The following is a 54,178-nucleotide window of genomic DNA, read 5'->3' on the forward strand; positions in this document are numbered from 1 at the left end:
GCGCCGACTGTCTTTGTGGCCCCGCCTGACGATTTTGCCGGCGACGCTTCACGCTGCGCCAAAATCAGCTACTATCCATTTGCCGTCGGGGACCGTTTAAAAGGGCTAACGGCAGGGGGACATTTCATGACGCTCATCCAGAAGCTTGCTGTTGCCTATGCTTTCCTGTTCTTCGGTGTTGTTGCGATCGGCTATGTGCCGGCCTTCAACGATGCCGGCGGCAATCTGTTCGGCCTGTTCTCGCTGCAATGGTATGACGATTTGCTGCACGCCTTCTCCGGCGTCTGGGCGCTGGCGGCCGCCTTCATCTCGCACCGCCAGGCGGTGTTCTATTTCAAGCTGTTCGGCTCGGTCTATCTGTTAGACAGCGTGCTCGGCCTGGTCACCGGTTCCGGCTGCCTCGACGGCGGCATTTTCATCAACGGCTTCCGCTCCTTGAACGACATCGAATTCCCGGCCCGCTTCTTCGCCAACCTGCCGCACATCGTCATCGGCGGCTTCGCCGTCTATGTCGGGTTCTGGCTGTCGAAACGTGTGTACGACCATTTCGCTACGGCCTGACCGGCCATGTTCCTGTTCCGCTGGCTGAAGCGCATCATCAAGGCGATCCTCTGGCTCGTCGTCATTGTCGTGTTGATCCCGATCGCCGGGCTGGCCTACGGCTTTCTCACGACGCCGTCGCTGGACACAACACCATTGCCGGGCGTCACTGAGGGTGCCCCGCCGAAGGCGCTGGCCGACAAGGTCCGTGCCGAGATCCCCGGCTACCAGCGGCCGGAGGAATCGACCTTTCTCACCTATCCAGAATGGGCCATCGTCTACGCCGCCCGCGAATATGCCGGCTTCGTCGACAAGAACCAGCCGAGCGGTTTTCCCTATCTCTCCTATATCGGCCGCTTCTGGCAGGACTATGCGATGGTCATCCGCGCCAGCTCCACCTACAAGTTCAACCTCGACAACCACCAGATGCTGGTGGTCATCGGCACCAGCCACACGATCGAGCACGCTATCCAGTGGGCCTATGAAAATACGGTCGGCCGCGTCACCGAAGCGACAGCCGGCAAGCGCACCGCGGTCGACATCTACCAGGCCAAGGTGGTGGCGGACTATGCCGGTTTTCTCGACCAGGTGCCGTGGTACCAGTTTCCCTATGCCGAAAAGCGTGCCGGCCTGTTTGCCGTCCAGCCGGCGGCGGACGACAGCGCCGTCCGCACCAGCGAACGCAAGCTCGCCTTCGGCCTCGCCGACACCATCAAGCAGGGCTACGCCGATCTGATCAAGTCGGCGCTCGCCGCCACCACCGACCCGGCCTTGCTCGACATTCACGTCTGGGCCAAGGGTCCGGTCAGCGAGGTGACGCGCAACGAGCCCGACACCTTGCTGGAGCGCGATCTCGGCGCCGACGGCACGGTCTTCGTCACCAGGCGCTATCAGGTGTTCACCGACATGATCCCGCGCCTGATCGACAAGGGCGTCTCCTTCGTCGAGATCGGCGGCAATGACGAGATCATGGTCACCATGCTTTCCAATGACGAGATCAATGTTCCCGAAGGCGCACGCACCTTGTTCAGCTACCCGCTTCCGGCGGAACCTTCGACGCGCCGCACCGGCCTGACCGTCGCCGTGCGCAAACTGCACCTCGTGCTGCCGGCGCTGATGACGGCGGGCGCCAGGCTCGAGCACGTCTACGATTACTGAGGCCTTTCGGTCACAGCCGGCCTCGGCAAGACGTTGCGTGATGCTCCGCCACGCTCATTCCACAATCGCGGCCAAATCCCGCCTTGTTCCGCAACGATTGATGATGCCGTAGCACTTTGTCTTGCGCACATCGCCAGGCAACTCGGAGGGACAAGACCGTGATCAAGACCGCCCTTGTCGCCATGACCATCGTCGGCTGCGATTGCGACGCCAGGCTTTGCGAATATATCGGCGAGACGCCCGCCAAATGGTCGACCATCGCCGAATGCGAAGCGGCGATGAAAAGCCAGATGCTGCACGAGCGCAATTTCGATTATCCGCTGGTCTCGGGCATCTGCCGGACACAGAACTCGTCTTCGTCATCGCAGCTCGTGGCGACCACTTCGGAGCCCGAATTGACGACGGCCAGTACGGCAGCGACAGACCCGCTGCCACCGGAGCTGAGCCATCGGCCCAGTGCTGCCGTCGGAACGCAGGCCACGGCGACGGAAACGGAAGCCGTCAGGCCGGTCGCCTATGAAGCGGCGGTCGATGGCGGCCGCGCCGTGCTCTACCGCACGAAGACCGGCTACGCCGTGGTCAAGACCGATCTCGGCCGCGCCGCAGCGGCAACGATCGGCATCGCTAGGCGTTCGGCGAACTGGCTGGCGGCGAAGCTGCCTGACGGTCTGTAGCCGCCGCTCAGGCCGTGCCGATCAGTGCCTTGACGGCGCGATAAAACGTCGACGAAAACAGCTCGTCCGGATCGTATTGCCGCTTCTTCGCCAGGAAGGACGGCAGTTCCGGATAGGAGGCAAGCAGTTCCTTGCCCGTATAATGAAGCTGGTAGGGCAGGAAAAAACGCCCGCCATGCTTGATCGTCACGTCGATCAGCGCCCTTGTCAGCGCCCGCATCCTGGCATTGCCGTCGGCGTCTGTCGGCTGATTGATGTAGAGCACCAGCGAATAGGCCGGCTCCGGCGCATAATTCAGCGCCACATCCTCCTTGTGGACGATGCGCACCGACGCGTTGAGCACCGGCAGGCTCTGGTTGCGCAGGATCTCGCGCGCTTCCGCGATGAACGGGCTATAGGCCGCCCGCGGGATGAAATACTCGTGCAGGATGTCGGTCTCATCGAGCAGATCGTTGAACAGATACGGCACTGAATCGTGCATCGGATTGTTGCGCGTGACGAGGCAGGCCTCGCCCTCGGCCATTGCCGTCGTCCGCGCCACCGTGCAGCTCTCGAATTGCGGCTCCAGTGTCTTTTCGGTGAACCATTTCAGCTCCTGGAACAGGCTGCCCCATTTCGCCAGGTTGATGATCACCCGCTTGAGCCCGACCGAACCCGGTTCGCCGATTGCCGGCTGGTCGGCCGGCGGCTGGTCGGCCACCTTGTCATAGCGGTAGACGATCATATCCTCGAGGAAATTGCCCGGCGCAGTCGACAGATGCCCATAAAACAGACCGATCGCCCTGTTTGGCTCCAGCACCTCGGCGAAGAACTTTGGAAAGTCGTCCGATTTGATGATCTCGCGCGAGGTCCGGTAGACGGCGTTGTCGACGATGTCGAGCGTCGCCTCCAGCACCACGCCGAACAGGCCGTAGCCGCCGACGACGTGGCGGAACAGCTCGGTCTTTTCGGCCGGTGAGCAGGTTGTCACCGAACCGTCCGCCAGCATCACCCGCATCGAACGGATCGAGCCGGCAACGGAGCCGGCCTGGTGGTCCATGCCATGCGCGTTGACCGACAGCGAGCCGCCGACCGAAAAGATGTCGGTCGACTGCATAGCCTTCACCGCAAAGCGCGGGTGCAAAAGGTTCTGGATGTCGTGCCAGCGCGCGCCCGGCTGCAAGGTCATCGTCTTCGCCGCCGCATCGACGTTGACCCGGTTGAATTTGCGCATGTCGAGGACCAGTGCGTTGTCGTCGAAAGCGTGGCCGCCCATCGAATGGCGCACCGCCGCGATCGAGACCTTCAGGCCATTGGTGCGGGCAAAGGCCAACGCGCTCGCAATGTGGTCTTCCTCGCTGACTTCGATGACGCCGTAGACTGGCGTCATCGACAGGCCGCTGGCATCGTTGATGTCGCCGCCCTTGGTCAGCCATGGCAGCGACGTATCGTAGGCTGGCAGGCCCTCCAGCGGCTTCTGAGCCAGGTCGATCCCGTCAATGTCGGCAATGCGCCCGGAATTCTTCTGCCCGGACGGACCGCGCGCCAGCCGCGCCACGGTCGTGCCGCCCCACAGCATCGCGCCGCCCACCACCGCCGCACCCAGCAGCAGCCGCCGCGACAGGCGAAACCCCTTGCGTTCTCCGATCATGAACCCCTCGCTGCCTCAGAGATAGCGCGAGCTTCCGGCAAAAACCATAGCCGGAGTGCGTAGCAGAACTACAGCGGCAGTTCAGGAGCATTTTCTTATGGTTGCAATGAAGGTATTTTTCGCGCTATGATTGAAAAAACGAACGGATCCATGATGATGCTGACCATTGTAAGGGCGCCCATTCCATGAAGCACGTGTCCCGCGCGATACTGTCCCTGATGCTAGCGCTTGCTCCGATATCCGCCGAGGCTCAGGACTCCAGTCAGGGCGACGACAGCGTCGTCGCAGTCGCGCCTGACGATCCAGATATGGCGGCGGCGACTGCACAGGCACGTGCCGGCCTGGATGAATTCCTAGCATTATCCCAGACACCGCCACCTGGAACGGACACATTCAAACTGAAGGTGATGATCAAGGACGGAAATGTGACCGAACACTTCTGGGTCATCCCGTTCCAGCGGAACGAAACCGGATTCGTGGGGATATTGGCGAATGAGCCACATAGTGTCCACAACGTCGTGGCTGGCCAGTATATCGAATTCAACCGGGACGATATTTCCGACTGGGGATACACCAGAAACGGTCACCAGGTTGGCAGTTTCACCGTTTGTGTGATGTTCAGGTCGATGTCGAAGGAAGAAGTCGACTACATGCGAAGCGAACGCGGCTTCGATTGCTGACCGCCCAGCCGGACTAACCCGCCTCCTCGTCCCTCGCCCCGATCTTGCGCACCAGCGCCGCTGTCGCCAGCATCGCGCCCATGTCGGCGATCATCGGCGCGACATGCTTGGTGTAGTCGAGGCGCGTGGGGATATCCGGCAGCTCGAAGAAATTCCTTTCCTGCGGCAGCAGCAGGAAGCCGTCACTGCCGCTGAGCGCCACGCGTGCCGGATCGTTCGGCCGGGTCTCGCCGAGCCATTGCAGCGCCTGCGCCAGCCGGCCGGTCACCAGCGGCCGCGCCGCCTCGATGTTGTCGGTGCGGAACTCGTAGGCGGCATCGAGCTCCGGCACGCCGCTGGACAATTCCTGCATCTTGCTGCCGAAGATGCCGCGGAAGAAGCCGACGGCTTTGTTGGTCCGGCGCGCGGCGACCAATGTGCCGGGGAACGGCACGATCGTCTCGAAGGCGACGATGACGCCCTTGAACACTGCCGTCGTGCTCTTGCCCGTCCCTTCCCGGAGCTCTGCTTCGTACAGCTCGAACGGAAACCCTTCATAGCGGCCGGAAAAAGCATCGTCGAAAGACTGTCGGTTGAATGGGCCAACCGTCTCGCGCGGCAGCCGGTCGAACGAATTCGGCTTGACGCTGTGCCGATACTGCATGTCCTCGATGAAGCCGAAGATGATCGGCAACAGCGTGCTGCGAAACGACTGCTGCAATTTGCTCGCTGGCTTGATCGCCCGGAAATAGAGCAGGATCGCCGCCAGGAATCCGCCGATATAGAGGAACACATGCGGGGTCGAGAACCACTGCTCGCTCGGGTCGGCAACCCCGTTGAAGAGCCAGGCCACAAACACCACGAACACCAGCACCAGCCCGATGAACAGCGGCACCCGCCAGCGCGTCCGGCGATGGGCCGAAGCTCTTTCGGCCTCATAGGCCTCGATGTTCTTCCTGAGGCCGGCGATCACCGCTTCGCTCGGCATGAAATCCGCAGTTTCCATCACCCACCGCCGCCACAAGCCTGCCCGCGTTGAGCATGATAGCCGGTTTGGTGGACCGCGTCAGCGCAGCCGTCAGCGCCCGGCACCGAAGATCGCATCGAGGCGGGCCAGAACCCTTTGCCTCGATTTTCCCGCCAGCGCTTCGACCGGGACCAGGCGCTCGTGATCGCCGGCGCGCAGCCGCATGAAGGCATGCAGCCGGTAGGCGGCGATGGCCCCGCGCGTGCCGGGATCGTCGCTGATGTCGACGACGAGAATGGCGCCGATGCGGCCGGGCCATGGCTGGCTCGAAAATGCGGTACCGAAGAAATCGCCGAGCCCATAGGCAACGAGCGTCTTGCCGGTCCGCTCGATCGGCTGCACGACATGCGCATGATGTCCGGCGACCAGGCCGACGCCATGTTCGGCCAGAAGCCGCGCCAGTGCCCGCGTCTTCGCACGTGGAAAATGCCGGAATTCCCAATCCCAATGTGGCACTGCGCAGAGGAGGTCGACACCCGAAGCGGCGTCGCGCGGCCATTGCGTCGGATCGCCTTGCATCGAGACTCGGCCCGCAAACTGAGCCGCGCCGACATTGCGCCACAAGGTAAAGGCGGCAAGGCCGATTGTCAGCGCCCCGACTGCAAACCGCTCGACCGGAACCGCAGTGCCGATCGTGCGGATGCCGAGCCGCTCCAGGGCGGCGACCGTCTCATCGAAGCCGGCAGTAGCCTGGTCGAGCACATGGTTGTTGGCCAGCGACAGCACCAGTTTTTCACGCGAAATGCCGGCGGCGGCCAGCGCCTCGGCAAGGAACCGCTCGCTCATCGCGTGGCGCGTGCCAAGCCTGGTGCCCAAAACAGCGCTCGGCCGTTTCACCACCGGGCTTTCGCAATTGCCGACCACCAGATCGGCCGAGGCAAGCAGTGCCGCAATCGCCGGATCGCAGTCCGGCGCGCGGCGATTGGCCACCGCCGAGATATCGCCAACGAAAGCCAGCCGCACCGTCCGCGCCGGCAGCGGTTCGAGCAGGGCTGCGGCCGCCGGAGCAAAGCCGCGCGCGTCGCCATCGAGCGAAGGCCGGAGGAAGCGTGGCAGCCACGACAGTTTGTAGGAAAGCGGATAGTTCGACACGCGACGGCCCAATGGTTTGCCTTGTGTAGACCGCCAGCCGGATTGATTGAAGCGCAGACTGTTATCGGTGAACCACAGGGCTACAGGCGCGCGAACCAAATGCGTGTATGATCCACTGCGGAGCGACAAAAGGGGCGATCACGATGAAGCGTTTTTCCAGGCTGGTGGCGTGCGCCATCATTCTTCTCCTCCCGCTGGCTTCACCCAGCGCCGCGGCTCCCGAAGCGGCGGCCCTGTTTGAGGCGAAAACCGTAGCCGAACGCGACAGCGCTCTTGCCGCCCTGGAAGCCGCCGCGCCCGGCGATCCGGCAGCGACCTACGCCGCCGGCGCCGGCGAATTCTTCACCGCGCTGGAGATCCTGGCCGGCGGGCTGCACCGCCACGGTTTCGAAAGCCCGCAATCCTTCATGCTGCCGCTGATGCGGTTGCCGGTGCCGGACAACCCTGATCCCGAGCCGCTGAGCTACGAACAATTCCGCGCCATTCTCGTTGCCTTCCGCGACCGGCTGGAGAAATCCGCAGCCACGCTGGGTTCGGTACCCGCCGACACGGACATCGGTATGGTCATCGACCTCACCCGCCTCGGCATCGACCTCAACGAGGACGGCACGATCGCGCCGGACGAAAGCGCTGCGGCGATCATGGCCTCTCTGTCGGGCACGGGCGGCGCGCCGGCCGATGCCGCCCTCGCCTTCCGCTTCGACCGCGCCGACGGCTATTGGCTGCAGGGCTATGCCGAATTTCTGATGGCGCAGGCCGATTTCTGGCTGGCGCATGACTTCAGCAACACCTTCGACGGTTCGTTCCATATGCTGTTCCCGCGCGCCAAACTGCCGCTGCAGGACACGCTCGTTCCGCCGGACGGCGGCATGAGCGGCGGCATTCTGTCGTCCGAATGGCGCATCGCCGATTTCATCTCGCTGGTCCATCTCATCAACTGGCAAGTGGTCGAGCCGGAGCGCCGGCAAGCGGCACGCCGCCATCTCATGGAAATGATCCGGCTGTCGCGCGAGGACTGGAAAGCCATCCGCGCCGAAACCGACAATGACCGCGAATGGCTGCCCGGGCCGCAGCAGAAAGGCGCCAGCCCGCTGACCGGTCTGGAAGTCGGCGAGCAGCAGGTACAGGCCTGGCTCGCCGCCCTGGCTATGGCCGAGGATCTGCTGGAGGGACGCACCTTTCTGCCGCATTTCCGCATCGCCGACAAAGGCATCAACATGAAGCGCTTCTTCGACGAGCCGAAGCCCTTCGACCTGGTGCTGTCGATCACCGGCCCGGCCATCGCGCCCTATCTCGAGCGCGGCAAGATTCTCACCAGCGAGGAGTTCAATCAGATCCAGCGCCAGTTCGGCGGCGCCGGGTTTCTGACGTTCGCGCTGTGGTTTAATTGAGGGGGAAACTCGGATGGTGCTCCTGACAGCCTGCTGTCAGCAGCCAAATTGCGCCTCGCGCCACCCGCCACTCGGCTCTTTCCATTTTGGCCGATACCTCCCATATTCGGGCCATGGCCAGACTCCCCGACAAGAAAACGCCGCCGCCGGCGAATGACGATCGCGCTTCGCCGCCCAAGCGGCGCAGTCCGCTGACCGATTTCCTCGACGCATCGGAGCCCCTGCACGGCTTTGCCGAGGCGCCGCAGGCCGAGTTCACCGGCGCGCCGCTGACCGGCTCGATCGCCGACTGGGCCGAACAGATCGAGCAGGAAGCCGAGAAGGAAGGGCGCCAAATCTCCCCCCTCGAGGGGGAGATGTCACCGAAGGCGACAGAGGGGGTCGGCAAAGGAAGCGCTCGGCATCAAGGGTCGCCGAGCCCGGACGCACCGACCCCACCCGGCGGCTCCGCCGCCACCCTCCCCTCGAGGGGGAGGGAAGGCGCCAAGCCGGCGAAGAAAATCCCGGAACGCTCCTCTTCCCCCGGCCGTACGGCACGCGGCACCTCGATGGGCGGTGCGGCCTCGGCGCGGGAGCGCACTGCGGCCGGTCTCAACCCTGTCGCCGGCCTCGATGTCTCCCTGGAAGAGGCCGAGACCATGGCCTCGGGCGGCGTCACCGCCACGGTCGCGGCACTGTCGGCACTGATCGAATCCGGCAATCCGCTGCACAAGGACGGCGTGCTGTGGACGCCGCACCGCCCTGCCCGGCCGGAGAAATCCGAAGGCGGCATCGCCATCAGGATGGTCTCGGATTTCGAGCCGGCCGGCGACCAGCCGACGGCGATCAAGGATCTCGTCGAGGGCGTCAACAGCAACGACCGCACGCAGGTTCTGCTCGGCGTCACCGGCTCGGGCAAGACCTTCACCATGGCCAAGGTGATCGAAGAGACGCAGCGCCCCGCTCTGATCCTGGCGCCCAACAAGACGCTTGCCGCGCAGCTCTATTCCGAGTTCAAGAAGTTCTTCCCGGAAAACGCCGTCGAGTATTTCGTCAGCTACTACGACTACTACCAGCCTGAGGCCTATGTGCCGCGGACCGACACCTACATCGAGAAGGAATCCTCGATCAACGAGCAGATCGACCGCATGCGCCATTCGGCGACGCGCTCGCTGCTCGAGCGCGACGACGTCATCATCGTCGCCTCGGTGTCCTGCATCTATGGTATCGGCTCGGTCGAGACCTATACGGCGATGACCTTCCAGATGCAGATCGGCGACCGGCTCGACCAGCGCGCGCTGCTCGCCGACCTCGTCGCCCAGCAATACAAGCGCCAGGACATCAATTTCGTCCGCGGCTCGTTCAGGGTGCGCGGCGACACGATCGAGATCTTCCCGGCCCACCTCGAGGACCGCGCCTGGCGCATCTCGCTGTTCGGCGACGAGATCGAGGCGATCACCGAATTCGATCCGCTGACCGGCCAGAAGACCGGCGAGCTGAAGGGCGTCAAGATCTATGCCAATTCGCACTATGTCACGCCGCGCCCGACCTTGAATCAAGCCATCAAGTCGATCAAGGAAGAGCTCAAGCACAGGCTGGTCGAACTCGAACGGGCCAGTCGGTTGCTGGAAGCGCAGCGGCTGGAGCAGCGCACCCGCTTCGATCTGGAGATGCTTGAGGCGACCGGTTCCTGCGCCGGCATCGAGAATTACTCGCGCTATCTGACCGGCCGCCAGCCGGGCGATCCGCCACCGACCTTGTTCGAATACATCCCCGACAATGCGCTGGTCTTTGTCGACGAAAGCCATGTCACCATACCGCAGATCGGCGGCATGTATCGCGGCGACTTTCGCCGCAAGGCGACGCTGGCCGAGTATGGTTTCCGCCTGCCGTCCTGCATGGACAACCGGCCGCTGCGCTTCGAGGAGTGGGACGCCATGCGCCCGCTTTCCGTCGCGGTTTCGGCAACGCCCGGCGGTTGGGAGATGGAGCAATCCGGCGGCGTTTTCGCCGAACAGGTCATCCGCCCGACCGGCCTGATCGACCCGCCGGTCGAAGTGCGCCCGGCCAAGACGCAGGTCGACGATGTCGTGGGCGAAATCCGCGAGACCTCGAGGGCCGGCTACCGCACGCTGGTCACTGTGCTCACCAAGCGCATGGCCGAGGACCTGACCGAATATCTGCACGAGCAGGGCATTCGCGTGCGCTACATGCACTCCGACATCGACACGCTGGAGCGTATCGAGATCCTGCGCGACCTGCGCCTCGGCGCCTTCGACGTGCTGGTCGGTATCAACCTGTTGCGCGAAGGCCTCGACATTCCCGAATGCGGCTTCGTCGCCATTCTCGATGCCGACAAGGAAGGTTTCCTGCGCTCCGAGACATCGCTGATCCAGACCATCGGTCGCGCCGCCAGAAACGTCGACGGCAAGGTCATCCTCTATGCCGACCAGATCACCGGCTCGATGGAGCGGGCGATGGCCGAGACCAACCGCCGTCGCGAAAAGCAGATGGAGTGGAACGCGGCCAACGGCATCACCCCGGAATCGGTCAAGTCCCGCATTTCGGACATCCTGGACTCGGTCTACGAAAAAGATCATGTCCGCGCCGACATTTCGCAGTTCACCGACAGCGCCGGCGCCATGATGGGCAACAATCTGAAGGCGCATCTCGACGCCCTGGACAAGCAGATGCGCGACGCCGCCGCCAACCTCGATTTCGAGAAGGCGGCCCGCATCCGCGACGAGATCAAACGGCTGCGCGAGATGGAGTTGTCCATCTCCGACGACCCGCTGGCCAAATATGCCGACATGGAAAGCCCGGTTTCGGGCCGCGAAAAGGGCAAGCACAACAAGGGCGTGGCCAAACATCGTACGTCAGAGGAACAGGAGCGTTTCCGCAAGCTCGACGAGGCACGTGCCACCGAAGAAGCGGCCAAGGCTGCCCGGCCCAACCTCTTCCGCAAGCCCGCGCTCGACGAGATGGGCGCCGACGGCGCCGTGCCGGTCAAGAAGCCGCTATTCGCAAAACCTTCGCTCGACGCCATGGGCCCGGGCACCGACATGCCGACGCCGGCCGGGGCGGTGTCCCGTTCGCTGTTCAAGAAACAGTCGGCCGAAGAGGCGCACGGCTCCGATTTCGGCATCCCCGGCGAGCCGATCAAACCGCTGTTCAAGAAAAACTCGCTCGACGAGATGACGGTGCGGCGGACCGAGAAGCCGGTCGAGGGAAAAGTGCCGGCCAAGCCACAGCCGATCTCCCCCCTCGCGGGGGAGATGTCAAATGGTGGCAAAGAGGGCAGGACAGCGGGAGGCGCGAAGGAACGCGATGATTCGGCCAAACCCATTGTCCGCCAGCGTGCCGGCATCGGCTCTTACGAAGATCCGGCCGATGCTCGCCGCGAAAAGCGCCGACCCGGCAAGACTGGTCGGCCGGGACGGTAATTCTACCGTGGCGTTACTTGAGCGCCGCATGTATCTTCTCGCCATCGGCTGGGTGGCTACAGATGATAACACGCCGTTTCTTTGGGCTTCTCGCCGCAGGGTTCTTGCCGTCCCGCGCGGCGTCTCAAACAACAAGCGCACCGCGGCGCTTGCAAGACGACATTCCGATAGCCGCGCAGTGGATATCCAACGCACTGCAAAGTTCGGGCTTCGGCGCGGATTTCTCACCGCAGAGCATATCCGAGGTGGAACGGTTTTTTCGCGAGCAGACGAAGGATGGAGAGCCCATCTCCGGCGGTTTGATATCACAAGATATCGGGCCGCGTTTGTTTGCATTGGGATGCTACTGTGGCGAGGTGCTTCGCAAGGAACTCAGCGGGCATTGGCTGACGAATGACGACGATCCCGAAGGGGAAATTAACGCGGCTCTCGAAGTCGGAAGCGGCGTTACTTGCTGGCCCATGCAACGAGTCATGAAGCGGCTGCGCAACAGCGAAGACGACCTGGTGGCTTGGGCCGAAGGGATCAGGCGGGGCTGAAAGGCCGAGTATCCAACCTACGACAACAATTGGCAGCAAACCTAGGTTCGATGCGGCAACAAGGCAAACTCCACATTCTGCCCCTGATTTTAGGCAGTAAAGACACGCCTTTGCGGGCTGGCGCCGATCTTGGACCGGTGCAGAAACACCTTGGCTTTCCGAAATGGCTGTATGTCTATCAGGATCAGCCATGCGGCTTTCTTCTGGGTTATGGCGATCTGGAAATCAACATTTTGATCAGGCGCGATCGAGCGCGAGTGCACCGTATCAGCATCAAACTTTGGCACATGCCTCATGTGCCCAAGTCCTTGCCTTTGAAATGGAGCGGCAACAGCCAAATCGATCTCGACGGCTTTAGTCCAGCCATGACGTTTTCGGCCGCCAAGACGCTCCTCGCAAGTCTAGGGCTGCAAGCCGAGGAATATAAGATGGAAAGCGGATATGAAACTGTCCGTCGGCTCGTGCTCCCTCATGCCGAACTTCATTTCTTCAAGGGACCGGAAGAACCGATCCTGATGGAGATTCACTTCGAAACGCCACAGGAAATCCAGCGAACCAAGGGTGACTTTATATTCCCTCTGCCAGACTAAGGCCTGCCTGCAGAGGACACACTTGCAACCCACCCCGCCTTTGGTGTAATCGCTCCGCACACTCGACCGTCTTGAAAGGAGGGCTGCGTGTCTTTCGACCACCACCGTCAGCGCGGCCCTGTCTCTGCCCTGCGAGCTTGCTTGCAGGGCTGACCAGAGACGGTCCGGGTTTTTCTTCCCGCTTCGATTTTCTTGGTCTGCCCTTCGTGGTGCTGCAACGCCGAGCCTGATGGCCAGCTTGCGCACCGTCAAAGTGCATTGAACCGGAATCCACTCCGGACAGACCAGAGAAATCGACATGGCCCTGATCAGCCTCAAGTCTCTCGGTGTCACCATGAGTGCGCCGCTCTTCTCCAACCTTGATCTCACCATCGGCACCGGCGACCGGCTCGGCATCGTCGCCGCCAACGGGCGCGGCAAATCGACTTTGCTGAAGTGCCTGACCGGCGACATGGAGCCGACATCAGCGACATCACCCGCACGCGCGGCCTGCGCGTCGGCTATGTCGAGCAAGTCATCCCCGCAGCGCTGGCCGGGCGCAGCTTTCATGAGGTGGTGGCAGACGCCTTGCCGGCCGAGCAGGCCGAAAGCGAGCAATGGCGCGTCGATGTGGTTCTCGACTCGCTCGACGTGCCGCAGCCGATGCGCGAGCGGCCGATGCGAGCCTTGAGCGGTGGCTGGCAAAGGCTTGCGCTGGTCGCCCGCGTCTGGGTCACCGACCCCGACGTCCTGCTTCTCGACGAGCCGACCAACCATCTCGACCTCGGCAAGATCAGCCAGCTCGAAACCTGGCTGAACGCCCTGCCGCGCGAGGTGCCGCTGGTGATTGCCAGCCACGACAGGGCGTTCCTCGACGCCACGACCAACCGCACGCTGTTCCTTCGCCCTGAACAATCGCCGGTGTTTTCGCTGCCCTATTCGCGGGCGAGGCTTGCGCTGGACGAGGTCGACGCCTCAACCGAGCGCAAATTCCAGCGCGACATGAAAGTGGCGCAGCAGCTGCGCCGGCAGGCGGCCAAGCTCAACAACATCGGCATCAACTCGGGCAGTGATCTGCTGACGGTCAAGACCAGGCAGCTCAACCAGCGGGCAGAGCGCCTGGAAGAAGCGGCAGCGCCGGCACACCGCGAAAAATCGGCGGGCGCGATCAAGCTCGCCAATCGCGGCAGCCATGCCAAGGTGCTGATCACGCTTGACGATTTGGCGGTCGGAACCCCTGACGGCACGCTGTTGTTCAGCACCGGCAAGCGCCATATCTGCCAGCGCGATCGCATCGTCCTGCTCGGCCGTAACGGCGTCGGCAAATCACGGCTGATCGGCCTGATCCGGAACGCCATCGTCGAGCCGGAAACGGCGGCGCAAAGCCTGAAGGTGACGCCGTCGACCGTGCTCGGCTATAGCGACCAGGCATTGTCGGGCATCAGCGGCGACGACACGCCGCTGGCGATGCTGTCGCGCAGATTCGATGTCGGCGAGCAGCGCGCCCGCTCGCTGCTGGCGGGCGCCGGCGTCAACATCGACATGCAGGAGCGCAGGATCGGCGTGCTGTCGGGCGGCCAGAAGGCGCGGCTGATGATGCTGGCGCTCAGGCTCGCCAATCCCAATTTCTATTTGCTCGACGAGCCGACCAACCATCTCGACATCGATGGCCAGCAAGCGCTGGAAGCCGAACTGCTGGAACATCAGGCAAGCTGCCTGCTCGCCTCGCACGACCGCTCCTTCATCAGGGCAATCGGCAACCGCTTCTGGCTGATCGAGAAGCGGCGGCTGACCGAGGTCGACAGTCCGGAAGATTTCTTCCGCTCGGTGGCCGAAGCGGGAGATTGACGATTTTGCCCGATGAATGGCGAGCGGCTCAGCACACTTTCCCGCTCGCCGGAAAAGGCGCATCCTGAGGTCTCGCAAACCTAAGGAGGAAACCGGTCATGCGTGGGGCGGATGTCGTCAGGAAGCTGTATGATGCCTATGCAAAACGTGACATCGAGGGCGCGCTGGTCGACTGCGCCGATGATGTCGTCTTTCGTTGGATCGCCGATCCGGTGCAGTCGCGCTATGCCGGAGTGGCCCGCGGCAAGCAGGAGTTCCTTGCCAGGCTTGTGGCGCTGGACAGCGATTTCGAATACCGGCGCTTCGTCCCGGTTGAGATCATCGATGGCGGCGACAAGGTTGCGGCGCAGGTCGAGATCCATTTGACGCGCCGAACCACCGGTGACGAGTTTGTCTTGCGCACCGCCGATTTCTGGACGGTACGCGACGGCAAAATCATCGAACTGGTGGAATATTACGACACCGCTCTGGCCGCATCTGTCATCTGAGTCCAGTCCGTCGGACGGCACGCAGCTAAGCTTCCGGTTGGATGTGCGCTGACTTGGCGGTCGTCGCTCGATTCCCGGCAGGTGAGAAACGCCGTCTTCGATTGAATCCGGCCTTGCGGAAAAAAATCTGACGCTCTGTCGGATGATGATCGCCTGCCACGTCCTTGGGTTGCCGACACGGTGATGCCGGCGCCAATTGAGGAGAAAGCATCATGTCTATTCTGTCATCCATAGGTCACGCCGTGACCCGTTACTCGGCGGCTCGCGCCCGTTACCGCAGCGAACGCGCCATCCTTTCATTGCCGATCGAGCTGCGCAAAGATATTGGCTGGCCGGAAATCGTCGTCGACGCGCAAAACAGCCCGCGGATTCGCATCGAAGGTTGAAAGGTGCCAGTTGGCCGTGGCAGCAACGCGCCATTTCGGACCCGCGCCCGGCATTTGAAAAAACCATCGGCCGTGTAGGATCGTCGCCGTTTCGTTCGTCCTGTGGTTCGCAAAGGCAAACCAGAAGCAAAGAGGAGTATGACATGAATGACCAGCCGCAGACCCAGCCCGCCGCCAAAGTGCTTGGCGGGTTGACGCCCTACCTTCAGCTGGACGGCGCTTTCAAAGCCGCAGAATTTTACCAAAAGGCCTTCGGTGCCGAGCAGGTCTTTGCCTATCCGCCGGACGAACAGGGCCGCACCATGCATATCCATCTCTACATCAACGGTTCGACCCTGATGCTTTCCGACTTCTATCCCGAGCATGGAATGGCCGCTGTGAAGCCTCAGGGCTGCACCATGCAGCTCCATCTCGGCAGCGACGACATCGACGCCTGGTGGAAGCGGGCCATCGAGGCAGGCTGCGAGGAAGTCGTGCCGTTGCAGGTGATGTTCTGGGGCGACCGCTGGGGCAATATGCGTGATCCGTTCGGCGTCGAATGGGCGATGAACGCACCGGTGAAGAAGGCTTAGCACATTCTTCCTTCGCCCTTTGCGGGAGGAGGAAAAACCTACCCAGGAGGAAATCCAATGTCTTATGTCGATGGTTTCGTACTTGCCGTGCCGAAGGCAAAGCTCGATGCCTACAAGAAGCTGGCGGAAACCGCCGGCAGCGTCTGGAAGGAGCATGGCGCGCTTGCCTATGTCGAATGCGTCGGCGACGACGTGCCCTATGGCGAGATCACCTCGTTCCCGCGCGCCGTGCAGGCCAAGGACGACGAGATCGTCATCTTCTCATGGATCGTCTATGAATCCAGGCAGAGCCGCGACGCAGTGATGGCCAAGGTGATGGCCGATGAGCGCCTGAAGGCCGACTGGTCGACCATGCCGTTCGACGGCAAGCGCATGATCTTCGGCGGCTTTCAGCCGTTTATGGAGCTTTAGATGCATGTCGCGCAAAAGTGTGCAGCGGTTTTGCGATAACGACATGCATAAACAGGAATCTAAAGCGCGTCGCATGAGGCCGATCGAGCGCGACGCGCTTTAGGCGCAGCGGCGCTCTAAGCCAGCCTGTCGAGCAGCGGCTTCAGCCGGTCGCCATAGCGCTTCCACAGATCGACCGAGCCCTGATACATCGGCTGGCGTACCTGCGCGGCGGACGCCGTGCGCACCGGCCGGTCGGTCTGGTGGAACGACAACACGGCATCGTCCCACGGCAGGCCGAGATGGGCGATCAGCGCCCGCGACTGGGCTTCCTGGTCGGCGACGAAATCCTCATAGCGAACGTCGTGCACGACCTCAGGCAGCACGGCGTGCCAGTGCGCCATGATATCGGTGTAGAGATTGTGGAAATCGGCGAGTTCGCCGAGATCGTAGCCGTAGCGATGGCTGTCGCCGCGGAAGTGCACCTTGTAGATCGACAGGCAGGTCGCCGCCGCATCGCGCGCGCAATGGATGATCTTGGCCTGCGGCAGCATCATGTGGATGAAACCGATCAACAGGAAATTGCCGGGCATCTTGTCTGTGACGTGCCGAAAACCTGGATAGCGGGTGTGCAGCATGTCGAGATAGGCCTGGCCGGCCTCGGCATAGGCCTTGTCGGGCATGTCGGCGATGCCCCAGGGAAAGCCGCCCTTCATGCTGAGCGGAAACTGCTTGCCGACCGCCGTCTTCAATATGCTGAGCTCGCCCGCGCCATAGACCTGCGGATGGCTGGCGATGATCTGCTCGACCAGCGTGGTGCCGGAACGCGGCATGCCGACAACGAAGATCGGCGTGTCGTCGGCGATCCCGCTCGGCCTGTGCCTTTCAAAAAAGGCCTTGTCGAACACCGCCTTCATCGCCTCGAACTCGCCGCGCGTCTTGCCGGCGTCGTAGTCGATGCCCTGGCGGCGGATCGCGTTGCCTTCGGCGAAATAGTCGAAGGCGCGGCCATACTCCCTGAGGTCGTCATTGGCCTTGCCGAGGCCGAAGGAAAGCTGCATGCGCGCCAGGCTGCCTTGCGGCGCCTTGGCGTGCTCCGCCTCCATGCGGGCAAGCTCGGCGTCGCGCTCCTTCTGGCGCTTGACCTGGGTGAGCATCAGCCAGGCCCTGGCCATGCCGGGGTCCACCGCCAGCGCCTGCCTGAAAAGATCGGCAGCCTCGTCGAGATTGCCCTTTTCCATCAGCCCGACACCCAGGCCGTGCAAAAGATCGGCATCCTTCGGCCGGATCGTCAGCGCCTCGCGAAAAACAGCCAGTGCCTCATCCAGCCGGCCCGCTTCCTGCAGCGTTTCGGCAAGCCCGACGCGGGCGCGGACATGGAACGGGTTGCGGCCGATCGTGCCGCGATAAATATCTTCGGCGCCTTCGAACTGGCCGAGCTGCTTCAGCGACGAGCCGAGATTGTCACGCGCCGCCAGCTGGTCCGGCCGAATCGCCACCACCTTGCGGAAGAGATCGGCGGCGGCCGCTACCCGGCCGAGGTCGCGCAGCACGGTGCCGAGATTGTTGAGGAAATCCGGATTGCTCGGCTGCAGACGCACCGATTGTTCGATCAGCGCCAGCCCCTCGGCGCTGCGCCCGGTCTGGTGCAGCAGAAGCCCGAGGAAATGCGCAGCAGCCGGGTGGTTGGCCTTTTGCGCCAGCACCTGTCGGTAAAGCGCCTCGGCTTCCTGCCGGCGCCCCGTCTGGTGCAATTGCAGCGCCTGCTGCACGTGCTGGTCGAGCCCCAGCGGCGGCTGTCCGCCTGAGCCGTAACGTGCGCCTGCCGGTTGTCTCGGATCTCTGTTGATGGGAAACCTGCCGTGTTGTCCGCCTGCCGCGATCTAGGCCATCGCTGCGGCACGTGCAAGAGCAGACGGCGGTCGCTACGAAGCAAACCTCCGAACTCGGGGAGCTTACCGAAAGTCTGCCGGCGTCAGCACATACATGTTCTTGCGGCCGTGCGAGTAGGCTTGGCGCGCAATATCGTGGATCGACGAACGCTTGGCGTCAAAGGCGCTGAGAAATTCGGCCTCGGCTCCGCTTGCAGCCGGGTTGGCCGCCGAAAGTGCCGCAACCTCGACAAAGAACGGGACTTCGAACATGCCGTCATGGCCGACGAAACGAATGCGCTTGGCCGCCGCGTCATAGGAGCGGCTGGGATTGGGAAAATTGAGCGTCATGGCTTGCGCGTCAAATCAGGCGATTGCTTTCGGCAAGCTGGCGCGCCCGCCGCGCCGTTCCGTCAGTGTCGGCAATCCTTCGCCTTGCCGCCTCGTCGCTTCTTATCGTGAGGCGCGGCGACAAGACCTTTATCGGCTTGGTGACGGGACTAACTGCAACTGTCGGGACATCCGGTGTTCTTTCGGAGTTCATGACTCTCTTCCTTTCATACCTAAATAAATACAAATGCCGGAGGAATTTTTCCGGAAGTTCTTCAAACAATTTTTGAGGTGCACCGGGACCGTATCATCGTTCTGCAGATAACTATAGAAAAGTAATTTTAGGTTGGTAGGGGTAAGAGGCCGAAAACTTCTTGAATAAGCCGTATTTTCAGACTAATGGTATAAAACCGTTTTGGGTCATGCTTGGCCCTGCGGCGTCAGGGTTCTCGGCCCGCCAAACTTATCCAAATCGCCGACACCTGGTACCGCAATGCAGGCTCCGCTTCCGGAGCAGGCCGGAAAGAAACTTCAACGCACGAGAACTTCAAGGCACAAGCGAGAACTTCGAGGCACAAGAATGTCTGCCCGCACCACCCATTCCATCGCGCATTTCGCGGCACCTTTCGTGCTTGGCGGGCTGGATGGCGTGCAGCCGGCCGGCGACTATGACATCGACCACGACGAAGAACTGATCGACGGCATGTCGTGGCCTGCATGGCGCCGTGTCGCCACTTTCATCCATCTGCCGGCAAGGACGGTGAAAAGCGCGACCAGCCAGCTTGTCGCCGTCGACCATGCCGAGCTCGAGGCAGCGCTTCAGCACGACCAGGAGAATGTCACATGATCCGCTTCCAGCAGAGTGCGCGGCGCACGGACACGCCGGCGCATATCTTCACCGTCGGCCAGACCGTCCGCATGAAGAGCCGCACCGGCCTTGCCCAAAAGACCGCGGAGCTGTTCCAGATCAAGAGCCGGTTGCCGGTCAAGGACGGCTCGCCGCAATACCGCATCCGCAGCGAGCTGGAGACCTATGAGCGGGTCACCACGGAAGACAATCTCGAACCGGTCGACAACCCGGCCAGTTGAGCCGAAAGCAATCCGCAACACGTATAAGGGATCAGAAAATGGCCAAGGGTCAACAGCGCAGCAATCGCGAGACACGCAAGCCCAAGAAGGACAAGGTGGCGGCAAAACCGGCCTCGCCCTTCGGCTCGGCGGTCAAGCAGGCGGAGACCGCTGTGAAACCCAAGTCCAAAGGCTAGGGTTCGATCGCACGACAATCTGCCTGGAGGCGTGCTTGAACTTCGTCATCGAGTTCTACCGCTCGCGCGATGCCGACGAAGCGATACTCGATCGAGTGTCGCTGGAGGCACCGAACCTGCGCGCCGCCCTGCAAGGCGCCGCCACGCTACTTCACACGCTGATGATGCCGCAGATCCCCGATCGCCTGCGCATCTCCAACGAGGACGGCGCCGAGCTCTACGTCGGCCCCGCCGATGGTGCCTATCCGGACGAACAGTGAGGCCAGTGCGCTAGCACGGCCCGTCATCGACGACGCGATAATCCGCGGCGCGGGCTTCGCATTCGTTGGGGAATGTGCGCAGTTCGCCATGGCGACGGGCACAGACCGGGCGGTATTCGCGGGTGCAGAATGTCTGTTCCTCACCGCCACCACCACCGCCGCGGCACTCGCCCTCGCGAATGATGCGGTATCCGGCCCGTTCGGCAAGGCAGGCATTGGCGAAGGTCTGGCGGTCGCCGCCGCGCCGGGCACAGACCGGGTCATATTGCCTAGTGCAGAATTGCGGCCCCGGCCGTGGCGGGCGCGGCCCCGGCCCCTCATCCACCACGACGGTGCAGGCTGCGAGAATTGCCGACAGGAACAGGATGGAAAAAACCTGCCGCGAAAAGATTGCCGCAAGAAGCCGCATGACTGTTCCCCCCCTCGAAACTCCTGCCTGCACAAATGGTGCCTGCGTCCGGCCGATCCTCGTCATTCCGCTGCCAAATGCAACCCCTGTTTGCAACCGGCGGCATGACGAACCCGGGCGGTATGCCGGCGCAAGCCAAAACAGCACCTGCCCCGCTTGCTGGACCATGCCTGGGTGAAGTCTGGCCGATGACCGCGCGGAGAACCGGGACTATCGGTGCGATGCGTCGGGATGCGCCTGTTGGGCCGCCCGCGGCTCTATCTTGCAAGCATCACGTTTCCGTGCGATAAATTTTGTGTTCGGGCATTTGCGACCCGGAGAGCGGAACGTTTTGGACGACCTTTCCCCGATACTGTGAATCTCTGACAGCCCCGTTTTCGGCGGGGGGTTTTACCATGCGCCAATGCATGACTGCCGAAGCAACCACCGGGACTTGCCCACGGCGCCAGGCGGCGGGCGGAACCACCAAGACTGACACGGGTGAAGGAGTTTCCCCAATGGCCCAGACCGGCACCGTTAAATTCTTCAACGCTACCAAAGGCTTCGGCTTCATCACGCCCGATGGCGGCGCCAAGGATGTGTTCGTCCACATCTCGGCGATCGAGGCTTCCGGGCTGCGCACGCTCGTCGACGGTCAGAAGGTCACCTTCGATGTCGAGCCCGACCGTATGGGCAAGGGTCCGAAAGCGGTCAATCTCCGCGCTGCCTGAAACAACAGCGTGCCGCGCGTCCTTTCGGGGTGTGAGGATGCTGCAAGGCTTTTGGAGTGAACTTGAATTCTGTAAAGGCGCGGCGGTCTTCGCCGCGCCTTTTGTGTTCTAGGATGCTTGCAGACGCCCGCAAAACTTTCTCTTGCCGATGGCACTAAAATAAAGGACAAATTTCCGTCCGGGCATTTGCCGGCCCGAGACTGGACTTGTGGGATCAAAGGAGCTTCCCATGCCGCAGACCGGCACCGTCAAATTCTTCAATCACGCCAAGGGCTTCGGCTTCATCACGCCGGACGACGGGGCAAAGGATGTCTTCGTCCATATTTCGGCCGTGCAGGCGTCGGGTCTTCCCGGTCTCGAGGATGGGCAGAAAGTGACATTCGACACCGAGCCGGACAAGCGCGGCAAGGGTCCGAAAGCCGTCAACCTGTCGATCGGCTGAACCAGCCCTGGACAGAATGGACGTGGGCCGGTCTGGCCTGCGGTGTTTGCGGCACGCTTGAACCGCCCAGTTAGATGAACCGCCTGGTCAAATTTCGTTCAGCCCCCGTTCAGCCACGGTCGCATATCAATCTTCGTTAAAGCCGGACCGCATCCCCCGAAAACGACCCGGGCCGGCACGAAGGAGACCGACATGAACCGAATTTTCAAGACTGCCATCCTGTCCGCTGCGGTCGTTGCGACCACGCTTGCGACCTTGCCCGCGGCCAGTGCCGATGAATGGCGCCATCACCGCCGTCACCACGGCCACGGCGACGCCGTTGCGGCCGGCGTCCTCGGCCTTGCGGCAGGTGCCCTGATCGGCGGTGCGCTCGCCAGTCCGCAGCCCCGCTATTACGACCCGGCCTATGATGATGAATACTACCGGCCTGCCCCGGTGCGCCGTTATTACGTGCAGCCGCGAGTGGCCTATGCCGAAAGCTATGCGGAGCCCTGGACCCGCGGCTGGTACGAATACTGCTCGGACCGCTACCGGAGCTTCAACGCGCGTACCGGCACGTTCACCGGCTATGACGGCGAACAGCATTTCTGCACCGCCAATTAACGGAGGCAGTTTCCTATCGGAAAAAAGCGCGGTCACACAGGCCGCGCTTTTTGTTTCCGGCAAGCGGTTTCAGATCAGGAACGGATTGCTCCGCCGCTCCTCACCAAAACGGCCGCCGGGACCATGGCCGCAGATGAAGCCGATGTCGTCGCCCAACGGCAAAAGCTTCTCCTTAATCGAGGCGATCAGCGCGGCGTGGTCGCCGCCCGGCAGATCGGTGCGGCCGACCGAACCGCGGAACAGCACGTCGCCGACATGGGCGAACTTCGCGGCCCGGTTATAGTAGACGACATGGCCGGGTGCGTGGCCTGGACAATGGAGCACCTCGAACACGTGTGAGCCGAACGAAACGGTCTCGCCTTCGGCAAGGAACCGGTCAGGGACACAGTTGCGCACGGGATCGGTGATGCCATAGCGCTTTGCCTGGTTCTCGAGATTGGCGAGCAGCGGCCGGTCGGCGGCATGCGGGCCGATGATCTCGATACCGAGCGCCTCCTTCAGTTCCATGGCCCCGCCGGCATGGTCGATATGGCCATGCGTAATCCAGATCGCGCCGGCAGTGATTGCATTGTCCTCGAGCGCCGCCAGCACCTTGTCGATGTCACCGCCCGGATCGACGACAACGCCTTGTCTGTCGTCCATGTCGAAGAGGATGGTGCAGTTCTGCTGGAACGGCGTGACCGGCACGATGCCGGCGTTGAGCTGACCCATATTCGTCCTTTCACGCTGTCGGAGCGCTGCGCGTCCCCTCGAACGCGTCAGGAAAGCTCTAACCTTGAACTAGGCCCTGATGTAGAGACACACGCGAACGGCGTCCACCGCTCCCACAAACGGCAAACGAAATGGGCGGCCGAAGCCGCCCATTTGAAAAGCCTGAAACGTCGAAGCTTATTTCTTCATCGCGTTCATGACTGCACCGATGATGCCGGTCAGGATGGCGCCGCCGCCGGCACCGCCAACGATATTTGAAATGTTCAACGCGCTGCCGGCCCCTGCCGCCATGGCGGCTGCTGCCGGATCGACCGCGCCACCCAGCAGACTGTTGAGGATGGCCGCACCGCCGACGCCGCCGACAGCGCCGCCCAGGATTTTGGTAAGCTGCCCCATCGCCGCAGTCTTGATAGCCGCACCCACCGCCTGACCACCGATGATGCCCGTAATCACCTGAATAATGATCGGAAGAAGCGTGTTCATATCCATATTTCCAGTCCCTCCATAGCTGCCAGCCTCCCAGGCCGACGCCATCATGAGACGCCGAATTGAATGAAAGTCAAATGCGCAAACGCTTAAATAAAAGGGGCGGCCCGAAAACCGCCCCTACTTGATAAAAAACCTGTGACTTTCGTTATTCTGCAGCAATCGCGTGCTTGGGTTGAACCGCCGCAGAATAGTCGTTCATCAATGTCTTGGCGATATCGCCGACCTCGAATCGGTAGGGACCGATCTCCGAAACCGGTGTCACCTCGGCCGCCGTCCCGGTGAGGAAGCACTGCTGGAAGCCTTCAAGCTCCTCCGGCATGATGGCGCGCTCGATCACCTCCAAACCGCGGTCCTTGGCAAGGCCGATGACCGTGCGGCGGGTGATGCCGTCGAGGAAGCAATCAGGCTTGGGCGTATGGATCTTGCCGTCCTTGACGAAGAAGATGTTGGCGCCTGTCGCTTCCGCCACCTGGCCACGCCAGTCGAGCATCATGGCGTCGGCATAGCCCTTGGCCTCGGCGGCATGCTTGGACATGGTGCAGATCATGTAGAGGCCGGCCGCCTTCGATTTCGACGGTGCGGTGCGCGGGTCGGGGCGGCGCCATTCGGCCATGTCGAGGCGGATGCCCTTGAGCTTCTGCGCCGGGTCGAAATAGCTCGGCCACTGCCAGATGGCGATGGCGCAGTTGATCCGGCTGTTCTGTGCGGAAACGCCCATCTGTTCGCTGCCGCGCCATGCGATCGGCCGGACATAGGCGTCCTGGAAACCTTGCTTCTTCAACAGCGTGCGGCAGGCGTCGTCGATCTCGGCGACCGAGTAGGGTATCTTGAAGCCAAGCAGGCGCGCCGATTCATGCAGGCGTTCGGTGTGGTCGGTCAGCTTGAAAATTTCGCCGCCATAAGCGCGCTCGCCCTCGAATACCGCACTGGCGTAGTGCAGCCCGTGGGTCAAGACGTGGATCTTGGCGTCGGCCCATTTGACGAATTCGCCGTTCATCCAGATAAAGCCGTCCAGTTGGTCGAAGGGAACGGATGCCATGGTAACCTCCCGCGGGCGGCAGCCCGCACATCATTGTGTCGTTGCGTGTTTCGCCTCGGCCGCTGCGGGCGGCCATTGTCTCAAAGCGTAGGCGGATATTTAAGGTCTGGCAAACTCAGGAAGTTCCGGAAAAAACGGCTTCGCTTGCCTTTTCGTTCGCAATCCGCCGAAAAGCTTGCCAAAAATTACCATCGCGCGGAAAATACGTCAATAGTGCTGACATAATTTCCTGCTTCACACGGAGAAAATTTCCTGCTTCACACGGAGAAAAGATGACGAGCCACGCAGCCGCAGAGCCGATCAGGACGGCGATCACCGACGAGGACGGCATCGATTTCGCCATCATCGAGTTGTTCTTCTTCGCCTATCGCGACTTTACCTCCGATCCGGACCAGATCCTGGCCGATTACGGTTTTGGCCGCGCCCATCATCGGGTGTTGCATTTCGTCAATCGCCGGCCCGGGCTGACGGTCGCCGAACTCCTCGACGTGCTCAAGATTACCAAGCAGAGCCTGGCGCGCGTGCTCAAACAACTGATCGACACCGACCATATCGTGCAATTGCAGGGCCCTCGCGACCGCCGCCAGCGCGAGCTTTATCCTACGGCCAAGGGCCGTGCGCTGGCGCTGGCACTGGCGCGGCCACAGTCGCGCCGCATCCATGCTGCATTGGAAGATTCCGGAGCCACCGAACGCGCCGTCATCGAACGGTTCCTTGAAGCGATGGTCAATCCGGAACTAAGGGCGCAGATCGACATTGTGCCCGCAAAGATGTCAGGGAAAAGCCATGGAGACCATTGAGAGGGTTGATCATCCGACAGCACCGGAAGACGACGCGCCGCATCTGCTGGTGGTCGACGACGACACCCGAATCCGCAATCTTCTGAAACAATATCTGACCGAAAACGGCTTTCGCGTTACCGTCGCCGGAAATTCCGGCGAGGCCCGGCGCAAGCTCGCCGGCCTCGATTTCGATCTGATCGTGCTCGACGTCATGATGCCGGGTGAAAGCGGCGTCGATCTCACCAAGGCGCTGCGGGCGGAGAAAAACGTGCCGATCCTGATGCTCACCGCACTGTCCGAAACCGACAGCCGGATCACCGGGCTCGAGGCCGGCGCCGACGACTATCTGCCAAAACCGTTCGACCCGCGCGAGCTGATCCTGCGCATCAACAATATCCTGCGCCGCGGCGGCCCCGCGACGACGCCCAAGGTCGAACAGCTGGTCTTCGGCCCCTATACGTTCCAGATCGCCAGGCGTGAGCTGAAGCGCGGCGGCGAGGCTCTCAAGCTGACGGACCGCGAGCAGGAAATCCTGGCGATCTTCGCTGCGCGCGCCGGCGAGACGATACCGCGGCATGAGCTTGTCGGCGACGAGTCCGAGGTCGGCGAGCGCACGATCGATGTCCAGATCAACCGGCTGCGCCGCAAGATCGAACGCGATCCGTCCAATCCGGTCTGGCTGCAGACTGTGCGCGGTATTGGGTATCGGCTCAGCGTGGAATAGAATGCCGCCGACAGCGGTCCTTTGCCGGGCCGCCGGTGAGCGAAAAGACGAATGGCGACCACGCAACTCGAACGGCCGGAAGATGGCGGCTTGAGCGCCCGCGCGACGCGGGCGCTCAAGGCCGTGCCGCGCGCTTGGAACCGTTTCTGGCGCCTGGTGTCGCTTTACATGCCGAAGCGGCTCTATGCCCGCTCGCTGATCATCGTCATCGCGCCGATGATCATGCTGCAGTCGGTCGTCGCCTTTGTCTTCATGGAGCGCCACTGGCAGACCGTAACGCAGCGCCTGTCGCAGGCCACGGTGCGCGACATCGCCGCCATCATCGACCTGATAGAGACCTATCCGCACGACGCCGATTACGCCAACGTCATCCGTATCGCCCAGGATCGCATGCAACTGAAGGTCGACCTCCTACCGCCCGACCCGCTGCCGCCACCCGGGCCAAAGCCGTTCTTCTCGATCCTCGACGAGATCCTTTCGTCCGAGATCACTCGCCAGATCAACCGTCCGTTCTGGATCGATACGGTCGGCAATTCCAATATCGTCGAGGTCCGCGTCCAACTTGAGAACAAGGTGCTGCGGGTCTTCGTGCGCCGCAGCCAGGCCTATGCGTCGAACACCCATATTTTCCTGATCTGGATGGTCGGCACCTCACTGGTGCTGCTGATGATTGCCATTCCTTTCCTGCGCAACCAGATCCGGCCAATTCTAACGCTGGCCGAGGCGGCCGAGAGCTTCGGCAAAGGCCGGCCGATGCCGCGCGATTTTCGCCCGCGCGGCGCCGAGGAAGTCCGCCGCGCCGGCTTTGCCTTCATCCAGATGCGCGAACGCATCGAACGCCAGCTCGAGCAGCGCACGGCCATGCTGAGCGGCGTCAGCCACGATCTGAGGACCATCCTCACCCGCTTCAAGCTGCAATTGGCACTGGCCGGGACCAAGGCGGCCGACACCCAGGCACTCGACCAGGACATCGACGACATGCAGTCGATGCTGGAAGGCTATCTTGCCTTTGCACGCGGCGAAGCGTCGGAAGACGCCGGCCAGTTCGATCTCGAAGCCTTCTTCGACAAGCTTCGCGAGGAAGCCACGCTGCGCAAGCGCAAGCTATCGACCGTGCTTGTCGGCGATCCGCACGTCCATGTGCGCCCCAATGCCTTTGCCCGGCTGCTGTCCAACGTCGTCGGCAATGCATTCCGCTATGCCAAGACGGTGGAGATCAATGCCAATCATGGACGCGGTTCGCTGCTCGTCACCATCGACGATGACGGTCCGGGCATTCCGCCCGAAAAGCGGGAGGATGTATTCAAGCCTTTCGTGCGGTTGGACGAGGCCCGCAACCTCGACGCCAGCGGCACCGGCCTTGGCCTCTCCATCGCACGCGACATTGCCCGCAGCCATGGCGGCGACATCGTCCTCGAGCGCAGCCCGCTCGGCGGCCTGAGGGCGGTGATCAAGGTTCCGGCTTGACGGCAGCGAGACCCGGCCGTTCATCGGCCCGTCATGAAACCATGGTGAAGAGCACCAATGAAGCGCGCGATCCTGATTGATTCGGCCCTGCGGCCTCATTTCGACCCCGCGCCTGTCCGGGTGCGCCGGTGCGAGGCCAGAGCTGCGGCGTGGTCGCCGTTCAGGCATCGCGGCGAGGCAATCAAGCTCTCCGCCAAGGGACCGCCATGCGCATCCTGATGGTCACCGACGCCTGGCGCCCGCAAGTCAACGGCGTCGTCCACACGCTGGAGCGCCTCTCGGAGACGCTGAAATCCTTCGATGTCGAGACGGACTTCCTGACGCCGAACATCTTTCGCACCCTGCCGCTGCCGACCTATCCGGACATCAGGCTGGCGCTGACGACTCCTCACCGCGTGGCGCAGCTGATCGAGGCACGCAAGGTGGACCACATCCATATCGTCACCGAAGGACCGCTCGGCATTATGGCCCGGCGCTACTGCCGTAACGCCGGCCGCCCCTTCACGACCAGCTATCACACACGTTTTCCGGAATATCTGAGCGCGCGCCTGCCGGTGCCTGAAGCATGGGCCTATCGCTGGCTGCGCGATTTCCACAATTCAGGACAGGGCACGCTGGTCGCCACCCAGTCGCTCGCCGACGATCTTGCGGCGCGCGGCTTCACCAAGCTCCGGCCATGGACGCGCGGCGTCGACACAGATCATTTTCGACCGGATAAAAGAAAGGACCTGGGATTTCCCGGACCGATCTTCCTCTGCGTCGGCCGCGTCGCGATCGAAAAGAACCTGCCGGCCTTTCTCGACCTCGACCTGCCCGGCAGCAAGGTGGTCGTAGGCGAAGGGCCGGAATTGGCGAAGCTGAAGGCCAGATATCCCGATGCCCATTTCCTCGGCCATCGCCCGAACGACGAACTGGCCGAGATCTACGCCTCGGCCGATGCTTTCGTCTTCCCCAGCCGCACCGACACATTCGGCAACGTCATCATCGAGGCGCTGGCCAGCGGCACGCCGGTCGCAGCCTATCCCGTCACCGGACCGATCGATATTGTGGGTGACGGCATCGGCGGCGCGGTATCAGACGACCTGCGGCAAGCAGCGCTCGCCGCCCTTCACGTCGACCGCGCCGCGGCGCGGCAACGTGCTATGCGCTACAGCTGGAAGGCCTGCGCGGAAATGTTCATGGAAACGGTCGAAGAGGCGCTGGGTACCACGCGTAAACTGGCTGCCTGAGCAACAGCGCAGTTAGAACAGCTTGCCGCCGTCCGGCACCTTGCGCTCGATCGCACCAAGGACGACGGCACCCTCGTCATCGGGAAAGCCGAGCGTCAGCACTTCCGACATGAATGATCCGATCTGACGCGGCGGGAAATTGACCACAGCGAACACCTGCCGGCCGATCAGGGTTTCGGGCGTATAGTATTTCGTGATCTGGGCCGAGGATTTCTTCACCCCGATCACGGGACCGAAATCGATTTTCAACTTGATCGCCGGCTTGCGCGCCTCGGGAAAAGGCTCGGCCTCGACGATCGTGCCGGCGCGGATGTCGACGCGGTCGAAATCGGCAAAGGTGATCTCGGGTTTTCGCGCGTTGCTCAAACTCATCGACTGTCACGCGTTTCCGTAGGTTTCGAACAGCACGCCGGCCAACGCATCCTTGGCCGAAGTCCCCGACCAGACGACGAACTGGAACGCCTGGAAATAGCATTCGCAGGCCTCCAGCGCCGACGACAGCAGCACCTCGACCTGCTGGCTCGACGGCTCGACCCCACCGGCCAGCAGCAGCGACTGGCGGAACATGATGGCGCCTTCCTGCTCCCAGAGATCGAAATGGCCAAACAGCATCTGTTCGTTGATCAGCGAAAGCAGCCGCATCACCTCGAGCGCGCGCGCCTCAGGCACCTTGATGTCGAAAGCGCAAGCCAGGTGCAGCGCCTCGTAGTCCTCCATCCAGGAGAATGAAACGTGGTAGTCGGTCCAGCTTCCGGCAACCGAGATCGAGATCTCGTCGTCGCCGGCCCGCTCGAAGGACCAATCGTTGTTGTGCGCCACCTGCTCGATAACATCCACCGGATGGATTTCGCGGGAGAATTCGAGTTCGAGAAGTTCCATGAAATGCTTCCTGTCGTTCTGGGAGCGCCACCACACGCTCCGCGGGAGAGGCACACTCGAACAATTCTGCCTAGAACTCGGACGGCCAGGACTTCGTCAACGCAAAGACCCCGGACCGGACCCCACCGCCCGGCGCATGACCCTGCTCCGAATCATGCAACAAATTCAGTCTATTGATCGGGAGTCGCGTGACCAGCCCAATTTTTCGCACTGCGTCATTCGCATGTGGAAAGGCGCTGTCACAAAGATCCACGCAGTACCGGTAAGCGATTCACGACAAAGCGCTTTTTGCGATCCGGCTTTGTGGAAAAGTTTACGATTTATTTCTTATTATTTTTTTGCACGCGGCTTTGCCGCCGCCGCAGGCGCTACTTGACCGGTCAATTCGGCAAGCCTGGCCTCGAGCGCCTCGATGCGAGCGGCGAGGCGGGTGTTTTCTTCCCTGGCCTTCGCCGCCATGTCGCGAGCGGCCTCGAATTCCTCGCGCTGCACCACGTCCATGGAGTTGAGTATGCGCTCGGCCTGGCCCCTGAAGGCAGTCTCCACCTCGCGCCGCACGCCTTGCGCGGCACCGGCTGCGTCGGTCATCAGCTTGGCGAATTCATCGAGAATGCGGTTCGGTCCGGTCGCCATGGCAAATCCTCGCTTGGTCGAATTGACGTAGTGGCGCACGATGCGGAATGCAAGCACACGCTTGCCTTGACCCTGCCAAAACCCTGCCGCATGGTCCGCGCCCGAACCTGATCGGAACCGGGAGACCCTGTTGAGCGAATATTTGCTGCCGCTGGCTGCCCTGCCCTTCCCCAACATCGATCCGGTCATCGTCCGGATCGGACCGCTGGCGGTGCATTGGTACGGCGTCGGCTACATCGTCGGCATTCTGTTCGCCTGGTGGTATGCCAAGCGCCTCGTCACCAACCCAAAACTGTGGCCAGACGGCACCCTGCCGATGAAGCCCGTCGACCTCGACGACTTCATCGTCTGGGCAGCCATCGGTGTGGTGCTCGGCGGACGCACCGGCTACGTGCTGTTCTACGATCTGCCGCGCTACATTGCCAATCCGCTCGATATCGTCGCCGTCTGGCAGGGCGGGATGTCGTTTCATGGCGGCCTGCTCGGCGTCATTCTTGCAATGACGCTGTTTTCCCGGTCTCGCGGCATCCGCACATGGTCGCTGTTCGACGTGGTTGCCGCCGGCGTGCCGGTGGGGCTTGGCCTCGTTCGCCTGGCAAACTTCATCAATTCCGAACTGTGGGGCCGGCCGACCGACGTTCCATGGGCATTCGAATTCCCCAATGGCGGCCCATTTGCACGCCATCCAAGCCAGATCTACGAAGCGCTGCTCGAAGGGCTGGTGTTGTTCCTTATCCTGCGCTTCCTCACCCATTCGCGGCTCAAGCTGAAGACGCCGCGTTTCGTCGGCGGCGCCTTCATCGCCGGCTATGGCGCCTCGCGCATCTTCGTCGAATTCTTTCGCGAGCCCGACCAGCAGCTTGGCTACCTCCTTGGCACGAGCTGGCTGACCATGGGAATGGTGCTGTCGCTGCCGATGGTGCTGGCCGGCATCTGGGCGATGGCTACAGCCAAGCCGGTGACAAAACCGCAGCCGGCATGACGCGGCTGAAAACCCGCATCGCCGAGCTGATCGGTGCGGTGGGACCGATCCCCATCAGCGAATATATGGCGCTCTGCCTGTTCGATCCGCAGGACGGCTATTATACGACACGCGAGCCGTTCGGCGCCGCCGGGGACTTCGTCACCGCACCGGAGATCAGCCAGATGTTTGGCGAGCTGGTCGCCGTTTGGCTCTACCAGGCGTGGCTGGCGATCGGCCGGCCGACGCCGGTCGCCATCGCCGAAATAGGCCCCGGCCGCGGCACGCTGATGAGAGATATGCTGCGCACGCTTTCGCGGCTCGATCCGACGCTTACCGCCAGTGCATCGTTCGCTTTGATCGAGACCAGTCCGCGGTTGACCGAGGTCCAGAAACGGACACTTGCCGGGACGTCGGCCACCATCGCCTGGCATGAGGCCGTTGACACACTAGCGCAGGGGCCGCTTCTGATTGTTGGCAACGAGCTGTTTGACGCGGTGCCTATCCGCCAGTTCGTCCGCGCTGGAGCCGGCTGGCGCGAACGGATGATCGGTCTCGACGACACGAACCGGCTGCGCTTTTTCGTCGGCGCCGGCTCGCTCGACCCGATGCTGCTGCCGGAGGGTGCCGAGAATGCGCCGCAAGGTGCCATCGTCGAGGTGGCGCCAGCCCGCGCTGCCCTGATGGCGGCCATCGCCGGGCGACTTGCCGGATTTGGCGGCGCCGGCCTGTTTCTCGACTACGGTCACTTCCAGCCCGGGATCGGCGACACCTTGCAGGCCTTGCGCAAGCACGGTCATGAGGACGTGCTGGCCAATCCGGGGCAGGCCGATCTCACCGCCCATGTCGATTTCGCTGCCCTCGCGGCAACCGTTCGGGCACACGGCCTCGATGCCCACCTCTCAACGCAAGGTGAATTCCTGCTCAAGGTGGGGCTTCTCGAACGGGCTGGCCGGCTCGGCGCCAATGCCGATGAGGCAGCTCGCGAAAAGATCGCGGCCGACGTCGAGCGCCTCGCCGGCCCGCTGGCCATGGGCGAACTCTTTAAGGTGCTTGCGGTCCTCCCCGCCGGCATTGCCGTTCCGCCGTTTCCAAGCACGGATTGACTTTTCGCTGCCGCCTCTCCCACTCTCCCATCTCCGGCTAGCGCCCGACATCAACTGCGCCAGCCTTAACTGACCAGCTTTCAAGTGCGCCCGTCTTCAACTCGCCGGTCTTCAACTCACCCGTTTTCAACTCGCCCGTCTTCAACTCGCTTGACGAAATCGCCCATACGGACAACAAAGCCGCCATGCTGAATCAGACCAAACCGGATCCCGTTCGGTCGCCCTTGCTGGAAACGGCGCAAGGCATCCGCCACGGCTACTTCACACGCGTCGGCGGCATTTCCAGCGGCATCTACCGGGGCCTCAACATCGGCACCGGCTCGAACGACGACCAGACGCTGGTGCGCGAGAATCGCCGCCGGGTCGCCGAATGGATGGGCGTGCCTGCAAACCATCTGCTGAGCGCTCACCAGGTTCATTCGCCGGACGTTGTCATTGCCAGGGAGGTTTTTGCCGGCGAGCGGCCCAAGGCCGACGCCATTGTCACCGACCGGCCGGGCATTGCCGTCGGTGCCTCGACCGCCGATTGCGGACCGGTCCTCTTCGCCGACGCCGAGGCGCGCATTATCGGCGCCGCCCATGCCGGCTGGAAAGGCGCTTTCACCGGCGTGCTGGAAAACACCATCGCGGCAATGGAAAGCCTCGGCGCCCGGCGCGACCGCATCGTCGCAGTGCTCGGTCCGTCGATCGGCCCACGGAATTACGAAGTCGGACCGGAATTCGTCGCCCGCTTCGTCGACGCCGATGCCGGCAATGCTCGCTATTTCGCGCCCTCCGCAAATGCCGGACACGCGATGTTCGACCTCAACCGCTACACGGTCGACCGGCTGACCAAGGCTGGCGTCAACGCCGAAGGGCTCGATCGCTGCACCTATGCCGAGGAAGAGCTTTTCTACTCCTATCGGCGCAGCACGCATCGCAACGAGCCCGACTACGGGCGGCAGGTTTCGGCAATCGTTTTGGAGGCTGACTGATGGCGCTGCATTTCGAACGCTCGGAATTCGACGCGCGGCGCGATCGACTGATGATCGAGATCGCCGAAAAGAAGCTCGACGCCGTCCTGCTGTTTGCCCAGGAAAGCATGTATTGGCTGACCGGCTACGACACCTTCGGCTTCTGCTTTTTCCAGTGCCTGGTGGTCAAGGCCGACGGCTCGATGGTGCTGCTGACGCGTTCGGCCGACTTGCGCCAGGCGCGCCACACCTCGATCATCGACAACATCGTTTTGTGGACGGACCGCAACGGCGCCAACCCGGCGGTCGACCTGCGCAATCTGCTCAACGAGCTTGACCTGCTCGGCGCCCGCATCGGCGTCGAATACGACACCCACGGCCTGACGGCCTATAATGGCCGGCGCCTCGACGAGCAGTTGCAGACCTTCGGGCAGATCGCGGATGCCTCCGGCATTGTCAGCCGGCTGCGGCTGTTCAAGAGCCCGGCCGAAATCGCCAAGGCGGAAAAAGCCGCCAATCTGGCCGACGACGCGCTGGACGCAGCACTGCCGCTGATCAAGCAGGGCGGCGATGAGGCGCTGATCCTGGCCGCCATGCAAGGTGCGATCTTTGCCGGCGGCGGCGATTATCCGGCCAACGAGTTCATCATCGGCTCCGGCGTCGACGCCCTGCTTTGCCGCTACAAGGCCGGTCGCCGCAAGCTCACCAAGAACGACCAGCTGACGCTCGAATGGGCCGGTGTCTTCCACCACTACCATGCGGCAATGATGCGCACGGTGTTGACCGGCAAGGTATCGAAACGCCACCAGGAATTGTTCGATGCCGCCCGCGCCGCGCTACTTGCAGTCGAGAAGGCGATGACACCCGGTAACACGTTCGGCGACGTGTTCGACGCCCATGCCCGCACGCTCGAGGCCCACAATTTAACCAAGCACCGGCTCAATGCCTGCGGCTATTCGCTCGGCGCCCGCTTCACCCCGTCCTGGATGGATATGCCGATGTTCTATCAGGGCAATCCCGAACCGATCGCGCCGAACATGACGCTGTTCGCCCATATGATCATCATGGACTCCGAAACCGAAACCGCGATGACGCTTGGCCGCACCTATCTGACCACCGAATCCCAGCCGAAGCCGCTGTCCCGCCATGATCTCGACTTGATCGTGCAGTGAATCCATAATGGAAAGAGTGTGAGGGGCGTTCGTCGCCAAGGAGTTTTCAGGCTAATGAGACGATCGCATGTGACGACCGTGTCATTGCTCGTGGGGCTGGCACTGGTGGCCTGCACCAATGCGAAGGACGTTCTCGAACCCTCGGCCATTGCCCCGCAATCGACGCAATCGCTCTCCGGAGCCGGAGCTGCCGCAACACCCCCCTCAACTCCGGCTCAGCCTGCCGGCACCGCGCAAACTGCAGGTACAGCGCAGCCTTCCGCTGCAGCAGCCGTGCCGCCCGCCAAAAGCGCGGCTGCCATTGCGCGGACCCGGCTGCAGGTGGCGCCGATCGTCGGCGCCTCGGTAGAAGCCGCGACACCGCTGACCGCCGAGCTTCAGACACGCGCCAGGCAGCGCGGCATCACCTTGGCCGGCAGCACCGACCAGACCCCAACGCATGTGCTCAAGGGCTATTTCTCGACCATGACGGAAGGCAAGGACACCACCGTCATCTACGTCTGGGACATCTATGACCCGGCCGGCAACCGGCTGCATCGCATCAATGGCCAGCAGAAGGCGCCGTCCGTCGGTGGCGGTGAAGGCTGGGCGGCGGTTGCGCCGGCGACCATGCAGGCCATTGCCGACCAGACAATCGACCAGTTCGCCACCTGGCTTGGCGGTGGCGCCGGCTGACCTGGAGCATGATTCCAAAAGTGGAATCCGGTTTTCGGAAAAGACCATGCTCAAACACAAAGATAGCGCCAGCCCGATTCCGCCGGCATGGAACTGGCTCTATCGCCGCATGCTCAAGCCGTAAGCGTTTATTGAGATTAGCCGGCGGATTCCCATTCACGACGCTTGCAATACCGGCGCGGGCCGCTAAAAGCCCGACTAAGAGGCTGGAGTGCTATCGGAGTCTCTCAATCCTTCGCCAGGAACGGTGCATGAAGCTCTTCGCGGGCAATTCCAACAGGGTGCTGGCCGAATCAGTCGCCCGCTACCTCAACATTCCGCTGGGCAAGGCCAGCGTCAGGCGCTTCGCTGACCAGGAAATCTTCGTCGAGATCCAGGAGAATGTGCGCGGCGAGGACGTCTTCATCCTGCAGTCCACCTCGTTCCCGACCAACGATCATCTGATGGAACTGCTCATCATGATTGATGCCTTCATGCGCTCCTCGGCCAAGCGCATCACTGCGGTTATTCCTTATTTCGGCTATGCCAGGCAGGATCGCCGTGCCTCTGGCCGCACACCGATCTCGGCCAAGCTGGTCGCCAACATGATCACGAGGGCGGGCGTCGACCGGGTGCTGACCCTGGATCTCCATGCCGGCCAGATTCAAGGCTTCTTCGACATCCCGACCGACAATCTGTTTTCCGTGCCGGTCATGGCCCGCGACGTGAAGGCGAAATACAAGCAGCTTGCCAATGTCATGGTGGTGTCGCCGGATGTCGGCGGCGTGGTCCGCGCCCGCGCACTCGCCAAGCGCATCGACGCCCAGCTTGCCATCGTCGACAAGCGCCGCGAGCGCCCCGGCGAATCGGAAGTCATGAACGTCATCGGTGACGTGCGCGGCAAGGATTGCCTGTTGATCGACGACATCATCGATTCGGGCGGCACGCTGTGCAATGCGGCCGATGCGCTGCTTGCCGACGGCGCCACCAGTGTCACCGCCTATACTACCCATGGCGTTTTGTCCGGCGGCGCCATCGCCCGCATCGGCGCCTCGAAACTGCAGGAACTGGTCATCACCGATTCCATCCAGCCGACCCAGGCAGTGCTGGACGCCGCCAATATCCGCGTCATCTCCATCGCCGAACTGATGGGCGAGGCGATCTCGCGCACGGCGACCGAGGAATCGGTGTCGAGCCTGTTCGATTAATGCGTGTCGCGCAAAAGTGTGCAGCGGTTTTGCGATAACGACGTGCATAAAAACAAGAACGCAAAGCGCGTCGCATGAGGCCGGCCGAACGCGACGCCCTTTAAGGCTGCGACTCGGGCCGAGCCGGACCGCTTATTCGTCGCACACCTTCGCCAGCATCACGGGCGCCGCGCATATAACCGCGCGGCGAGGCTCCCAGCATGCGCTTGAACATGGTGATGAACGCCGGCACGCTGTCATAGCCGAGATCAAGCGCCACCCTCGTGATCGGCTCGCCGTCGGCCAGCCGTGGCAGCGCCGCGAACAGGCAGGCCTGTTGACGCCAGGTCGACAGCGACAATCCGGTCTGGCGGTGGAACGCGCGGGTGAAAGAGCGGCGGCTCATGCCGACGATAGCGGCCCACTCGTCGATCGTCGCATGCGGTGACGGTGCCGAGACGAAGCGCCGGCACAGCGCTGCCAGCCTTGCGTCGGACGGCAACGGCAGTCCGAGTGGCCGTTCCGGCAGGTTCGGGATTTCGTGCAGCAGGAGCTTCATGATCAGCCCACCCCGCCCCTCCAGCTCGGCGCCCTGCGGCAGCTTTTCCGATTCCACGATCAGGCTGTGCATCAGGTCAGTGATGCCGACGACGCGCAAACCGTCCGGCAGGCCAGGAATGGCCTCCGGCATCACATAGACGGACCGCATGCTGACGTCGCCCAGCATCTCGACGGAATGTTCGGTGCCGGCGGGGATCCACATCGCGTGGTCCGGAGGCACCATCCAGCGCCCATGCCGCGTTGTTACCAGCACGACCCCGACCAGCGCGTGCAGCAACTGGCTGCGGCTGTGATGGTGCCGTGGCACGTGATAGCCGTCCGGATATTCGGTCGGCAACGCCACTGCCGGCCCTACGGCCTGCTCCAGCCATTGCCAGCGACGCTCATGCAACAGCCCGAGATCAGCGTCGCCCGCTCTGAACATTTCCCTGCCATGCGGCATCAGCTATGGCCCACTTGCGAAACTATTGGACCAAACCACGAAAGAAGTCGCGTGACAAGCAACGTATAAGGCAGCCGGCACATAAGACCGACTGCGGGAGCGCCCGCCAAAAAGACCACGGAGCCTGCCTTGACCGACACCACAGCAACCGCCGACGCCAAGCCGGCAGCGGCCAGCCACATTTCAGCTCAGGCGACGGCCTTCACCGTCATCCTGGCGGTGAGCTTCTGCCATTGCATCAACGACATCATGCAGTCGTTGCTGTCGGCGATCTATCCGCTGCTGAAGGACAATTACGGTCTCGATTTCTGGCAGATCGGCCTTTTGACTTTCACCTTCCAGGTGACGGCATCCCTGCTGCAGCCTGTGATCGGCATGATCACCGACAAGCGGCCGATGCCCTATTCGCTGCCTTACGGCATGGCGTCTTCGTTGATCGGGCTGGTCGTGCTGGCCTATGCCGGACATTACACGCTGCTCCTCATCGGTGCCTCGCTGATCGGCATCGGCTCGGCGATCTTCCATCCGGAATCCTCGCGCATCGCCCGCTTCGCCTCCGGCGGCCGGTTCGGTCTTGCACAGTCGCTGTTCCAGGTCGGCGGCAATTTCGGCCAGGCGATGGGGCCGCTGCTGGCAGCCTTCATCGTCGTGCCCTTCGGCCAGACCAGCATCGCGTGGTTTGCCGGCGGCTCGTTGATCGGCATCATCGTGCTGTGGCAGGTCGGCGGCTGGTACAGCCGGCTGCGCGCCGCAATCGGCAACCGCAAGGCGGCAAGCTTCGTTTCGTCCTTCCCACGCCGCAAGGTGATGGGCGCGCTGCTGGTGCTTACCTTGCTGGTGCTGACCAAGAACGCCTACATCGCCAGCCTGTCCAGCTACTACACCTTCTATGCCATCCATAAATTCGGCGTTTCGGTGCAGATGTCGCAGGTCATGCTGTTCCTGTTCCTCGGCGCCTCGGCCCTTGGCATCCTGCTCGGCGGCCCGTTCGGCGACCGCTACGGACAGAAAGCGATGATCTGGTTTTCGATCGTCGGCGTGCTGCCCTTCACGCTGGCCTTGCCCTACGCCAATTTCGAGTGGACGATGGTGCTGACCGTGCTGATCGGGCTGATCCTGTCCTCGGCGTTCTCGAACATCGTCGTCTTCGCCCAGGAACTGGTGCCCGGCCGGGTCGGCATGATCGCCGGCATCTTCTTCGGCTTCGCCTTCGGCATGGGCGGCATCGCGGCCGCCGTGCTTGGCGTCGTCGCCGACATGAAAGGCATCGATTTCGTCTTCCAGGTCTGCTCGTATTTGCCGCTACTCGGGCTACTGACGGTCCTCCTGCCTAACATGAAGGAAGCGAGGAAGGTGGAGGCGGCGGCCAGCTAAAAATCAGTTCATCTTTCGGAATTGATACGAGGGCGCGGCAGTTGCCGCGCCCTCGATGATTCCTTCACCATACGCCGGGTGAAAAGCCTGTTAGAGAGGGTCACCCCTGAAGGCAAAATTTTGGTCAGCAACGCCTTCAAGTTGAACATACCGGGCTCAGCCCTGATGCTGCGCAGCGCTCCGCGCCAGGAAAGGCAATTCGCTTATGTCCAGACTAAAAGGCAAGGTCGCATTGATTACCGGCGGTACCAGCGGCATCGGCCTGGTGACGGCGCGACGTTTCATCGAGGAAGGTGCGCGCGTCGCTATCACCGGAACCAATGCGAGCCGTCTCGAGGAGGCGCGCACCATCCTCGGCAGTGATGTGCTTGTCATTGCCGCCGACGCCGGAGATGCTGCTGCCCAGAACGACATAGCACGGCGGATCGAGGAAACCTTCGGCAAGCTCGACGCTCTCTTCCTCAATGCCGGTATCGCCGACCTGCGCCCGCTTGGCGACTGGACCGAGGCCGCGTTTGACAGGAGCATCGATGTCGACCTCAAGGGGCCGTACTTCCTGGTCAAGGCGCTCGTTCCGCTGTTTTCGAACCCGTCGTCGATCATCCTCAGCGGCTCGGTCAACACACATATGGGAATGGCTGGAACGCACGTCTATGCGCTGGCCAAGGCCGGCATGATTTCGCTCGCCCGGACGCTCTCGGGCGAACTGATAGAACGCGGTATTCGCGCCAATGTGATCAGCCCGGGTCCGATCGACACGCCGCTCAACGACAAACTTGGGCTGGACCCCGAAGCGGCGAAGGCGCGCGCGAAAGCTGTGGTCGGCCTAGTGCCTGCCCGTCGTTTCGGAACCGCCGAGGAAATTGCCAACGCAGTGGTCTTTCTTGCTTCGGACGAATGCCCGTTCATGGTCGGTGCGGAAATGCTGATCGATGGCGGCTTGAGCATCGCCTGACATCGACACGACCTGACACAAGAACACCCGCCAGATGGCGGGTGTTTTTTTGTTACGTTCTGAAAGGCCTTACGCCCTGAAGAAGGCCAGCAGGTCGGCGTTGATGACATCGGCATGGGTGTCGCCATGCCACGGGGGAAACCCTTGTAGACCTTGCCTGCCATGACTTGCACCCCGCTCCGCCTTCCGCTATAGAGCCGCCACCCGCGTAGACACCCTTGGAGGCAACGCGGCGGAAGGCCGCCTTCCCGCATGATCCCGAAAAGTGGATTCCGGTTTTCGGACCAGGTCATGCGTTAGCTATGTCGGCTTTCGACGTTTACGGCCCCGGCACGTTGCCGGCCGCGAACGCTCCAGAACAACGCGAAAGGAAATGCCATGAGCCACGATACTTACGAGCTCAAGGCCGAAGCGCGCGAACAGGTCGGTAAGGGGTCCGCCCGTGCAGTTCGCCGCAACGGTAAAGTGCCTGCAGTGATTTACGGCGACAAGCAGCCTCCCCTGGCGATTGCGCTGACCTACAAGGACATCTACTACAAGATCCATGGCGGCGGGTTTCTGACCACGGTCGCCACGATCGATGTCGACGGCAACAAGATCCAGGTTCTGCCCAAGGACTTCCAGCTCGACCCGGTCAAGGATTTCCCGGTCCATGTCGATTTCCTGCGCATCGGCAAGGACACCGAAGTCAATGTCGATGTGCCCGTGCACTTCATCAATGAAGACAAGTCACCCGGCATCAAGCGCGGCGGCGTGCTCAACATCGTGCGCCACGAGGTCGAGTTCCACTGCCCGGCCAATGCGATCCCGGATTTCATCACCATCGATCTCACCGGCACGGATATCGGCGATTCGATCCACATTTCGGCCGTCACCTTGCCGGCCGGCGTCAAGCCGGTGATCTCCGACCGCGACTTCACCATCGCGACCATTGCCGGCTCCTCGGCGATGAAGCCGGAGGCTGCGGAAGAGACGACTGAAGTGGCTGCGCCCGAAGCGGCTCCTGCCGCCGAAGAGAAGTAACCCCGTTCCCGCCCGGAGGCGACGATGCTTGTCTTTGCAGGCCTCGGCAATCCGGGCGCGAAATATGCCAACAACCGGCACAATGTCGGCTTCATGGCGGCGGACGCGATCGCCCGCCGCCATTCCTTTTCGCCCTGGTCGAAGAAATTCCAGGGCCTGATCGCCGAAGGCACGCTTGCGGGCGAAAAGGTGATCCTGATCAAGCCGCAGACCTTCATGAACCTGTCCGGCCAGTCGATCGGCGAAGCCTTGCGCTTCTACAAGCTCGGCCCTTCGGCACTGACTGCCTTCTATGACGAGATCGACCTTGCCGCCGGCAAGGTGCGGGTCAAGGTCGGTGGCGGTTCCGGCGGCCACAACGGTATCCGCTCGCTCGACCAGCACGTCGGCAAGGATTTTCGCCGTGTGCGCATCGGCGTCGGCCACCCCGGGGTCAAGGAAATGGTGCATGGCCATGTGCTCGGCGATTTCGCCAAGGCCGACCGCGAGTGGCTGGAGGTGCTGCTCGACGCTATCGCCGACGATGCCGGATTGCTTGCCAAGGGCGACGACAATTCCTTCATGAACCGCGTGACGCTGGCCTTGCGCGACAAGCTTACGCCGACCGGCGACGACGACCGCCCGCCACCCAAGGCGCCCAAGGCGCCAAAGGCACAAAGCCACGTCCGCCAGGCACGGCCACAGCAGCCGGCGGCCAAGCTGCCCGAAACCGGCCCGATGGCGGCTATGCTGAAGAAGCTTTTTGGCGGCAAGGACTGAGCCATGGATCTGGATGACGTTCAGGAATTGGTCCGTCTCATCAGACAGAAGTATGTTGATTATTTCGTCGCCGCTGCCGGCGAACTTGCTCGCAACAGCCAAGGGTCGCATGCAACCGAGATCAAGTTTTCGAATGTCGATTCGTTCTATCGAAATCTCATCGCGGTTGATTTCGTCGGCAATGACGGACAGCCAAATCCACAATTCATCAATAGCGAAACCTATGTGAAATTCTCTCCGGATATTCACGCCGGGATTGGTGGAATGGATGTCCTCGTCTCACCGTTCAAATGGGACGAGGTTCATTTAAAATTCCCCGTAAATGAGCTCGATGGCGATCTCTTCGACGAATGGTTTCGCGGCTGGTTCGATATCGATGGCGAGCGTGAAACATCGGAGACCGTCGGAAACATCATTCACAGTGTGCAATTGCTCGACGGGCAACTGACGATCGATTTCGGAACCGCAGATGTCGACGCGTTCTGGCATCTTCTGCAAATACTGAGCAGGTCCGGCGTTCGCGCGTTGGCGATAGGCACCGATGACATCGCGCAGCGTCTGAATTGAATTGCTCCTTGACGATCATCGGCGCTTTCGCCCATAGCCCTGATCAAATTTCGATTTCCCGATAGGACCAGACAAAAATGGGTTTCAAATGCGGCATCGTCGGCTTGCCCAATGTCGGCAAGTCGACGCTCTTCAATGCGCTGACCAGGACGGCGGCGGCGCAGGCCGCCAATTATCCGTTCTGCACCATCGAACCGAACACCGGCGAGGTGGCGGTGCCCGACCCGCGCCTGCAGAAGATCGCCGCGATCGGCAAGTCGAAGGAGATCATCCCGACCCGCATCTCGTTCGTCGACATTGCCGGCCTGGTGCGTGGCGCCTCGAAAGGCGAAGGGCTTGGCAACCAGTTCCTCGCCAACATCCGTGAGGTCGACGCCATCGTCCATGTGCTGCGCTGCTTCGAGGATGACGACATCACCCATGTCGAGGGCCGCATCGATCCTGTCGCCGATGCCGAGACCGTCGAGACCGAATTGATGCTTGCCGACCTCGACAGCCTCGAGCGCCGCATCGTGCAGATCCGCAAGCGTGCCGCCGGCAAGGACAAGGAAGCAGCGACCGTACTTCCGATGATGGAAGCGGCGCTTGAACTGCTGCAGGCCGGCAATCCCGCCCGCATCCTGCTCAATGGCATCTCGGCTGAGGACCTGCGCATCCTGCAGGGGCTGAATCTCTTGACCTCACACCCGGTGCTTTACGTCTGCAACGTCGCGGAAGCCGATGCCGCCACCGGCAACGCGCATACCAGGGCGGTCGAGAAGATGGCCGCCGCGCAAGGTGCCCGCACCGTCGTGATTTCCGCGGCGATCGAGGCCGAGGTCGCCCAGCTCTCGGACGACGAGGAAATGGAATTCCTGGCAACGCTCGGTCTGGACGAACCCGGCCTGAACAAGGTCATCCGCGCCGGCTACGAGTTGCTCCAGCTCATCACCTACTTTACCGTCGGGCCGAAGGAGACACGCGCCTGGACCGTGCACAAGGGTGCCAAGGCGCCGCAAGCGGCAGGCGTCATCCACACCGATTTCGAGCGCGGCTTCATCCGCGCCCAGACCATCGCTTATGACGACTTCGTCAGGCTGGGCGGCGAAGTGGCGGCCAAGGAGGCCGGCAAGGCGCGCGACGAAGGCAAGGAGTATGTCGTCCAGGACGGCGACATCATGCTGTTCAAGTTCAACACCTGACCGGCGAGGGAGCCCAATGGTCACCATTGCCGTCGCTCGATGACAAACTTCAAAGCAGGGTGTCGCAGTGCCTCTTGCGCTGCTTGACGGGCCGTCGTGCGGGGTCTAAGGGGCCTCTGCACCGGCCTCGCGCCTCGCCTGCCCGTGTCCGTGCGATCTGACTGACGCGCCCCCTCCAAACGAACGCTCTTTGGCAACAGCAAGGGAGACCCGGCGATGATCAAGGCCTTCGTCGTCGACAATGATCGCCTGCGCCTGGTCGACGATCTCCTGCAAAACAGCGACACTGTCGTCTGGGTCGACCTCTTCAACCCGACAAAGGAAGAAGAGACGACAATTGAGACCTGGCTCGGCATCGCCGTTCCGACCCGCGAAGAGATGGAAGAGATCGAGATCTCGAGCCGTCTCTACGTCGAGGATGGCGCCTACTTCATGACCGCCATTCTGCCTGCGCAGACCGAGGTGGACGATCCGTTGATGTCGCCGGTTACCTTCGTGCTCGCCGGCAGCAGGCTGATCACCGTGCGGTACCACGAACCGAAGGCGTTTAAGACCTTTCCGCTACGCGCCGAGAAGGTGGCGACCGGTTGCACCAGCGGCGACACCATCCTGATCGGACTACTGGAGGCGATCGTCGACCGCCTCGCCGACATTCTGGAGCGCGCCGGCCGCGACGTCGAGGCGATCTCGCGCGACATCTTCCAGGCACGCTCGACCAAGGTTTCCAAGCGCAACCGCGACTTCCAGGAGCTGTTGAAAGGCATTGGCCGCAAGGAGGACCTCGCCTCCTCGATCCGCGACAGCCTGATCTCGCTGCAGCGCCTTGCCGGGTTTCTCGCCCATGCCTCCACGCAAACCAAGATGAGCAAGGATACCCGCGCCCGCATCAAGACCTTGTCGCGCGACGTGCTGTCACTCGCCGACCACGCCACGTTCCTGTCGCAGAAGATCAGCTTCCTGCTCGACGCGACGCTCGGCATGATCTCGATCGAGCAGAACGCCATCATCAAGATCTTCTCCGTCGCCGCTGTCATCTTCCTGCCGCCGACGCTTGTCGCTTCGATCTACGGCATGAATTTCGATATCATTCCCGAGCTCAAATGGCACTTTGGCTATCCCTTCGCCATCGGCATGATGGTGCTTTCGGCAATCCTGCCCTTCTGGTATTTCCGCCGCCGCGGCTGGCTATAGGGTCATCAATACCTCCGCTGCGGCTTGGGCGCAGCGGGCTGGCGCAGTAGAAATTGCTTGACCAAATGCCGCCCTGCCTGCATCCGGGACCCCGACCCGTAGCGATTGTACAATCCTGAACCGGATTTCCAGACCATGACCGCAAAGACCTGGGCTTATGAGGATTTCGTCGAGGGCGCTTCGCTCGACCTCGGCACCAAGCTGGTAAGCGCCGCCGAAATCATAGAATTCGCCGGCGAGTTCGATGCCCAGCCGATGCATCTCGACGAGGCCGCGGGTAAGGCCAGCATCCTCGGCGGGCTGGCGGCTTCGGGCTGGCACACCTGCGCCATGTTCATGCGCATGCTGTGCGATGCCTTCCTGCTCGACTCTACTTCCCAGGGCGCGCCGGGCGTCGACCAGGTCAAATGGAAACGGCCGGTCCTGGCCGGCGACCTGTTGAGCGGCAGCACCACCGTCCTTGCCAAGCGCCTGTCCAGATCGAAGCCCCGGCTTGGCCTGGTGACCATGCGCAGCGAGTTGTTCAACCAGCGCGGCGAAGGTGTTTTCGAGCTCGAAAACACCGTCATGTTCCTCACCCGCGAGGGCAGTGCGTGAGCCTCGACGAATTCTTCTGTATCGGTATCACCGTCACGCTCGGTTCGCATCGATTCGAACCGGAGGCGATCAAGGCGTTCGCCCGCAAATACGACCCGCAGATATTCCATGTCGACGAAGAGGCGGCGAGGAACAGCATATTCGGCGGGCTCTGCGCCTCGGGCTGGCACACCGCCGCCACCTGGATGAAATTGAACCTCGAGGCTGGCATGGAGGCAGAGGTCGCCCGCTGGCCCGGCCCCGGGCCGGTGCCGGAATTCGGCCCCTCGCCCGGCTTCAACAACCTCAAATGGCCCAAACCTGTCTATGCCGGGGAAACCGTGACTTTCACCCGCACCGCGCTGGCCCATCGCCCCATTGCCTCGCGACCGGGCTGGCGGCTGCTGACGCTCCGCTCAGAGGCCTTCGATTCGACCGGCGACAAGGTCATCGAATTCGAAAGTGCCGTGCTGGTGAAGGTGGAGTGAGCGGAGTTCTTCCCTTCTGCCACGGGGGAGAAGGAAGAAACGCTCAATGCCCCTCAAACCCGATCAGCGTCCTCACCGGCACGCCGAGCGCCTCTAACCTCTCGCGGCCGCCAAGGTCCGGCAGGTCGATGACGAAGCAGGCGGCGAGGATGTCGGCGCCGATCTGCCGCAATAGCTTGACGGCAGCCTCGGCCGTGCCGCCGGTGGCGATCAAATCGTCGACGAGGATTACCTTCTCGCCTGGAGAAACACCGTCCTTGTGCATCTCCATCTCGTCCAGCCCGTATTCCAGGCTGTAGGCGACGCGCACTGTCTCGTAAGGCAGCTTGCCCTTCTTGCGGATCGGCACGAAGCCGGCCGAGAGCTGGTGGGCAATGGCGCCGCCGAGGATGAAGCCGCGCGCCTCGATGCCGGCGATCTTGTCGATCTTCAGGCCGGCATAGGGATGCACCAGTTCGTCAATGGCGCGGCGGAAGGCCCGCGCATTGCCGAGCAGCGTGGTGATATCGCGAAACAGGATGCCCGGCTTGGGATAATCCGGAATGGTGCGGATCGCCGCAAGCAGCGTCTCTTCGAGCGAGGATTTCATCAAGCGGCTCTCCGGGCCATTCAGATTCGGCTGAAGACGTGAAAGGAATTGGCCAATCGTAACCCGGCGCAGCTAAGTCCGGCTACCGCCATGTGACGCCTGACGGAAAATTGTCCGGCAAAGGGCCTTGCTCAGCGTCGGCTGTGCCTGCAATGAAAAGGGCGCCTTTCGACGCCCTTGCATTCTCGTATGTCGCAGCGTTCAGTGCGCCACGCCAGCCCACACCTTGCGCTTGGTCAGGTAGACCAGGGCGCCGAACAGCAGCAGGAAGACCAGTACGCGAAAGCCGGTCTTCTTGCGGTCCTCGAGGTGTGGCTCGGCCGCCCACATCAGGAAGGCCGACACGTCCCGCGAATATTGATCGACGGTCTGCGGCGCGCCGTCATCGTAGGTCACCTGGCCGTCGGAGAGCGGCTTCGGCATCTTCAGCGACACGCCGGACAGGAAGTACGGATTGTAGTGCGTGCCTTCCGGTATGACCATACCCGCCGGCGGCTGTTGGTCGTAGCCCGTCAGCAGCGAGTGGATGTAGTCGGGGCCGCCCTGGGCATATTGCGTAAAGATGTCGAAGACGAAGCGCGGGAAGCCGCGCTCGATGCCGCGCGCCTTGGCCAGCAGCGACATGTCGGGCGGTGCTGCGCCGCCATTTGCCGCCGCCGCCGCTTCCGCATTGGGGAATGGCGCCGGGAAATGGTCGGACGGCTTGCCGGGACGATCGAACATGTCGCCGGCATCGTTCGGTCCGTCATGGATCGTATATTCGGCCGCCAGAGTCTTGATCTGCGCATCCGAATAGCCAAGGCCCTCCAGTGTACGGAACGCCACCAAATTCATCGAATGGCAGGCCGAGCAGACTTCCTTATAGACCTTCAGCCCGCGCTGCAGCTGCGCCTTGTCATAGGTGCCGAACGGCCCGGCGAAGCTCCAATCCATTTCCTTCGGTTCGTGTATCGGGAAATGCGTCGGCGCCGCCTCATTGTGCGCCTCTTCCTGGGCGTTGGCTCCAGTGCCCGCGACCCCAATGCCCGCGGCAACAAGGCCAAGCAGCGCCAGCGAGGTGAGAATCTTCTTCATGCCAAATCCCCTTGAGATTCTCTGACGCGCTGTCACCGTCTCGAGCATGACCTTGTCCGAGTACCGGTTTCCACTTTTCGGAATCATGCTCAGCCCTTGGTTTCCGGCGCGGCCGTGGCGCCGGCAGGATGTCCACCGCCGCCCTTGTTCTTCTCGAGCACCGCCTCGGTGATCGAATTCGGCAGGCGCCGCGGCTTTTCGATCAGCCCGAGCACCGGCAGCGCTACCAGGAAGAAGGCGAAGTAGAACAGCGTCGCCATCTGCGCCATGAACACATAGCTGCCCTCGGCCGGCTGCGAGCCCAGCCAGCCCAGCAGGATGGAGTCGGCTACGAACAGCCAGAAGAAGAGCTTATACCAGGGCCGGTAGACCGCCGAGCGCACTTTTGAGGTGTCGAGCCACGGCACCAGGAACAGCATGACGATCGCCCCGAAAAGGCAGAGCACGCCGCCAAGTTTGGAGTTGATCGGCCCGATATTGAAGGTGATGGCGCGCAGGATCGCGTAGAACGGCAGGAAGTACCATTCCGGGACGATGTGGGCCGGCGTCTTCAGCGGGTTGGCGACGGTGTAATTGTCCGGATGGCCGAGATAGTTCGGCAGGTAGAAGACGAAATAGGCGAAGACGAACAGGAACACGATCATGCCGAACCCGTCCTTGATGGTCGCGTAAGGCGTGAAGGCGAGCGTGTCGGTCTTCGATTTGACCTCGATGCCGGTCGGATTGTTCTGGCCGACGACATGAAGCGCCCAGATGTGCAGCACGACGACGCCGGCGATCATGAACGGCAAAAGGTAATGCAGCGCAAAGAAACGATTCAGCGTCGGATTGTCGACGGCGAAGCCGCCGAGGAGAAGCTGCTGGATCCAGTCACCAACCAGCGGTATGGCGGTGAAGAAGCCGGTGATGACGGTAGCGCCCCAGAACGACATCTGTCCCCAGGGCAGCACATAGCCCATGAACCCGGTCGCCATCATCAGCAGGTAGATGATGCAGCCGAGGATCCACAGCAGCTCGCGCGGCGCCTTGTAGGAGCCGTAGTAGAGTCCACGGAAAATATGGATGTAGACGGCGATGAAGAAGAACGACGCGCCGTTCGAATGCATGTAGCGCAGCAGCCAGCCCGAATTCACGTCGCGCATGATCTTCTCGACCGAATCGAAGGCGAGAGTGCTGTCGGCCGCATAGTGCATGGCCAGCACGATACCCGTCAGGATCTGCGCCGCCAGCATGAGCGCAAGGATGCCGCCGAAGGTCCAGGCATAGTTTAGATTGCGCGGCACCGGATAGGCGATGAAGCTGTCATAGACCAGCCGCGGCAGCGGCATGCGCGAATCGAACCAGCGTCCGATGCCGGTCTTTGGCGTATAGGTCGAGTGTCCCTCGCTCATGGAAATATCCCTTGCCTCAGCCGATACGGATCTTGGTGTCGGAAATGAACTGGAACACCGGTACCGCCATGTTCTCCGGCGCCGGCCCCTTCCGGATGCGGCCGGCAGTATCGTATACGGAACCGTGGCATGGGCAGAACCAGCCGCCGAAATCGCCTTCCTGGCCGAGCGGGATGCAGCCGAGATGGGTGCAGACCTGGACCATCACCATCCAGGCTTCCTTGCCCGGCGTGGTTCGGTTGGCGTCGGTTGCCGGCGCGTCGGCCGGCAGGTTGGCGTTGCGGGCGATTGGATCCTTGAGCTCGGCGAGATTGACCGCCTCGCCGTCCTTCATCTCTTTTTCGGTGCGGTTGCGCACGACCACCGGCCTGCCGCGCCACTTCACGACGAGCGACATTCCCGGCGTCAGCGAAGAGACGTCGACCTCGACCGAGGCGAGGGCCAGCGTCGAGGCATCCGGGCGCATCTGGTCGATGAACGGCCAGGCAACGGCGCCCGCGCCGACCACTGCGGCCATGCCGGTGGCGATGTAGAGAAAATCACGACGGTTGGGATCCTGGGTGTCGGTTGCGCTCACGGGTGCCTGATCCTTTCGCCTCTACCGTGCCGGCGGCCGAGCCTTGTTCCCCGCTCAATCGCGCCGGCCCGACAGCGCATGGCGAACAGGCTAGCGAATTCCTCCGGCATTTGGGACTTGGGTTTATGCGTGAAGCCTGTTTTTGTCCAGACGGGTGAAGGCACAAGGGCAGATTGTCGCGGGGACGCAATTCGCACGGCGGAACGATTGGAAAACAGCAGCAAAACCAAATGGCTGCGTTCGCCTCGACAGCTGGCGCTGGCCCGGTTTATCCTCGGCCTATGGCGCATGTCATAGACCGCGACAAATGGGCCGAAGCGCCCGACCGCTGGCCCGACCACTGGCAGGGCGAGCTGCAAGGCGGAGCTTACGGCTCCCGCAGCTGCCTGATCTTCAACTACCTGCCCGAGATCGGCGGCGGCCCCAGGCTGCACAGCCATCCCTATTGCGAGATTTTTATCATCCGGACCGGGACCGGTTTGTTCACCCTCGGCGACCGGCAGATCGAGGCCACAGCCGGCCAGATACTGATCGTACCGCCGAACACGCCGCACAAATTCACCAATCTCGGGCCTGGCCCGCTGGAAACCACCGACATACACGAGAACGGCAGCTTCATCACCGAGTGGCTGGAATAACGCCTCCCAAACCAATTCCGGTTCGGATCATGGGCTGGCGCCGAGCCTGGCCAGCACGGCCTTGGGAATGTTGTATTCCCGGATCACCGCGTCGTGCTTGCGCAGGCCGCAGAGTTCGCGCTGGATGAAATACCCGTGCACCGCTTCGGCTGCATCCCTGAGCAGCCGGGCACGGTCGACGCCGTTGCCATTCTCGCGCAGCTTCGCCAGCATTTCCTCGACACGCCGGCCGGCGCGGCCGAGCGCGGCCGCCTTCTCGCCGAGGATTTCATGGCCAAGCAGGTCCAACGCGCTCTCCTGCGCGCCGGACCGTCCGAAATTCGATGGCATTCTCACCGCCATGGTCTACTCCGGTTTTTAGAAACTACTCCGCTGGCCGGGTCTCGGCCAGCGCGCTCTCCTCGTTGAACAGGAAGCCGCCGGACTGCCGCTTCCACAGCCTGGCATAGAGCCCGTCGAGCCCGACCAGCTCGTCATGCGTGCCTTGCTCGACGATGCGGCCCTCGTCGAGCACCACCAGCCGGTCGAGTGCCGCAATGGTCGACAGCCGATGCGCGATGGCGATGACCGTCTTGCCTTCCATCAGTCTTGCCAGATTTTCCTGGATCGCCGCCTCGATGTCGGAATCGAGCGCCGAGGTCGCCTCATCGAGCACCAGGATCGGTGCGTCCTTGAGGAAGACGCGGGCGATCGCCACGCGCTGGCGCTGGCCGCCGGAGAGCTTGACGCCGCGCTCGCCGACATAGGCCTCATAGCCAATACGATCGCGATTGTCGCGCAGACCGAGGATGAACTCGTGCGCCTCGGCCTTCTCCGCTGCCGCGACCACCTCGGCGTCGGTCGCTTCCGGCATGCCGAGCTTGATGTTGTCGCGCAGCGAGCGGTGGAAAAGTGCCGTATCCTGGCTAACAACGCCGATATTGGCGCGCAGCGAGTTCTGCGTGACCCTGGCAACGTCCTGCCCGTCAATGGTGATCTTGCCGCTCTCGAGATCGTAGAGGCGCAGGATCAGATTGACCAAGGTCGTCTTGCCGGCGCCGGACGGTCCGACCAGCCCGACCTTTTCGCCCGGCCGCACCACCAAGTCGATGCCGTTGAGCACGCCGAACCCCTTGCCGTAGTGGAACTCGACGTTGCTTACGTCGATGCGGCCGCCGCCGATGACAAGCTCTTTCGCGTCCGGTGCATCGGTCAGGCCGAGCGGCTGCGAGATCAGCGCCTTGGAGTTTTCCAGCACGCCGAGGTTCCGCAATATGCTGTTGAGCTGCATCATCAGCCGACCGAGCAGCATGTTCAGCCGCAACACCAACGACAGCGTGAAGGCCACGGCGCCGACGGTGATCGTGCCCTCGACCCAGAGATAGACGGCAAAGCAGGCGATCGCGGTGATCATGATCCCCGACAGCATCGTCAGCGCCATGCGCACGCCGGTCAGCCGGCGGGTGAACGGGCGCAGCGCGTCGAGATAGATGTCGAAGCCGTTCCTGATATAGCGGTCGTCGCCATCGGCGGAGAACAGTTTCAGCGTCTGCACGTTCGAATAGGAATCGACGATGCGGCCGGTGATCATCGAGCCGGCTTCGGCGGTGGCTTCGGCATGCTTGCGGATCGCCGGCACATAGCGTCTGGCCAGCAGGCCGAAGGCGGTAATCCAGATCACCACCAGCACCGCCAGCCGGAGGTCGAGCCCGGCGACCAGCGCCAGCGTCGTCACCGTATAGACGACCATGAACCAGACGACCTCGATGAAGCTTTCCATCAGATCGCCGGTCGCCTGTCCCGCCTGCCAGACCTTGGTCGCGATACGTCCGGCAAAGTCGTTCTGGAAGAAGGCGTAGGATTGGCGCGAGACATGGCGATGCGCCTGCCAGCGCACCAGATTGTAGAAACCCGGCGTGATCGTCTGCTCGTCAACCAGCGCCGACAGGCCGACGACGATGGTGCGGATGACCAGCACCACGGCAATCATGAAGACAAGTTCCGGGCCGGCGGCAGTCCACAGCGCGTGCCAGCTGCGTTCGCCAGGAAGCTGGTCGAGGATGTCGACCAGCCGCCCGACGAAATAGAACAATCCGGCTTCGACCAGCGGCGCGATGCCGCCGATCACCAGCATGGCGAAGAAGGCGATCTTCGCCTGCCCGACATAGTGCCAGAGGAAACCCCTGACGCCGGCAGGTGGCCGAAGGTCCGCGGGCTCCCGGAATGGATAGACCCAGTTCTCGAACCAGCGGTAGATGGCAGTCATCATTCGGCGGCTTCACCCTTGGCGAGTGCATCGTTGGCGGCTGCATCGTTGGCAGAGGGGCCGTCGTCGAGCAGGAAGCCGCCCGACTGGCGCTGCCAAAGCTGGGCGTAGAGCCCGCCTTTGGCAACGAGTTCCTCATGCGAACCTTCCTCGATGACGCGGCCTTTGTCCATGACGACGAGGCGGTCCATGGCTGCGATCGTCGACAGCCGGTGGGCAATGGCGATGACGGTCTTGCCTTGCATGAGCTTGTAGAGGTTCTCCTGGATGGCCGCCTCGGCCTCGGAATCGAGCGCGGACGTCGCCTCGTCGAGAATGAGGATCGGCGCGTCCTTCAGCATGACGCGGGCAATGGCAATGCGTTGCCGCTGGCCGCCGGACAATTTGACGCCGCGATCGCCGACATGCGCGTCGAAACCCTTGCGGCCGCTCGAATCCGACAACCCGGCAATGAAATCCAGCGCCTCGGCGCGCCGCGCCGCCTCGATCAGCATCTCGTTGCTGGCGTCCGGCCGGCCATAGAGGATATTCTCGCGTACCGAGCGATGCAGCAGCGAGGTGTCCTGCGTGACCATGCCGATCTGGGCGCGCAGCGAGTCCTGCGCCACCGCCGCGATGTCCTGGCCGTCGATCAGGATCTTGCCGCTTTCGAGGTCGTAGAAGCGCAACAGAAGATTGACCAGCGTCGACTTGCCGGCACCCGAACGGCCGACGATGCCGACCTTCTCGCCCGGCTTCATCGTCAGCGACAGGCTTTCGATCACGCCCTTCTGCTTGCCGTAGTGGAAGCGGATGTCCTCAAAACGGATCTCCCCCTTGGTCACGGCAATATCCTTGGCGCCAGGCCGGTCTTCGACGAGGCGCGGCAGCGAGATCGAGGCGATGCCGTCCTGCACCGTGCCGATATTCTCGAACAGCGTGGACATCTCCCACATGATCCATTGCGACATGCCCCAGAGCCGAAGCACGAGGCCGATGACCAGGGCGACCGCGCCGATCGTCACGGCTTGGCCGAGCCACAGCCATAGCGAGATTGCGGTGACCGAAAACAACAGCAGCGAATTCAGGACGTAGAGCAGGCCGTAGAGCTGCGTAACCAACCGCATCGATCGGTAAACCGTGTCGAGAAAGCCGGCCATACCGTCCTTGGCGAAGGATGCCTCGCGCCGCGCATGCGAGAACAGCTTGACCGTCTGGATGTTGGAGTAGCTGTCGACGACCCGGCCGGTCATGGTTGAGCGCGCATTGGCCTGCTCCTCGCCGACCTTGCCCAGCCGCGGGATGAAATAGCGCAACAGCAGGACATAGCCGGCAAGCCAGGCGGCAAGCGGCGCAGCCAGCCGCCAGTCTGCCGAGCCGACGATGAACAGCATGCCAAGAAAATAGACGACGATATAATTGAGGACGTCGATGAGCTTGATGACGCATTCGCGCACCGCGAGCGCCGTCTGCATCAGCTTGGTCGCGATGCGTCCGGCGAACTCGTCCTGATAGAAGCTCATCGACTGCTTGAGCAGATAGCGATGCACCTGCCAGCGGATGCGCATCGGATAGTTGCCCATCAGCGTCTGCTGGTTGAGCAGCGAATGGAACCAGACCGTCGCCGGCAGCGCGAAAACCACGATGAAGGCCATGCCGGCCAGCTTCAAGCCTTCGGTCTGCAGGAACGTCTCGCGATTCTGTCCGGACAGCCAGTCGACGATCCGGCCCATGAAGCCGAACATCCATACCTCGGCAAGGGCGATGGCCGTCACCAGTACCGCATCGAGAGCGATGTAGGGCCACGCGCCGCGCGTATAATGCACGCAGAAGGCGATCAGTGTCCTTGGCGGCTCGACCGGCTCCTTGGCAGGGAACGGATCGAGCCTTTTTTCAAACCAGCTAAACATAGTGATGCTCACAATATTAGTTCCGCTCACGCGGCACGGGAACGGACGAGGTGCCCAGACCGCATGGCGTCAAGGACCGGCGATACGGAATCGTCCGCCTCGCCGGTCCTGCTTCGCGCTATATAGGTTGTCGCGGGCCTTTCGCCGACAGTCTCGTTTGACGATGCTGACGACGTTTTGACGATCCGGATTTTCGCGTCGGTTTTTGCACCAGGCCGGATCACCCTGATGATCCGGCGCACCAGCGACGGCCGGCTATGGTCCGGAACGGCGCGCGAGAAATCGACGTCCGGCAGCATGCCGCGATGCGGGCGCTGGCGGGTCTCGGCGTGAACCGCTGACGAGTAGGTCTCGCCGATCAAAAGCGCCCAGGTCGCAGTCTTGCGCTCGTGCAGGC

At 62.4% G+C, this 54,178-nt stretch carries 61 protein-coding genes and 2 pseudogenes (1 of these 63 only partly in view); 40 read left to right on the top strand and 23 right to left on the bottom strand.

What is annotated here, in order from left to right; genetic code table 11:
* Window positions 1-126 precede the first annotated feature (126 nt).
* The 3 genes from NKI95_RS00305 (at window position 127) to NKI95_RS00315 (ending at window position 2,372) form a co-directional block, all read left to right on the top strand.
* Window positions 127-561, top strand: coding sequence for a DUF4383 domain-containing protein (locus NKI95_RS00305; RefSeq protein ID WP_352713087.1), 435 nt, complete (start codon window positions 127-129; stop codon window positions 559-561).
* Window positions 562-567: 6 nt separating this feature from the next.
* Window positions 568-1,698 carry a hypothetical protein gene (locus NKI95_RS00310; RefSeq protein ID WP_352713090.1) on the top strand — a complete coding sequence of 377 codons (1,131 nt, stop codon included), beginning with the start codon at window positions 568-570 and terminating at the stop codon, window positions 1,696-1,698.
* A gap of 158 nt (window positions 1,699-1,856) precedes the next feature.
* On the top strand, window positions 1,857-2,372 hold the full coding sequence (locus NKI95_RS00315) for a hypothetical protein (RefSeq protein ID WP_352713092.1): 516 nt from the start codon (window positions 1,857-1,859) through the stop codon (window positions 2,370-2,372).
* Between the two features lie 7 nt (window positions 2,373-2,379).
* Here NKI95_RS00315 and NKI95_RS00320 read toward each other — a convergent pair whose 3' ends face one another.
* Window positions 2,380-4,002, bottom strand: a complete 1,623-nt coding sequence (locus NKI95_RS00320) for an FAD-binding oxidoreductase (RefSeq protein ID WP_352713094.1) — start codon at window positions 4,000-4,002, stop codon at window positions 2,380-2,382.
* A gap of 185 nt (window positions 4,003-4,187) precedes the next feature.
* On the opposite strand from NKI95_RS00320, the gene NKI95_RS00325 reads away from it, so the two are divergent.
* Window positions 4,188-4,682: a YegJ family protein gene (locus NKI95_RS00325; RefSeq protein ID WP_352713096.1), complete on the top strand. Its 495-nt coding sequence runs from the start codon at window positions 4,188-4,190 to the stop codon at window positions 4,680-4,682.
* A 13-nt stretch (window positions 4,683-4,695) separates the two neighbouring features.
* Here the strand turns inward: NKI95_RS00325 and NKI95_RS00330 are convergent, their stop codons facing one another.
* Together NKI95_RS00330 and NKI95_RS00335 are read right to left on the bottom strand one after the other, a co-directional pair.
* A complete protein-coding gene (locus tag NKI95_RS00330; RefSeq protein ID WP_352713099.1) occupies window positions 4,696-5,667 on the bottom strand; it encodes a hypothetical protein in 972 nt (323 codons plus the stop codon).
* 72 nt (window positions 5,668-5,739) lie between these two features.
* The gene (locus tag NKI95_RS00335) at window positions 5,740-6,780 is read right to left on the bottom strand and encodes a CapA family protein (RefSeq protein WP_352714557.1); all 1,041 of its coding nucleotides are present in this window, start codon (window positions 6,778-6,780) and stop codon (window positions 5,740-5,742) included.
* A gap of 143 nt (window positions 6,781-6,923) precedes the next feature.
* Here NKI95_RS00335 and NKI95_RS00340 point away from each other — a divergent pair, with 143 nt between their 5' ends.
* The 9 genes and pseudogenes from NKI95_RS00340 to NKI95_RS00380 all read left to right on the top strand — a co-directional run bounded on the left by NKI95_RS00340 (window position 6,924) and on the right by NKI95_RS00380 (window position 16,406).
* Window positions 6,924-8,171 carry a hypothetical protein gene (locus NKI95_RS00340; RefSeq protein ID WP_352713101.1) on the top strand — a complete coding sequence of 416 codons (1,248 nt, stop codon included), beginning with the start codon at window positions 6,924-6,926 and terminating at the stop codon, window positions 8,169-8,171.
* 113 nt (window positions 8,172-8,284) lie between these two features.
* On the top strand, window positions 8,285-11,593 hold the full coding sequence (gene uvrB / locus NKI95_RS00345; RefSeq protein WP_352713104.1) for an excinuclease ABC subunit UvrB: 3,309 nt from the start codon (window positions 8,285-8,287) through the stop codon (window positions 11,591-11,593).
* Between the two features lie 62 nt (window positions 11,594-11,655).
* Window positions 11,656-12,132, top strand: a complete 477-nt coding sequence (locus tag NKI95_RS00350; RefSeq protein ID WP_352468440.1) for a hypothetical protein — start codon at window positions 11,656-11,658, stop codon at window positions 12,130-12,132.
* Between the two features lie 29 nt (window positions 12,133-12,161).
* Window positions 12,162-12,722 carry a hypothetical protein gene (locus tag NKI95_RS00355; RefSeq protein WP_352468439.1) on the top strand — a complete coding sequence of 187 codons (561 nt, stop codon included), beginning with the start codon at window positions 12,162-12,164 and terminating at the stop codon, window positions 12,720-12,722.
* Window positions 12,723-13,020: 298 nt separating this feature from the next.
* Window positions 13,021-14,549: pseudogene (locus tag NKI95_RS00360) on the top strand (ABC-F family ATP-binding cassette domain-containing protein).
* Window positions 14,550-14,647: 98 nt separating this feature from the next.
* Window positions 14,648-15,037: a nuclear transport factor 2 family protein gene (locus NKI95_RS00365; RefSeq protein ID WP_352713106.1), complete on the top strand. Its 390-nt coding sequence runs from the start codon at window positions 14,648-14,650 to the stop codon at window positions 15,035-15,037.
* Between the two features lie 212 nt (window positions 15,038-15,249).
* Complete coding sequence (locus tag NKI95_RS00370; RefSeq protein WP_023719167.1) at window positions 15,250-15,423, top strand: hypothetical protein; 174 nt, start codon at window positions 15,250-15,252, stop codon at window positions 15,421-15,423.
* A gap of 143 nt (window positions 15,424-15,566) precedes the next feature.
* Window positions 15,567-15,995 (top strand): VOC family protein, encoded by a 429-nt coding sequence (locus NKI95_RS00375; RefSeq protein ID WP_352713109.1) that lies wholly within the window; start codon window positions 15,567-15,569, stop codon window positions 15,993-15,995.
* A gap of 57 nt (window positions 15,996-16,052) precedes the next feature.
* The gene (locus NKI95_RS00380; protein ID WP_352713111.1) at window positions 16,053-16,406 is read left to right on the top strand and encodes a DUF1428 domain-containing protein; all 354 of its coding nucleotides are present in this window, start codon (window positions 16,053-16,055) and stop codon (window positions 16,404-16,406) included.
* 116 nt (window positions 16,407-16,522) lie between these two features.
* Here NKI95_RS00380 and NKI95_RS00385 read toward each other — a convergent pair whose 3' ends face one another.
* The 3 genes from NKI95_RS00385 to NKI95_RS00395 form a co-directional block, all read right to left on the bottom strand.
* Window positions 16,523-18,157: a tetratricopeptide repeat-containing sulfotransferase family protein gene (locus tag NKI95_RS00385; RefSeq protein ID WP_352713113.1), complete on the bottom strand. Its 1,635-nt coding sequence runs from the start codon at window positions 18,155-18,157 to the stop codon at window positions 16,523-16,525.
* 183 nt (window positions 18,158-18,340) lie between these two features.
* Entirely contained in the window at window positions 18,341-18,607 is a 267-nt protein-coding gene (locus tag NKI95_RS00390; protein ID WP_352713115.1) for a DUF1488 family protein, read from the bottom strand.
* A gap of 10 nt (window positions 18,608-18,617) precedes the next feature.
* Window positions 18,618-18,800: a hypothetical protein gene (locus NKI95_RS00395; protein ID WP_352664703.1), complete on the bottom strand. Its 183-nt coding sequence runs from the start codon at window positions 18,798-18,800 to the stop codon at window positions 18,618-18,620.
* 366 nt (window positions 18,801-19,166) lie between these two features.
* On the opposite strand from NKI95_RS00395, the gene NKI95_RS00400 reads away from it, so the two are divergent.
* From NKI95_RS00400 to NKI95_RS00415, 4 genes are read left to right on the top strand one after another with little or no spacing between them, the layout of a single operon-like run.
* Window positions 19,167-19,433, top strand: coding sequence for a hypothetical protein (locus NKI95_RS00400; protein WP_352713118.1), 267 nt, complete (start codon window positions 19,167-19,169; stop codon window positions 19,431-19,433).
* Window positions 19,430-19,675 (top strand): hypothetical protein, encoded by a 246-nt coding sequence (locus tag NKI95_RS00405; protein ID WP_292661264.1) that lies wholly within the window; start codon window positions 19,430-19,432, stop codon window positions 19,673-19,675. Before NKI95_RS00400 ends, NKI95_RS00405 begins: the two co-directional genes overlap by 4 nt.
* A gap of 38 nt (window positions 19,676-19,713) precedes the next feature.
* Window positions 19,714-19,851: a hypothetical protein gene (locus NKI95_RS00410; RefSeq protein WP_023719175.1), complete on the top strand. Its 138-nt coding sequence runs from the start codon at window positions 19,714-19,716 to the stop codon at window positions 19,849-19,851.
* Window positions 19,852-19,886: 35 nt separating this feature from the next.
* Window positions 19,887-20,111, top strand: coding sequence for a hypothetical protein (locus tag NKI95_RS00415; protein ID WP_292661267.1), 225 nt, complete (start codon window positions 19,887-19,889; stop codon window positions 20,109-20,111).
* A gap of 10 nt (window positions 20,112-20,121) precedes the next feature.
* Here the strand turns inward: NKI95_RS00415 and NKI95_RS00420 are convergent, their stop codons facing one another.
* Entirely contained in the window at window positions 20,122-20,520 is a 399-nt protein-coding gene (locus tag NKI95_RS00420; protein WP_352713120.1) for a Kazal-type serine protease inhibitor family protein, read from the bottom strand.
* A 497-nt stretch (window positions 20,521-21,017) separates the two neighbouring features.
* On the opposite strand from NKI95_RS00420, the gene NKI95_RS00425 reads away from it, so the two are divergent.
* From NKI95_RS00425 to NKI95_RS00435, 3 genes are all read left to right on the top strand, one after another.
* Window positions 21,018-21,230 carry a cold-shock protein gene (locus NKI95_RS00425; protein ID WP_006202520.1) on the top strand — a complete coding sequence of 71 codons (213 nt, stop codon included), beginning with the start codon at window positions 21,018-21,020 and terminating at the stop codon, window positions 21,228-21,230.
* Between the two features lie 229 nt (window positions 21,231-21,459).
* Window positions 21,460-21,672 (top strand): cold-shock protein, encoded by a 213-nt coding sequence (locus NKI95_RS00430; RefSeq protein ID WP_006202521.1) that lies wholly within the window; start codon window positions 21,460-21,462, stop codon window positions 21,670-21,672.
* 192 nt (window positions 21,673-21,864) lie between these two features.
* The gene (locus NKI95_RS00435) at window positions 21,865-22,275 is read left to right on the top strand and encodes a BA14K family protein (RefSeq protein ID WP_352713124.1); all 411 of its coding nucleotides are present in this window, start codon (window positions 21,865-21,867) and stop codon (window positions 22,273-22,275) included.
* A 69-nt stretch (window positions 22,276-22,344) separates the two neighbouring features.
* Here the strand turns inward: NKI95_RS00435 and NKI95_RS00440 are convergent, their stop codons facing one another.
* The 3 genes from NKI95_RS00440 to NKI95_RS00450 form a co-directional block, all read right to left on the bottom strand.
* Window positions 22,345-22,986 carry an MBL fold metallo-hydrolase gene (locus NKI95_RS00440; protein ID WP_352713127.1) on the bottom strand — a complete coding sequence of 214 codons (642 nt, stop codon included), beginning with the start codon at window positions 22,984-22,986 and terminating at the stop codon, window positions 22,345-22,347.
* A gap of 177 nt (window positions 22,987-23,163) precedes the next feature.
* The gene (locus NKI95_RS00445) at window positions 23,164-23,475 is read right to left on the bottom strand and encodes a hypothetical protein (RefSeq protein ID WP_352713129.1); all 312 of its coding nucleotides are present in this window, start codon (window positions 23,473-23,475) and stop codon (window positions 23,164-23,166) included.
* Between the two features lie 145 nt (window positions 23,476-23,620).
* Entirely contained in the window at window positions 23,621-24,514 is an 894-nt protein-coding gene (locus tag NKI95_RS00450) for a branched-chain amino acid aminotransferase (RefSeq protein WP_352469168.1), read from the bottom strand.
* 272 nt (window positions 24,515-24,786) lie between these two features.
* Between NKI95_RS00450 and NKI95_RS00455 the strand changes: the two genes are divergently transcribed.
* From NKI95_RS00455 to NKI95_RS00470, 4 genes are all read left to right on the top strand, one after another.
* Entirely contained in the window at window positions 24,787-25,314 is a 528-nt protein-coding gene (locus tag NKI95_RS00455; RefSeq protein ID WP_023719182.1) for a MarR family winged helix-turn-helix transcriptional regulator, read from the top strand.
* Window positions 25,301-26,020, top strand: a complete 720-nt coding sequence (locus tag NKI95_RS00460) for a response regulator (protein WP_023678415.1) — start codon at window positions 25,301-25,303, stop codon at window positions 26,018-26,020. The genes NKI95_RS00455 and NKI95_RS00460 overlap by 14 nt, the downstream gene beginning before the upstream one ends.
* Window positions 26,021-26,071: 51 nt before the next feature.
* On the top strand, window positions 26,072-27,487 hold the full coding sequence (locus NKI95_RS00465; protein WP_352713132.1) for an ATP-binding protein: 1,416 nt from the start codon (window positions 26,072-26,074) through the stop codon (window positions 27,485-27,487).
* A 206-nt stretch (window positions 27,488-27,693) separates the two neighbouring features.
* On the top strand, window positions 27,694-28,716 hold the full coding sequence (locus NKI95_RS00470) for a glycosyltransferase family 4 protein (RefSeq protein ID WP_352713134.1): 1,023 nt from the start codon (window positions 27,694-27,696) through the stop codon (window positions 28,714-28,716).
* A 12-nt stretch (window positions 28,717-28,728) separates the two neighbouring features.
* Here NKI95_RS00470 and NKI95_RS00475 read toward each other — a convergent pair whose 3' ends face one another.
* The 3 genes from NKI95_RS00475 to NKI95_RS00485 form a co-directional block, all read right to left on the bottom strand.
* Entirely contained in the window at window positions 28,729-29,088 is a 360-nt protein-coding gene (locus NKI95_RS00475) for a tRNA-binding protein (protein WP_352713136.1), read from the bottom strand.
* A gap of 6 nt (window positions 29,089-29,094) precedes the next feature.
* Window positions 29,095-29,595, bottom strand: coding sequence for a type III secretion system chaperone family protein (locus tag NKI95_RS00480; protein WP_023678420.1), 501 nt, complete (start codon window positions 29,593-29,595; stop codon window positions 29,095-29,097).
* 330 nt (window positions 29,596-29,925) lie between these two features.
* Window positions 29,926-30,228 (bottom strand): accessory factor UbiK family protein, encoded by a 303-nt coding sequence (locus NKI95_RS00485; protein WP_352469177.1) that lies wholly within the window; start codon window positions 30,226-30,228, stop codon window positions 29,926-29,928.
* 130 nt (window positions 30,229-30,358) lie between these two features.
* On the opposite strand from NKI95_RS00485, the gene lgt reads away from it, so the two are divergent.
* The 6 genes from lgt to NKI95_RS00515 all read left to right on the top strand — a co-directional run bounded on the left by lgt (window position 30,359) and on the right by NKI95_RS00515 (window position 36,282).
* Window positions 30,359-31,210, top strand: coding sequence for a prolipoprotein diacylglyceryl transferase (gene lgt / locus NKI95_RS00490; RefSeq protein ID WP_352713138.1), 852 nt, complete (start codon window positions 30,359-30,361; stop codon window positions 31,208-31,210).
* Window positions 31,207-32,295 (top strand): class I SAM-dependent methyltransferase, encoded by a 1,089-nt coding sequence (locus NKI95_RS00495; RefSeq protein WP_352713140.1) that lies wholly within the window; start codon window positions 31,207-31,209, stop codon window positions 32,293-32,295. Before lgt ends, NKI95_RS00495 begins: the two co-directional genes overlap by 4 nt.
* Window positions 32,296-32,480: 185 nt before the next feature.
* Window positions 32,481-33,269 (top strand): peptidoglycan editing factor PgeF, encoded by a 789-nt coding sequence (pgeF, locus tag NKI95_RS00500; protein ID WP_352713141.1) that lies wholly within the window; start codon window positions 32,481-32,483, stop codon window positions 33,267-33,269.
* Window positions 33,269-34,420, top strand: coding sequence for a M24 family metallopeptidase (locus NKI95_RS00505; RefSeq protein ID WP_023678425.1), 1,152 nt, complete (start codon window positions 33,269-33,271; stop codon window positions 34,418-34,420). Before pgeF ends, NKI95_RS00505 begins: the two co-directional genes overlap by 1 nt.
* Window positions 34,421-34,474: 54 nt before the next feature.
* On the top strand, window positions 34,475-35,095 hold the full coding sequence (locus NKI95_RS00510) for a hypothetical protein (RefSeq protein ID WP_352713143.1): 621 nt from the start codon (window positions 34,475-34,477) through the stop codon (window positions 35,093-35,095).
* Between the two features lie 251 nt (window positions 35,096-35,346).
* Window positions 35,347-36,282 carry a ribose-phosphate pyrophosphokinase gene (locus NKI95_RS00515; protein WP_254819191.1) on the top strand — a complete coding sequence of 312 codons (936 nt, stop codon included), beginning with the start codon at window positions 35,347-35,349 and terminating at the stop codon, window positions 36,280-36,282.
* A 100-nt stretch (window positions 36,283-36,382) separates the two neighbouring features.
* Here the strand turns inward: NKI95_RS00515 and NKI95_RS00520 are convergent, their stop codons facing one another.
* Window positions 36,383-37,264 (bottom strand): AraC family transcriptional regulator, encoded by an 882-nt coding sequence (locus tag NKI95_RS00520; RefSeq protein ID WP_352713146.1) that lies wholly within the window; start codon window positions 37,262-37,264, stop codon window positions 36,383-36,385.
* Between the two features lie 129 nt (window positions 37,265-37,393).
* Here NKI95_RS00520 and NKI95_RS00525 point away from each other — a divergent pair, with 129 nt between their 5' ends.
* Both NKI95_RS00525 and NKI95_RS00530 read left to right on the top strand, forming a co-directional pair.
* Entirely contained in the window at window positions 37,394-38,638 is a 1,245-nt protein-coding gene (locus tag NKI95_RS00525; protein WP_352713149.1) for an MFS transporter, read from the top strand.
* A 205-nt stretch (window positions 38,639-38,843) separates the two neighbouring features.
* Window positions 38,844-39,593 (top strand): SDR family oxidoreductase, encoded by a 750-nt coding sequence (locus NKI95_RS00530; RefSeq protein ID WP_352713152.1) that lies wholly within the window; start codon window positions 38,844-38,846, stop codon window positions 39,591-39,593.
* A 69-nt stretch (window positions 39,594-39,662) separates the two neighbouring features.
* Here NKI95_RS00530 and NKI95_RS00535 read toward each other — a convergent pair.
* Window positions 39,663-39,748, bottom strand: a pseudogene (locus tag NKI95_RS00535) (alpha/beta fold hydrolase); the annotation flags it as partial.
* A 223-nt stretch (window positions 39,749-39,971) separates the two neighbouring features.
* On the opposite strand from NKI95_RS00535, the gene NKI95_RS00540 reads away from it, so the two are divergent.
* From NKI95_RS00540 to NKI95_RS00570, 7 genes are all read left to right on the top strand, one after another.
* Window positions 39,972-40,616, top strand: a complete 645-nt coding sequence (locus tag NKI95_RS00540; protein WP_352713155.1) for a 50S ribosomal protein L25/general stress protein Ctc — start codon at window positions 39,972-39,974, stop codon at window positions 40,614-40,616.
* Window positions 40,617-40,640: 24 nt separating this feature from the next.
* Window positions 40,641-41,375 carry an aminoacyl-tRNA hydrolase gene (gene pth, locus NKI95_RS00545; RefSeq protein WP_352713157.1) on the top strand — a complete coding sequence of 245 codons (735 nt, stop codon included), beginning with the start codon at window positions 40,641-40,643 and terminating at the stop codon, window positions 41,373-41,375.
* A gap of 3 nt (window positions 41,376-41,378) precedes the next feature.
* A complete protein-coding gene (locus NKI95_RS00550) occupies window positions 41,379-41,942 on the top strand; it encodes a hypothetical protein (protein ID WP_352713159.1) in 564 nt (187 codons plus the stop codon).
* Between the two features lie 77 nt (window positions 41,943-42,019).
* The gene (ychF, locus tag NKI95_RS00555) at window positions 42,020-43,123 is read left to right on the top strand and encodes a redox-regulated ATPase YchF (RefSeq protein ID WP_352713162.1); all 1,104 of its coding nucleotides are present in this window, start codon (window positions 42,020-42,022) and stop codon (window positions 43,121-43,123) included.
* A gap of 216 nt (window positions 43,124-43,339) precedes the next feature.
* Window positions 43,340-44,314: a magnesium/cobalt transporter CorA gene (gene corA / locus NKI95_RS00560; RefSeq protein ID WP_352713165.1), complete on the top strand. Its 975-nt coding sequence runs from the start codon at window positions 43,340-43,342 to the stop codon at window positions 44,312-44,314.
* A gap of 135 nt (window positions 44,315-44,449) precedes the next feature.
* The gene (locus NKI95_RS00565; RefSeq protein WP_352466830.1) at window positions 44,450-44,911 is read left to right on the top strand and encodes a MaoC family dehydratase; all 462 of its coding nucleotides are present in this window, start codon (window positions 44,450-44,452) and stop codon (window positions 44,909-44,911) included.
* Window positions 44,908-45,378 (top strand): MaoC family dehydratase, encoded by a 471-nt coding sequence (locus tag NKI95_RS00570; RefSeq protein WP_352713167.1) that lies wholly within the window; start codon window positions 44,908-44,910, stop codon window positions 45,376-45,378. The genes NKI95_RS00565 and NKI95_RS00570 overlap by 4 nt, the downstream gene beginning before the upstream one ends.
* Before the next feature lie 43 nt (window positions 45,379-45,421).
* Here NKI95_RS00570 and NKI95_RS00575 read toward each other — a convergent pair whose 3' ends face one another.
* The 4 genes from NKI95_RS00575 to petA all read right to left on the bottom strand — a co-directional run bounded on the left by NKI95_RS00575 (window position 45,422) and on the right by petA (window position 49,009).
* The gene (locus NKI95_RS00575) at window positions 45,422-45,967 is read right to left on the bottom strand and encodes an adenine phosphoribosyltransferase (RefSeq protein WP_254819181.1); all 546 of its coding nucleotides are present in this window, start codon (window positions 45,965-45,967) and stop codon (window positions 45,422-45,424) included.
* Window positions 45,968-46,168: 201 nt separating this feature from the next.
* Window positions 46,169-47,041: a cytochrome c1 gene (locus NKI95_RS00580; RefSeq protein WP_292662132.1), complete on the bottom strand. Its 873-nt coding sequence runs from the start codon at window positions 47,039-47,041 to the stop codon at window positions 46,169-46,171.
* An 89-nt stretch (window positions 47,042-47,130) separates the two neighbouring features.
* Window positions 47,131-48,432: a cytochrome b gene (locus NKI95_RS00585; RefSeq protein ID WP_352488993.1), complete on the bottom strand. Its 1,302-nt coding sequence runs from the start codon at window positions 48,430-48,432 to the stop codon at window positions 47,131-47,133.
* Window positions 48,433-48,448: 16 nt separating this feature from the next.
* Complete coding sequence (petA, locus tag NKI95_RS00590) at window positions 48,449-49,009, bottom strand: ubiquinol-cytochrome c reductase iron-sulfur subunit (protein WP_292662137.1); 561 nt, start codon at window positions 49,007-49,009, stop codon at window positions 48,449-48,451.
* Window positions 49,010-49,290: 281 nt separating this feature from the next.
* Here petA and NKI95_RS00595 point away from each other — a divergent pair, with 281 nt between their 5' ends.
* Window positions 49,291-49,647 carry a cupin domain-containing protein gene (locus NKI95_RS00595; RefSeq protein WP_352714558.1) on the top strand — a complete coding sequence of 119 codons (357 nt, stop codon included), beginning with the start codon at window positions 49,291-49,293 and terminating at the stop codon, window positions 49,645-49,647.
* A 27-nt stretch (window positions 49,648-49,674) separates the two neighbouring features.
* On the opposite strand, the gene NKI95_RS00600 is transcribed toward NKI95_RS00595, so the two are convergent.
* The 4 genes in view from NKI95_RS00600 to NKI95_RS00615 are tightly spaced (at most 26 nt apart) and all read right to left on the bottom strand, a layout consistent with a single transcriptional unit that may run on beyond the window.
* Complete coding sequence (locus tag NKI95_RS00600) at window positions 49,675-49,989, bottom strand: DUF6665 family protein (RefSeq protein ID WP_352713170.1); 315 nt, start codon at window positions 49,987-49,989, stop codon at window positions 49,675-49,677.
* 22 nt (window positions 49,990-50,011) lie between these two features.
* Window positions 50,012-51,895, bottom strand: coding sequence for an ABC transporter ATP-binding protein (locus NKI95_RS00605; RefSeq protein ID WP_352713173.1), 1,884 nt, complete (start codon window positions 51,893-51,895; stop codon window positions 50,012-50,014).
* Window positions 51,892-53,781 carry an ABC transporter ATP-binding protein gene (locus tag NKI95_RS00610; RefSeq protein ID WP_352713176.1) on the bottom strand — a complete coding sequence of 630 codons (1,890 nt, stop codon included), beginning with the start codon at window positions 53,779-53,781 and terminating at the stop codon, window positions 51,892-51,894. The genes NKI95_RS00605 and NKI95_RS00610 overlap by 4 nt, the downstream gene beginning before the upstream one ends.
* Before the next feature lie 26 nt (window positions 53,782-53,807).
* Window positions 53,808-54,178, bottom strand: the 3' portion of a protein-coding gene (locus NKI95_RS00615; RefSeq protein ID WP_352713179.1) for a hypothetical protein. 172 nt of this gene lie beyond the right edge of the window; the window shows 371 of its 543 coding nt (coding positions 173-543); its start codon lies beyond the right edge, outside the window; its stop codon occupies window positions 53,808-53,810.

This window comes from Mesorhizobium sp. M0306 (genome assembly GCF_040321655.1).
GTDB lineage: Bacteria > Pseudomonadota > Alphaproteobacteria > Rhizobiales > Rhizobiaceae > Mesorhizobium.

What these genes read in the sequence shown, in the direction of transcription:
- NKI95_RS00305 (WP_352713087.1), top strand. Translation starts at nt 127, where the DNA reads ATGACGCTCATCCAGAAGCTTGCTGTTGCCTATGCTTTCCTGTTCTTC.
- NKI95_RS00310 (WP_352713090.1), top strand. Translation starts at nt 568, where the DNA reads ATGTTCCTGTTCCGCTGGCTGAAGCGCATCATCAAGGCGATCCTCTGG.
- NKI95_RS00320 (WP_352713094.1), bottom strand. Translation starts at nt 4,002, where the DNA reads ATGATCGGAGAACGCAAGGGGTTTCGCCTGTCGCGGCGGCTGCTGCTG.
- NKI95_RS00325 (WP_352713096.1), top strand. Translation starts at nt 4,188, where the DNA reads ATGAAGCACGTGTCCCGCGCGATACTGTCCCTGATGCTAGCGCTTGCT.
- NKI95_RS00330 (WP_352713099.1), bottom strand. Translation starts at nt 5,667, where the DNA reads ATGGAAACTGCGGATTTCATGCCGAGCGAAGCGGTGATCGCCGGCCTC.
- NKI95_RS00340 (WP_352713101.1), top strand. Translation starts at nt 6,924, where the DNA reads ATGAAGCGTTTTTCCAGGCTGGTGGCGTGCGCCATCATTCTTCTCCTC.
- uvrB (WP_352713104.1), top strand. Translation starts at nt 8,285, where the DNA reads ATGGCCAGACTCCCCGACAAGAAAACGCCGCCGCCGGCGAATGACGAT.
- NKI95_RS00350 (WP_352468440.1), top strand. Translation starts at nt 11,656, where the DNA reads ATGATAACACGCCGTTTCTTTGGGCTTCTCGCCGCAGGGTTCTTGCCG.
- NKI95_RS00365 (WP_352713106.1), top strand. Translation starts at nt 14,648, where the DNA reads ATGCGTGGGGCGGATGTCGTCAGGAAGCTGTATGATGCCTATGCAAAA.
- NKI95_RS00370 (WP_023719167.1), top strand. Translation starts at nt 15,250, where the DNA reads ATGTCTATTCTGTCATCCATAGGTCACGCCGTGACCCGTTACTCGGCG.
- NKI95_RS00375 (WP_352713109.1), top strand. Translation starts at nt 15,567, where the DNA reads ATGAATGACCAGCCGCAGACCCAGCCCGCCGCCAAAGTGCTTGGCGGG.
- NKI95_RS00380 (WP_352713111.1), top strand. Translation starts at nt 16,053, where the DNA reads ATGTCTTATGTCGATGGTTTCGTACTTGCCGTGCCGAAGGCAAAGCTC.
- NKI95_RS00390 (WP_352713115.1), bottom strand. Translation starts at nt 18,607, where the DNA reads ATGACGCTCAATTTTCCCAATCCCAGCCGCTCCTATGACGCGGCGGCC.
- NKI95_RS00395 (WP_352664703.1), bottom strand. Translation starts at nt 18,800, where the DNA reads ATGAACTCCGAAAGAACACCGGATGTCCCGACAGTTGCAGTTAGTCCC.
- NKI95_RS00400 (WP_352713118.1), top strand. Translation starts at nt 19,167, where the DNA reads ATGTCTGCCCGCACCACCCATTCCATCGCGCATTTCGCGGCACCTTTC.
- NKI95_RS00405 (WP_292661264.1), top strand. Translation starts at nt 19,430, where the DNA reads ATGATCCGCTTCCAGCAGAGTGCGCGGCGCACGGACACGCCGGCGCAT.
- NKI95_RS00410 (WP_023719175.1), top strand. Translation starts at nt 19,714, where the DNA reads ATGGCCAAGGGTCAACAGCGCAGCAATCGCGAGACACGCAAGCCCAAG.
- NKI95_RS00420 (WP_352713120.1), bottom strand. Translation starts at nt 20,520, where the DNA reads ATGCGGCTTCTTGCGGCAATCTTTTCGCGGCAGGTTTTTTCCATCCTG.
- NKI95_RS00425 (WP_006202520.1), top strand. Translation starts at nt 21,018, where the DNA reads ATGGCCCAGACCGGCACCGTTAAATTCTTCAACGCTACCAAAGGCTTC.
- NKI95_RS00430 (WP_006202521.1), top strand. Translation starts at nt 21,460, where the DNA reads ATGCCGCAGACCGGCACCGTCAAATTCTTCAATCACGCCAAGGGCTTC.
- NKI95_RS00435 (WP_352713124.1), top strand. Translation starts at nt 21,865, where the DNA reads ATGAACCGAATTTTCAAGACTGCCATCCTGTCCGCTGCGGTCGTTGCG.
- NKI95_RS00440 (WP_352713127.1), bottom strand. Translation starts at nt 22,986, where the DNA reads ATGGGTCAGCTCAACGCCGGCATCGTGCCGGTCACGCCGTTCCAGCAG.
- NKI95_RS00445 (WP_352713129.1), bottom strand. Translation starts at nt 23,475, where the DNA reads ATGGATATGAACACGCTTCTTCCGATCATTATTCAGGTGATTACGGGC.
- NKI95_RS00450 (WP_352469168.1), bottom strand. Translation starts at nt 24,514, where the DNA reads ATGGCATCCGTTCCCTTCGACCAACTGGACGGCTTTATCTGGATGAAC.
- NKI95_RS00455 (WP_023719182.1), top strand. Translation starts at nt 24,787, where the DNA reads ATGACGAGCCACGCAGCCGCAGAGCCGATCAGGACGGCGATCACCGAC.
- NKI95_RS00460 (WP_023678415.1), top strand. Translation starts at nt 25,301, where the DNA reads ATGGAGACCATTGAGAGGGTTGATCATCCGACAGCACCGGAAGACGAC.
- NKI95_RS00465 (WP_352713132.1), top strand. Translation starts at nt 26,072, where the DNA reads ATGGCGACCACGCAACTCGAACGGCCGGAAGATGGCGGCTTGAGCGCC.
- NKI95_RS00470 (WP_352713134.1), top strand. Translation starts at nt 27,694, where the DNA reads ATGCGCATCCTGATGGTCACCGACGCCTGGCGCCCGCAAGTCAACGGC.
- NKI95_RS00475 (WP_352713136.1), bottom strand. Translation starts at nt 29,088, where the DNA reads ATGAGTTTGAGCAACGCGCGAAAACCCGAGATCACCTTTGCCGATTTC.
- NKI95_RS00480 (WP_023678420.1), bottom strand. Translation starts at nt 29,595, where the DNA reads ATGGAACTTCTCGAACTCGAATTCTCCCGCGAAATCCATCCGGTGGAT.
- NKI95_RS00485 (WP_352469177.1), bottom strand. Translation starts at nt 30,228, where the DNA reads ATGGCGACCGGACCGAACCGCATTCTCGATGAATTCGCCAAGCTGATG.
- NKI95_RS00495 (WP_352713140.1), top strand. Translation starts at nt 31,207, where the DNA reads ATGACGCGGCTGAAAACCCGCATCGCCGAGCTGATCGGTGCGGTGGGA.
- pgeF (WP_352713141.1), top strand. Translation starts at nt 32,481, where the DNA reads ATGCTGAATCAGACCAAACCGGATCCCGTTCGGTCGCCCTTGCTGGAA.
- NKI95_RS00505 (WP_023678425.1), top strand. Translation starts at nt 33,269, where the DNA reads ATGGCGCTGCATTTCGAACGCTCGGAATTCGACGCGCGGCGCGATCGA.
- NKI95_RS00510 (WP_352713143.1), top strand. Translation starts at nt 34,475, where the DNA reads ATGAGACGATCGCATGTGACGACCGTGTCATTGCTCGTGGGGCTGGCA.
- NKI95_RS00515 (WP_254819191.1), top strand. Translation starts at nt 35,347, where the DNA reads ATGAAGCTCTTCGCGGGCAATTCCAACAGGGTGCTGGCCGAATCAGTC.
- NKI95_RS00520 (WP_352713146.1), bottom strand. Translation starts at nt 37,264, where the DNA reads ATGCCGCATGGCAGGGAAATGTTCAGAGCGGGCGACGCTGATCTCGGG.
- NKI95_RS00530 (WP_352713152.1), top strand. Translation starts at nt 38,844, where the DNA reads ATGTCCAGACTAAAAGGCAAGGTCGCATTGATTACCGGCGGTACCAGC.
- NKI95_RS00540 (WP_352713155.1), top strand. Translation starts at nt 39,972, where the DNA reads ATGAGCCACGATACTTACGAGCTCAAGGCCGAAGCGCGCGAACAGGTC.
- pth (WP_352713157.1), top strand. Translation starts at nt 40,641, where the DNA reads ATGCTTGTCTTTGCAGGCCTCGGCAATCCGGGCGCGAAATATGCCAAC.
- NKI95_RS00550 (WP_352713159.1), top strand. Translation starts at nt 41,379, where the DNA reads ATGGATCTGGATGACGTTCAGGAATTGGTCCGTCTCATCAGACAGAAG.
- ychF (WP_352713162.1), top strand. Translation starts at nt 42,020, where the DNA reads ATGGGTTTCAAATGCGGCATCGTCGGCTTGCCCAATGTCGGCAAGTCG.
- corA (WP_352713165.1), top strand. Translation starts at nt 43,340, where the DNA reads ATGATCAAGGCCTTCGTCGTCGACAATGATCGCCTGCGCCTGGTCGAC.
- NKI95_RS00565 (WP_352466830.1), top strand. Translation starts at nt 44,450, where the DNA reads ATGACCGCAAAGACCTGGGCTTATGAGGATTTCGTCGAGGGCGCTTCG.
- NKI95_RS00575 (WP_254819181.1), bottom strand. Translation starts at nt 45,967, where the DNA reads ATGAAATCCTCGCTCGAAGAGACGCTGCTTGCGGCGATCCGCACCATT.
- NKI95_RS00580 (WP_292662132.1), bottom strand. Translation starts at nt 47,041, where the DNA reads ATGAAGAAGATTCTCACCTCGCTGGCGCTGCTTGGCCTTGTTGCCGCG.
- NKI95_RS00585 (WP_352488993.1), bottom strand. Translation starts at nt 48,432, where the DNA reads ATGAGCGAGGGACACTCGACCTATACGCCAAAGACCGGCATCGGACGC.
- NKI95_RS00595 (WP_352714558.1), top strand. Translation starts at nt 49,291, where the DNA reads ATGGCGCATGTCATAGACCGCGACAAATGGGCCGAAGCGCCCGACCGC.
- NKI95_RS00600 (WP_352713170.1), bottom strand. Translation starts at nt 49,989, where the DNA reads ATGGCGGTGAGAATGCCATCGAATTTCGGACGGTCCGGCGCGCAGGAG.
- NKI95_RS00605 (WP_352713173.1), bottom strand. Translation starts at nt 51,895, where the DNA reads ATGATGACTGCCATCTACCGCTGGTTCGAGAACTGGGTCTATCCATTC.
- NKI95_RS00610 (WP_352713176.1), bottom strand. Translation starts at nt 53,781, where the DNA reads ATGTTTAGCTGGTTTGAAAAAAGGCTCGATCCGTTCCCTGCCAAGGAG.